This window comes from Sulfuricurvum sp., from assembly GCF_041651515.1.
Classification (GTDB): domain Bacteria; phylum Campylobacterota; class Campylobacteria; order Campylobacterales; family Sulfurimonadaceae; genus Sulfuricurvum.
In genome coordinates this window covers 1-57,239 of record NZ_JBAZJF010000009.1, presented here as the reverse complement: position 1 = coordinate 57,239, position 57,239 = coordinate 1, and the positions used below count along the sequence as shown (strand labels likewise).

Here is a 57,239-nt window from a genome sequence, read left to right as displayed (position 1 = left end):
TTCTTTGCAGAATTCTATTATGTTCGTTTCGTTGAATTTCGCCCTTTCGCGGAAGTGGTATGTTTCTTTCGTCTTCTTGTATTGTGATTCGGTGATGTATGGGCAAGACCTGTTTATCCCGTCGCTTATGACAAATACGTGGTTCTTTTCGTCGTCATCAAGCGCATTATAATACCTGACAAATTCCCTTTTGACCGCCGAGGCTTTCCTTCTTGCAAGCGTATCACGTATTGCCTTTCCAGCGGCTACTTGGGCAAGTTCGCCTATCGTTGTGCCCGTTATTACGTCGATGCATTCGGAGCCGATTGCACCATATTTCCCGTCGTTCATCTTCGCCCAATAGTGGTGATGTATATGCGCCCCACATATCATGCAGTGGAAATATCCCTGTTTTGCGTATTCTTGGATTACGCCGATATACATATCGGTACCTGCAATCATTCCGTGCTCGATTGCGGCTTTTCCTTTGTTGTATATTTCATCATCCGAGAGGTAGTTGTAAACTATGGACCCGACGATCTTGCCATGTGCTTCGACGAATGCATTAACGCGGAGGTTCCAGTTTTCGCCTACGACGTTTCCACCTTCAGTTATTTCTTGCGTCGGGTCGCTTGCAACGGCTTCCTTTATCGTTGCTTCGTTGATCACGATTATGCCTCCACAAAAATCGGGCTTACAAGCGAGTGGCAGGCGTCGCATTCTCGGGAAGAATCCCCCCATGTGCACCCGCATTCGGGGCAAACTTCTTTAACCATTCCGAGTTTCTTAGCGATTGTCCAGCATTCCCAGCAAAGAACACGCTCGTCTCTGGACTTCTTGCGTTCTTCAAGCATAGCCTTTACCTGTTGTTCCATCATCCACTTGCCCACAATTCCGCACTCTTTCAGGTGCTTCTTTTCCTTCTTGTTGAGTTTCTTGTTTCCGAATGTTGTCATTTGACCACTTCCATCATATAGTATAAACAAACCTATATATAAACTCTTTGTAGTTCCGACGCTGGAACTACATAGAAAACGACAAGCGACAAAATCACTTGGTGCACGGATTACAATCCAAGCTCAATCCAAGGAACTTGGTTCCCTTTATATACTCGCTTCGTCAGGTTCAACGTATGCGACCAGATCACCCGATTCTTCTGCTTCTTTGATTTCTTCATGCGTCAATGCTTCAAAGTCGGCATTGCCATCTATCTTCCTTAAGATGATACCAGTCTCGTCGATGACTTTGACGACATACAAATTACCCTTAAAGGAAACGTTGTCCCCTTTCTTTGAGAACGATGTGTATGCCATAAGCGCAACATCGATTTATCTTTATTTAAATTTTAATATCGGTGACCTTGCATACAAGTTTATTTATTCGTTTTGAAATAAGTTCTTTGATGCAACAAGCCATATTTTTAGACCGAGACGGAACGATAACGCAAGACGACGGGCATACCTACAAAATAGAAGACTTGAAATTTTTGCCTGGCGCAAAGGCTGCCATAAAGTTCGCCCACGATATGGGCTTTTTGGTGATCGTCGTATCGAATCAATCTGGTGTAGGTCGCGGATACTACACCATCGAAGACGTTTTAAAATTTGAGAACGCAATGCAAGAAGAACTTAAGGAATATGGCACCACAATCGATAAGTTCTATTATTGTTTTCACGATACGGCTATTGCCTGCGCATGTAGAAAACCAAAGCCGTATTTACTCAACGAAGCAAAAAAATACCTACTCATAGATATGCAGAAATCTTTTATGATAGGCGATACTATTTCTGACCTTCGATCTGGACATTCTGCTGGTTGCAGGACTATCCTCGTCCGCACGGGATGTGGTAGCGAAGTTGCAGAAGATGCCTTGAATCTTCATTTTCCGGTTATTGTAGTTGATAACATCTTTATGGCGATTCGAAAGATTGAAATAATAACGAAGACATATAATCACCCATGACAGTTATTGGGTTCGTCTTGATAAAGGTGAAAACGGAAAAGGAATATTTCGTCTTCAATGCGTTAAAATCAGAAAATAAAATTGATGAATGTTATCCTATATTTTCAGAATTTGACTTTCTTGCCAAGATCACCGCCAAAGATATGCAAGAACTTCAGCAAATCGTGATAGATAACATACGAACGATAGATGGCATTGTCGATACGAAGACGCTCATGGGGATATGTTATGATAGAATTAAAAAAGACCGATAAAAAGTTCCCAGATGTGGGCGAATGGACTTATTGGACAAATGCATACGGTAAAAAGTCTACCGTTGTTAGGTGTGGTTGTTGCAACAAAATCGAGACGATAGATGATCATACAATTTCCCCAGATGGAACGGTGTCGCCATCTGTTGTATGCGCTTATGCAGAAGAAGGTTGTCCGTGGCACGTTTATTTAAGACTATTGGGATTTTGAGAAAAAAAATACGCCCCGATTATGAAAACAATTCATCGACGGGGCGCATCTCGGCTTTTTGCATCAAATCTTGGTCTATCGGCACTTTGAGGGCATACAATGCTTCTATCAACTTGCAAAAGTTCTGGTGGTCCTTTTCGTTGAATTCGTTTAAGTTCTTAGCACCGCATTCCTCGAGTTTCTTTTGTGCATCTTTCGCCTGATTTAACCAAGCCTCGTATGTTTTGACAATCATCGCCGTTCCCATTTTACTCACCTGTTATGTCGTTCAGTTCCTCTTCGATCTGGCACATGCGCTTTTCGATTTCTTTTTGTTGTGCTTCGGTCTTTCCGGATTTCTCGTGCATCAACAAATCGTACTCGTCTTCCAGTTCTTTCTTCTTTGTTGCGTTGTTGTTTAGTTCGTCGGCGGGTACGGCGTTGTCAATGATTCTCTTGCACAAAGAAATTATATTTTCTCTTGCGCTTAGTTCGTCTTTGCTCATGTCGTCGTCGTTGATATGTTCTTCGACATCCCGAAGGTCGTGGTATGTGTTTTGCATCCTGCAGTAAGACATGTTTCCCATTATGATTCCTCCTTTTCGTCCTTTGCGTCCTCTTCGTCTTCGTTGTTCGCACAATCGAAGCATACACCGTTTTTGGACTCCTCGTAGGTCATCGGTGCGCCACAATCGTTGCAATGTAGTTCGGTCATGTCGTCGGGTTTAGGTGCTTCGTTTGTCTTCTTGTCGTTCTTCATTCGCTCTTCCTCTTCGTCGATGCGCTTGTCCTCTTCGGCGATTGCGTTGTTATATTCCTCTTCGCCTTCGTCGTCTTCGTCCTCTTCGTCATCGTTGAACTCGGCGAACGATTCAAGAAGATAAAGCATGTCGTCGCCGTCGTCCTTGTCCTTCTTTGCTCGCTTGAATGCATCAATCAAATCGAGCACGTCGATGGTCACTGTTCCCCTTTCCGTCGTAACCTTGACTTTGACGGAGCCCCCAAAGCTGTCTATCCACTCGTATTCGAACATGTTTAGTCCACCGTGTTGTAGTATGTCGCTTTTCCGTCCCATAACTTGAACGAACCCATGCGCTTCGATGAATCGTTATCTATGACGTGGGCGCAGTACGGGTATTGTCCGCGCAGGCGATCTTCCCGAACGTTCATGCGGAATTCTTTGCCCACGAATTCGTTGGGCAAGGCGATTTCTTCGCCCGAATATCCGCCGCCTGTCAACTTCTTGCTCTTTATCATCTTGCAAGTGACGGTTTTTCCAGTCTTCGATACGGCAACGATTTGTAGGAAATCGTTGTGCGTCATGTCATATCCCCAGCTTGTTTCGTATATTTCTCCGATTGCTACCATTTTATATTCCTCCGTTTGAAAAGGCGATTATGTTGTCGATCTTGAAGAGCATTTCCCAGAGCCCGTCGTTCGTCGCAATCGCTTCGAACATTGCCGATATTTTGTTTGTCGCTTGCATTTGTCCACTTCCATTGTATAGATAATCACAATACCAGTATATATACTCTTTGTAGCCCAACGTGCGGAACTACAATATCCAGCAGATTGGAAACCTTAAAATGAAGCATCCAGTTCCAAGCGTCATCCAAGGAATCGATTAAAAATTGAGGCGGGTACGCATTGGCATACATACCCGCCGCGGCACGGATTTGAAAGAGGGTTTTAATGGAAGAGATATGACCAAGATAGCCGTGCCATAGTCATACAACGACATCAAGTTATTTAGTTTTTTGCGTCGTTCAACCGAAAGAAAGATTTTTATTAACATACTTTGATTTTGACGTTATGCAAAAAATAGGAAACAACGTTCGCATATCGCCCACGGCAAAGATTAATTGTAAGAATTTAATTATCGGCGATAATTGCGAAATTCGGGACGGCGTTGACATAGAAGTTACCGAAAGATTTGAAATTGGGAAAAATTCTATCATCGGAAAAGATACGATAATCCACGGTCGGGATATCCAGATCGGGCGAGAGTTCTATTCGAATCATCACGCAGAGATTGGTGGTGGTTCCTGTCAAGAAACATTATCATCCTTGAAAATAGGTTATTGGTTCCATATGGGCAGTTATTCGATGATAAATACCGCCCGACAAGTGATAATAGGCAACGAAGTAGGTATTGGTCGTTTCACTAACATTTATACCCACGGAGCCTATTTGTCTTGCATCGAAGGCTTTCCTGTCAAGTTCGCACCTGTCAGGATAGGAAACAAAGTATGGATTCCAAATGCGACGGTAATGCCGGGCGTCACCATTGGAAACAATGTCGTTATCGGTGCAAATTCTTTGGTAACAAGAGACGTTCCAAATAATTGCATTGCGCTTGGTATTCCTGCACGCCCCAAGGATTTCTTATCACAAAAATTACCACGTATCGAAGTCAAAGAGCAGGAAAAAATGATTGAAGAAATCTTAGGCGAACTTAATACAATCTGGTCAAAGATTGACGATTTAACTTATAGAATCGATAACGCTTATTTCCATTTTGATTTAATGGTGATCGAAGGCGAAGTTACTAAAATTTCCGAGAAGGCAAGAAATCTATTGCGAAGACACGGCATCAGATTCGCAGTAGATACCGAATCCGGAAAATATACAATGTGGGGTTAATATGTATCAAGATAAAGAATATTGGGAAAACCGAGCGAAGGAATATATTGCAAAACACCCAAAGGAAATATCTGAATCTATCATCGCTCATGGTGATCTTCTTGCGGGCATCTTGCAACAAATCAAGTTTAACACTGTCATCGATGGAGGATGCGGTGTCGGAGATTATTTTAGAATCTTCGCAGGAAAGAAATTGATGGGCATAGAACTATCGTCCGAGTTGGCGCAAGAATGCAAGAACAGATATCCAAACGTGCCAGTTAGAGTAGATTCCTTAACGAACATGAAAAGATTTCTAAAACCTAACCAGTTCGATTTGTTCTTTTGCAATACCGTTCTCGAACATGTCAACGACCTAAATATTGAGGTCGTTATCAAGCAAATCACCGAATTATTTAAATTCGCGGTGATCACCGAACCAGTAGGATGTGAAAAGACAGACGAGCATTGCTTTATGCATGATTACGTTGCATTGTTCAAGAAATTTGGATGGCGCTTGTATGATGACCTCGAGGTGGCAAGTCCGTGCCACGTTTATACTTTCACGAAGAACAATATTTTAATCTCATACTCGTGGTGCGACGGCTTTGCCGAAGATATGGGTAGAATGACTGGGATGTTGGCGAAACGTTATGATCTGGACGCCGTTCGTCTATTGAAACAACACTCAAAAGTTCTAATCTGGCCGCCAGTGGATTATCCAGTTAGATACATCTTTAAAACCCTCCGTGAAAATAATATCAAATGCACACCGTATTATTATTTCACAGGCACCGAAGTTCGTTACCTCGAGGAAGGTAAATATAATATCAAGGAATATCCTATGACGCCTCGGGTGATATGCGAATATTCGGCAATGGAAGAACGCTTGATAAAATTAGGCTTCAAGGATATTCATATCTTGCCAAACACCTTTAGATTCTTTGACGCACCGATGCCAGACGAATTCACTGTAGGAATTTATATTCGAAATGATAACATTTGTCCAACGGATAAATTACATGCGATTATATCTGGTTGTCCGAAAGTTAAATTTTTAATCTACGGTCTACCAGTAGATGTTGCGAACTTTTCAAAAGTAGAACACCCGAACGCAACGTATCTCGGAGGAATGTGGTCGGATATGAAGACGATTATGCCACAGGTCTCAACGTTGCTAAGATTGACGCATACGGACGGATTGTCGATAAGTGTTCTCGAATACTTGAGCGCAGGAAAACAGGTGATCTGGAATCATAAGATGGATGAATGCGTCGAGTATGTCAATTGCCTAAACGAGGTCGACCATATAATAATGTGCATTCAAGATATGAAGAAAGGATACTCGGGCGACATCGACGAAGACGCAAAGGTAAAAACAAGATTCGAGTATGGTTTGAGAAGATTCCTGCAACGTCTAAACAAGATCATCGACGAATAGAGGCGATTTTATGGATATGATTCGAACGGCACAATTTAAGTATGACAGTAAGGAATTGCGGGCGGTAAAAGAGGTGTTCGCAAGCGGATGGCTTGTTCATCACGATAAAGGGAAAGAATTTGAGGAAAAAATCGCCAAGTTGCATCATAAAAATTATGGTGTCGCTGTTTGTTCGGCGACAGAAGGGCTTTATCTTGCAGTTCGGGCGTTATCATTCAAGATAGGAACAGTTCTTGCCCCAGCTATGACGTTCGTCTCAACCGTGAATTGTGCAACAAGAAACGGGCACAACGTTCGATTATACGACATTAAAAGCGAACGGGATTTAAACGCCGATTTTGAAGACATCAAGCGCAAATATACGGATGATGTCGTCGGGGTCGTTGTCGTCCATTACGGAGGGCATATATGCGAAGACATCAACAAAATCGCCGCGTTTTGCAAGGAAAAAGGCATCTTCTTGATTGAAGATTGCGCTCACGCAATTGGGTCCACATCTTTCGGTTATTATGCTGGTCACTGGGGCGATGCAAGCGTTTTCTCATTTCACGCAACGAAGACTTTGGCTATCGGTGAAGGCGGTATGGTTATTACCGATAGTGATGTTGTAAGCAAAAAAATCCGATGTATGCGTGAGATAGGTCGTATCGCAGACGAAATCAGGAAATACGATGTGATTATCCCATCTGGGAAATGTGCAATGACGGAATATCAATGTGCTATTGGTCTGGTTCAACTTGAAAAGTTGGCAGGATTTAGAAAGCATTTATCAAAACTCGGTCGAACATACATGTATGGGTGTCTTAACATTGCAGGCTTAACCGTGCCGTTCGCTCGTGATTACTTAAACAGCGATACTACGGTTTATAATTTTACAGTGATCTTGCCCGTTGATGTCAATCGGGAAGAAATACAAACATTCCTTAAAATGAAAAATATTGAAACTACGGTCGAATATCAACCGATTTACCGTCTCGCCCTATATACGGAACACCAGAAGTATACCTTCCCAAAAATTCAGGTGATTGAGAAAAGATTATTAACCTTACCCGTCAATGTGTGCATGACGTTAACAGATGTCAAATACGTCTGCGAGATGCTTAACTATGCCATTACAAAGAACAGAGGACATAACGGTAATAATCGCTTGCCGAAATTATGAATTAATGTTGCCAACGATGCTTCGGACCATCGAATGTGGTCTTATTTTGCCCAAAAGGGTTATCGTCGTCGATGACGCAGGCGACGACCCCGATTTATGCAAAAGGATATGCCACGAATATAGTGCCGAATATTCACGCATCGAAGTATGGAATAAAGAAGGTATTCCAAGAGCGGGCTTGCAACAAGGTCTCGATATTCTAAAAATAAATCCTACCAAGTATGTTTGCTTCTGCGGAGCCGACGAATTCTGGTTCCCAAATAAACTACTGGTAGAGTTTAATGCGCTTGAAGAAAACGAAGAAATAGGCGCCGCTTATGGTAATTTCATCAATGCAGACAAGAACTTCACCGCTCTCGATTCGGTGATCACCGCACAGGCATTAAAACGCTTCATACGGGCGAATGAGGGTTATTATGTTGACCCTGCCTTTTTACTCGAGACATGTTGCGTCATCGATAATTCTTTGGTAAGAACGAAAGCGTGGAAAGAAATCAAGGACTGGAAGATTCGGGACGATGTGCATCGGAACTTTATGTGGGATTTCTGGTTGAACCTGTCTGAGAATTATAAAATAAAGTTCATAGATACGCCGATACAATACTATTGGCACCACGGTTCGAATATATCAAGCAAATGGGATTATAATTCAGAAGAATTCAAGCGCCCGCGGAAGATCGTCGTTGACGATGCAAAACGGAGGCGCGGAATTGCCTGAATTTACCGCAAAACAATATAACGATTACTATGCGGGCGCAGGTAAAAAAGACTATTCGGCACCTTACGAATCTTCGATATATATCAAGATATGGCGAGACGTTTATATTAGATTGCGACCATACAAATCTATTCTCGATTTAGGATGCGGTACTGGTCAATTTGCAGAAGGAATTCCAAGTATCGTCGATTATATGGGCGTGGACTTTTCAAGTGTTGCAATAGAACAGGCTAAACAACGTAATAAATATTTTAAGTTCACATGCGACGACGTTTTTTCTGCAATAAGCAAAATAAATCTCGGTAAATACGAAGTCGTGGTCATGCTTGAATTCCTTGAACACATTTGGGACGATTTGCGTTTAATGAACCAGATCAAAGGCAAAAGATATATCGCAAGCGTTCCAAATTTTATGTCTGATACGCATGTAAGATATTTCAGTTCGGAACATGAAGTTTTGGAAAAATATAAAAATTCAGAAATAACAACGATACAAACATATAAGATAGATGATAGAAATAAAATATTTTTATTCGGAAATATCCCGTAGGTGATTATATGGTAACTCTAATAATAGGCGGTGCTGGATATCTGGGGTCTTGCATCGTCGAAGGCTTAATACAAAACGGTGAAAGGGTAAAAATATTTGATTCGTTCATGCATGGGATTATTCCGAAACCAACGAAAGAGGTAGAAGTTATCACTGGGGATATAACGAACATTTGCCAGATCGCCAAAGTGATGAAAGGAACAGATAACGTTATACTTCTTGCAGGCATCGTTGGCGACCCCGCATGTTCAATAAGTCCAGAATACACCCGAGTAGTTAATGTCGAAGCGTCAAAGAATGTTATTGATTTAGCCGAAGACTACAAAATAAAAAAATTATTATTCGCTTCGTCATGTTCTGTTTATGGGTTTTCCGAAGAAATGGAACTGTATGAGACAAGCGACATTAACCCAGTGTCGTTGTATGCAAAGACAAAAGCAGACGTGGAAAAATATATCGTTTGCACCGATAGGGATATTAATGTCGATTGGCAAATTTTCAGGCTTTCCACATTGTTCGGGTATTCGCCAAGGATGCGCTTCGATTTGGTGATCAATACATTAATCAAAAGCGCCGTTTTAGAAAACAAGATTAATATCTTTGGCGGTGACCAATGGCGCCCGTTTGTTCATGTTCGTGATGCCGCCAAATACTTCGTGCAGACGGTCGTGCATCCGCACATGCGCATGAGGGAAATAATTAATATAGGTTCGTTCAACTTGCGTATATCGGAGGTTGCGGATGAATTAAAGAAGATAAACAAGAACCTGAACGTTATATCCGACGTGCAAAACATCGATAATAGGTCCTATAATGTGTCGTTCGATAAAATGCGCTTCGTATTTGGCGAAAGGGAACACTTGTCCATATTGAACGCTTACGAAGAAATAGAACGCTTCATAAAGCAATACAATAAAGACGAATTCATAAAACACCAAAATAGATATAGCAACGATTTATTTACCAAACATTATATCGAAGTCAACGGTTTAAAATTATAAACTTTATATATTCATAATCAAATTGTCATCTATGCAACTCATCTATACGAAAGACGATTTATTGGCGTTGTTGAAAATGCCAGGTTTTACGGTAACGAGAATACAATTCGAAAAGGAAACCCTTATCTTGCATCTCGAAAAGAATGCCGAAGTTAAGGTGGTGAACAAAGATGGATTGTCCACGGTGCAAGAGCATTAAGATGCAAGAAACAACCACAGCATACGTTTGCCCTAAATGCAAGTTAATCGCCCAAAAGAAGCGTTTGGCGGACCGAGCGATGTTGCATGAGTGATGTCTATGGATACGGAACAATTTTTAAAGGAACGCGGATACTTTCTTGATAAATCTTTGAACGCATATCGAAATAATATCAAGATAGAGAAGGAATCTTTTGTTATTCTGGTATCACTTAACAACACCGCTATGGCTATGTATGATGTCGAAGGACATTCTGTCGATTGCGACAAGTTCAAGGACATCTTAGATCATGAAAACGCGGTGGGAATTGTCAAGGCGGTAAACGATAAAAAACAGAGGCACATCGATGAACCGGTTTAAACGTGGATATTCCAATCCGAGTATTATGTGCTATGTTTGTGGTAGGCGAAAAGTTCATAATAGCAAAGGGGCATATCTTGAATGCCCCGACTGCGGCAATCTGGTGAAAGATGACAGGTCCGGAAATAATATCTTCAGAGCCCGAGCAATTCACCTCGGAGGAACTTGACTTCTTAACCGAAAACTTCGACGTTTTTGCCGAAACAATTAGAACGATAAAGGGGCAACCATTTTCATTAGACAAACGCCCATACCTTAGGGCGATTTATCACGAATTCGTACCATACAAACCAAAAACCGTTGTATGGAAATCCTCAAGAAAAATGGAAAAAACAGAAACGATATGCAACTTGTTGCTCGTATCTGATTTGGTTTTGGAATATTTTGTATCGCTTTATACAATCGCAAGATCGAAACAGGTCAACGTATTTTCCACAGAAAGACTCGACGATGCGATAAATAGTTCTGTAAACGGTACGATTGACGCATATCTCGAAAAGCCCTCCAGCATTTCACATAAAAGATTTATTGTTGATAACGATAGAAAATTGTATAATCATCTCTATATGTATTCTGCATGGGGCGACGCCGTTGCATTGTTGGGCTTAGCGGGTGATTTTTGTGTCGTTGACGAAGTTCAAGATATGAAGCGCAAATGGTTTCCCAAAGTCAAAGAAATAATTAGATTATCACCTCATAAATGGTTTTTAATGGCAGGAACTGCAAGAGATAAGGGTGACGAATTCGATGAGATGTGGGAAAAGTCCACCAAAAACGAATGGGAAGTCCAATGCAAAAAATGTGGTCGTCGCCAGTTCTTGCAAAAAGAAAACGTCATGAAAGACCCAAATAAAGAAAACGAATACTATAAAGGTTGTATCGAATGCAAATCGGTATTAAACGTTCTTGCAGGAAGATGGGTAGAAACTTGCGAAGATCATGCAAAGGCAAACTTTGTAGGCTATCACACTCACCAAATGATGCATCCACAAATAACGGCGACCGACATCATTAGAGCAAGAGAAGAATACGAAAGCGAACGCTTATGGGAAAACGAAGTTTGGGGAATGTCGTATTCTGGTGGGACGAGACCGATAACGGTTGACCAAATGCTGGACTGCTGTGATCACAAATTGAATTATGTCTTTTCAAGCGAAGAACCTGGAAACGTTTTCGGGATGGACTGCGGCAAAGGTCATCATATTATGGTGATGGATAAAAACATGAAAGTCTTGCATATGGAGTTTGTCGATACTATGATTTATAGAACGTTAAAAGAAGAAATCGACCACATTGCCAAGATTTTCCAAAGATTCAATATCCAAAATGCCGTTGTTGACTGGGGATATGGGCAAAAAGAGGTAAGAGAACTTCAAAGTATATTCTTTGATATAGTCAAAGGTTGCAGATACGGCATCACGATTGTGGACAAGTTCTATGAATACAAAGAGAAAGACGACCAGAACAATAAGATTTATCGCCTTAACGTCAATCGTTCTCAAGCCATAGAAATGTGCATCGAAGCAATACACAACAAAAAGATAACGTTTCCTTATGCGCCAACTTCTCGTGAGGTTATGGAGGATGCCATACCTCATTTCACGAATCTATTAAGTGATTTCGAAATAAAATTAGGTGACAAATCCTATAAGGCAAAAGATGTCTATACGAGATATGGGCGAAGCGGACCGGACCACTTCTTGCATACCGCAGTCTATTGCCTGATCGGGCTTAAATTCGCAAGAAAGAAGGAAATTAAGGTATGGACCGTAGGTTAAGATTTGTGTCGTCGCTTCTTTTGGTGATCACCAACGTTATCGATTAAAAGATGTTTCTTGCCTTTGTATATGTTGCAATCATTACATCCGAAATATAAGGAACGGAACTTGCATAAGTCACTCTTGCCCGATACGGGGCATTGCCCGTCTTCGCAAGATGCGGGACGTCGTTGCCTTTGATTGATTGCACATTCATGCAAGTAGTCTATTGTCTCTTGGTCAAGTTCTTGGAAATCGATATCCAAATTGTGTATGGTGAATTCGTCCATTAGTTGTATCCCTTTCAAGCGTTTCATCCAGTTTATTATCGTTTCTTTTGTCGATACGTCTTTGGGCATCAATATCACCTTTTGATATTGCCCATTATTTCGGATACTTTGCGCTTGTCGTAGCCGAAAACATCGGCGCATACCTTCAGAACTATCTTGTCGTCATGAAGTCTCATAAGTTCTTCGATGACGATTCGTTCTATGGATTTTCTCGTTTTCATTCTTTCACCTCTGGGACATTTTCTACCTCGCCACACTTTGTGCAAGTGAACGTTCCTGGATTTGCCTTTACCCACTCGTGATTGCAGGGAACCAGATCGAAGAAACATTCTGTGGATGTTATCGTCGATGATTTCGGTTTGTTCTTCTTGACGTAAACATCGGGAAGGGGTAGTTGCGATTTCTTCCTTGCCAAAACCATCAATTTGTGGTTGATGTCTTTGACTACCTTTTTTCTGAATGCGGTCGGGTCCGTTTTCATCTTCGCAACGGTTATTTCCTTCTCTGCTCGCAGTTCGTTCTCTTCGTCATCAAGTTCCTTCATTGCTTTTCTGTATTCGTGTGGAAACATCATATCACCTTTGCCCATGCTATTGCGCCGCCATATTTCGATTCTTTCAACTTGTCAAGAATCTGGTCGATTACGGTATCGAGTGTCTTCATGAACGCTTGCGCTTCAGGTGTAGGCTTGAAGCAAACGGAATAATCGTAATCGTTTTCCTTAAGCCATCTTTCCAGATCGTAGATGCACATTATCGGCATGGTCACATCCTTGCCTGAGTGGAACCTGCACATCCGCCAGATATACTGGTGCAAACCGTTTTTTGACGGCTTTGATGGTCTTAACCCGCCTGCACGTCCGCGCATGACGTCCACAAGAACGTCAAGACTTAAATCGATTTCGTTGTATGCTTTCATTTACCTACCTCCCAAGGTTCTTTATCGTCTTGATAAGTTTGTTCGTTCGATCTTCTGTCCAAGGTTCTTCTGGTGCTGGTTCTTTCTTCTTTTCTTCCCATTCGATTTCGTCGCCAGGTTTGAAGTTCTTGGAAATCCAGTTTGCAACTTCGCCCTTTTTGAGATATTCGCCCACTCTTTTAACGTTCTCGTCGATGATTGTCCATAAATCATCAACTTCGTGGTATATTGTGTATTTCATTAATATTCCTCCTTTGATAGTTCTTTGTTGCACGTTGGGCAATAGTATTTGCCCTTTCGCCTTTTAACGTTCGCATTACTTCGATACTTCTCATAACATCTAAACCCGCAATCGCAGGACAACGTATACCAATTTCGAAAATATCCCATCTAATTCCTCCAGATTTTTGCAAGAATCAAAATCGTATAAACGTCTTTGTCACCCGAATAAAACCCAACTTTGTAACCGACATTATCATGATGCAACTTTTCAAAATGATGTATGCATTCATGCGTTAACGTCTTGCGTATCCTAAGATAATTATTTTTTACGAATTCGACATTATCGGGTATCGAAATGTGCATAAGATTCTTTGATGCAACATATCGTCCCGAAGATTGCAAAAGCCACGGTTCAACGTAATGTATTTTTATCGTGATTGTCGAAGCGTCGCCACCGTAAAAGTTCGCAATCGTCTCAAAGTCTTTTTGTATGCGTTGCTTGATGTCTTCTTTCATTGTTGCGTCCATTTGACCAACTTCCGTATAGTATAACGCATTATCCATATATATAGATTTTGTAAAATGGCGCACGGAATGACAACATCCAACCGACGGTATTAATTTTAATACAATAGATATTTAATTTGGGTACGTGATTTTAATTAACTATTATGACATTATCCCAAGAACAGAAACCGAAAGAAGCACATAAGTTCTCGGTAAAAGCCGTTGCGTCGCTTGCTGATTTTGGGAGTTCATATTGGCAAGAAGGTTCGGCGGTTAAACCCGACGTTGAACGTTCACTATTAAGAAAGGTTGCAAACGGCTCGGAAACGGTAGATGGGATACTCCGCCATATGACTGACGACATAGCAAATGCCGGTCATAAATTCAAGCCTCATGTAGGTGTAAAAGAACCGAGTCCAGAACAATTGGATAGGCTCAATAAATTCTTTTCAAAACCTAATCCCGACGACGTATCAGACGAATGGTTGGAAAATTTCGTCTATGACTTGATACTATACGGTGATGCATTTTGGGAAAAGGTTGGAACGAACGATGTCGAAGATTCGAAAAACAATTACAACTGGTTCGGCGGTGATCTGGTCGGAATCTTTCATATCGACGGCTCAACAATGTTCATCCTTGCAAACAACAAGACGGGGCAATTAAGCACCGACCCAGAAGAAATGTGTTATCAACAAACGGTCCACGGTGCATCAGTATACTTCAATGCCCGCAAGATCATCCGAACAACAAGATTCAAGAAAGGGCGAACTAACGGGCAATCGCCGTTAACGTCGTTGCTTAATGTCATTGCTGGACAAATCAACTTAACTGGCTATATGGGCAAGTTGTATAAGGGCGCAATCCCAAAGACGATAATAAACGCCGGCGATTATGACCCAGATGAGATGGATAGATTGATTACCTTAGTTCGTGACCAGTTAAACGTCGCCCAAAATCCATACGGCATGATTATGGTAAATGTGCCGAATGGCTTTCAATTGCAAAAACTTATGGACAGTGCCGAATCTGGTAAATTCTTAGAAACGCTTGCATATTATCGGGAAGAGATTTGTTCCGTTTTCGGGATTCCACCGACGAAGATGGGACTGGCAACACCCGGAAAATTGGGTGATGCCGATAATCAGGATGATACCTATTACGACATCATTGAGCGCATACAAAGAAAGATTGAAAAGGCGATTTACAACGGCATAATTACCGAGATGGGATGCACCGACTGGGATTTCAAGTTTAACACATTACGCCCGAAGCAAATAAAAACTGAAAGCGAAGCACGGGCAAAGAACGCAAATGCCTGCCGTATCGGAAGACAGGAAGGGTTTTTAAGCGTCAATGAGGCAAGGTCATTATTCGAGGTGGCAAGAATTGACGAACCTTGGGCGGATGACGTTCGATATCCAAGCCCGTCGATACTTGCAAAACAGGGCGAAATTCCGCCAGATATGCAAGACGGGGATAATATCGATGAAGGTGATCAACAAGAGGAAGGCATCGTCGTCGATAAATATTTCCCATATCGCAAAAAGGTAATCCAAAAAAAAAACCCAAAAGTCAAACCATATCCCGCAAAAGGACGTCCATCGAAAGAACAACTTAACTTTATTAAAAGACTTGACCGCTTCAAAGACATAAAAGCGCCTATCATACGCAAGTATCTTTTAGGAACTTTTGCATCCACGCTTTATGAGAATTTAATGCGTGATGTCAAGAAGATAAAAATGGGCATTAGAGCGAATGATTTGGATTATCCGTCGCCTGAAGACTATGAGAAAATGTATCGTGATTTCGAAGTAACTCTGGAAGATGCATCAAGCGAAGGCGTGGACGGTCTAAAAAAGCCCACCAAACAGGTCTTCAAAGACACTATGAAGTGGATTATGGGCGATGCAGGTATGGGTATATCGTTCAACGAACCAGATAAAGCGGTTCTTGACTACTTGCAAAACGAATATTTCCCCCCGATGTTCGAACGCTTGACAACGGACGAAACACCTTATAATTATAAAAATACATTAAAGGATATTTTAGATCAATCGGCAGATAATCATTGGAATTGGCAAAAGACGGTAAGAGAATTCGAAGACTTCTTAAATCCTGAAAGCGAAGGATTTCCCAGATGGATGTATGAACGAGTGGTAGTTACCGAGACCGCCCGTTTCGTCGTCGAAGGTCACATGCGCGGACATGTGCAAATGGGCTTTAAGAATTTTAGACGCATTGAGACCGAAGACGATGTTACCAATCCTGACTGTCTTGAACACAATAACTGGATATATCCTGCAGAGGAAGCCGAAGATGTCATACCTGCCCACCCGTTTTGCCGCGGTGATATGACGCCAGAACCTAACGAGGAGGAGGGTGATTAAATGAGCGTCAAAAAATGGGGCACGTCTGAAAATTGCGAGCAGGTCAAAGATGCATTAAAGGAAATGGAAAGCAGAATCTCCAAAGAATCTATGAAGCAAATAAAAAACGTCGCTTCGTTGATACTAAAGGACGCCAAGTTAAATGCACCTGTAAAATCGGGCGCATTACGGCGATCTGGAAGGCTTGAAGCGGAGGTAGGTTCTGGTCGTGAAATGGGAACCATCTTCGTGAAATTCGGAGGTCCAGGCACAAACGTGGATTACGCAACCTACCAGGAATTAGGAACTTCATTTTTTCCTGGAAGATTTTTCTTGCATGATGCAGTCAAGAAAAACCAAGCCAAGTTAATCGAATTAAATTTAGTTGCAATAGACAAGATACTAAAAGAGGAAACCGAAAAATCAAATAGCAATCAAAACACATAAAGAAGGTGAAATTATGCCATTGGAAAAGAAGCCATCAGAATGGAGAGCACGGGTAGAGGAGCCTGGAAAGTTCGAATGGATGAAGCAAATCTGGCCCGCAAAGCCAACGAAAGACGACGGTAATTACCCGTATAACAAAGAAGGAATACGGGCGATTGGCGGTGCATTGAAGTCTAACCCCGACCAGATCACCGAACAATCAATCCGTTTCAGCACGGAAGATAAATATTCTTGGTCAGAAGACAAGATAAAAACTTGGATTACCGACCACGGATTTGATTTGAAATCTTTGAAGGTCGTTGTGCCAAAATCGTTCGAAAGTTTTAAGGGTAGAACTTCGAACATGATATATCGTATCGTCAAGGAAATGGCACCGAAGGTTGATGAATACGTGGAGGGCAAAGACCTCATAATCGAAGGCATCATATCTTCCGAAAGCGTCGATACATACGAAGAGATTGTATTGCCTGACGCAATCATAGAAAGTATAGACTTCTATATGAAGTTCCCGACCGTTCGATATATGCATCAAGCCAACCCCATAGGCAAGACGTTAAAAATCTGGAAGGTAAACCAGACGGTTCGGGCACAAATGCAAATCGACGCCACCGAAATAGACATCATAAAGAAGATCATCTCTGGAACGTTGCGGGCGTTTTCTATCGGATTTATGGTGAAAAAGGTAGAACAATATTGCCCCGAGAAGGACAAGTGTTATTGGCGATACACGAAGATAAGGCTGGTGGAAATATCTGTCGTCGATTCACCTGCAAACAGGGATGCCGAAATCGAAGGCGCACAATGGAAGGGCTTGATAGACGCATTGAAGCCCAAATTTACCGATGACTACGGTACATACAAGTATTCCACCGAGAACGTTTCATCGAAAGACGAAGACGACGCCGAAGACGAAGAGGAGGAGGTAATGCTGGTGATAAAAGGTTGCACGGGTCCACCTATCAAGAAACAGGAAATAAAGGCACAACCAGAAACGGTGGACGGTATTAATATTAACACAAAACCGCTAAATAACTTACCAGCAAATAAAGAAGTGGTGAAAATATTGTCCGAAAACGATAACAAAACTCAAGCGCCGTCACCTGTTGACGATGCACAGAAGAAGGTCACAGAGATGCAGGCGAAGATTGCCGAGCAAGAGCAAACGCTTGCAAAGTTCAAGGCTGCCGAAGACGAACGCAAGAAGGCGGAAGAGATTGCGACCGTCATCAAGACGACCGCAGACCCGCTCAATGCGAAGATAAAGGAGCTCGAAGCCAAGATCGTAGAACTTGAGAACGAGAAGAAAGTCCGCGAGCAGGTAGATGCAGCGGCAAAGAACGCACCGCCCAAGAAGAAATCCCTAAGCAACGAGGACGACGCAACGACACCCAAGTCCGACGAGTTCGCCCACATGAACGTGAGCGACAAGAAGAAAGAAGCCTACCGCAAGATGTCGAAGACACTTGCCCGATACTCAAGGAAACCGTCTTCATAAAGATCGAAACGGAAAAACCAAAAAGGTGAAACATATGTCCCAGAAAATACCAGGTGTTGAAGAGATAAAGACAGCGTTCGATGGCACAACCGGCTACGGCGCTGAGATGCTACCTACAGAGGTTTCGGAAGAAATCATCATGCAGGTATGGGAGGAGTCTTGGGTAAGGAACACATTCCAGTCAGTCAACATGACGACCGAGACCCTGAAAATCCCGAAGTTCACTGCAGGCATTACGATGCAAGGAACCACGGGCTACGTCGGTACGGCTGCAACGGAATCCAGGCAGTCCACGGACGAGGTAGAACTGTCGATGAAGACAATAATCGGAAATGCTCCGATTGACCGCAAGACTCTGGCGTATGCGGTTCCCACCTTGATGCCCGCCATCGAAGGCGACATAAAGGATTCGGTTGCAGAGACCGAAGAGGATGTCTTCGTAAACGGCGACACAACCGCTGGGGCAAGCAACATCAACGGCGCATACAACATCACCAACTTCCCCGACGGGATAGTTACCCGTGACCCAAGGCTGGAGCTCAAAGGACTGCGGTACTATGCGCTTAACGGCGGCGCAAGCGTGAACGCCTCTGGCGCTTCGCTTACCAGCACCCACGTCCGCAAGGCTCTCGCGGCTCTCGGAAAGTATGGCAAGAAGAAAACCGACCTTGTCATGATCGTATCGACCTCGGTCGAGACCGTCATCCTCGGATGGGATGAACTCAAGACGCTTGACAAGTATGGTCCGCAGGCGACCGTACTGACGGGCGAGATAGGCAAGTTGTTCGGTATGACCGTCATCGGGACGTCCCTCATACCCGACACACTCGATTCCACGGGCGTCGCCAGGAACCAAGGCTCCGGCACGACCGCCGACAACCGCACCGTTGTGCTTGTCGTCAACAAGAGGTCGCCCATAATCGGCAACCCGACAATGGCTGAGCGCAAGTTCACCATTGAGATAGACGACGAGCCGACGAAAGACCAGATCATCCTCGTCCCGAAAGAGGACATGGCTTTCAACGTGCGGTACCTCGCTGCGATATGCCAGATAATCAACGTATTACCTGGAACTTTGTAAACACGCAATAGCAAAGAAGGCTCCCGATTTTCACCCCCCTGTAATCGGGAGCCTATTTTTCTTTATGTTAGATTTCCGTTCAAGTCGGAAATCCTGCACCTGAAAAATGGGGTAGTCATATGAAAGAATCACCAGAAAATTCAAAGACGATACATGTCACCGCAAGCAACGGCGTTACCAATCGATTGTGGCTTTCTGATTTCGGTGCGACGAAAGGGGTAATAGGCGTTGCCGCGGAAGCTGTAGAAATCGCTAATGCCGAAGACCCGTTAGACCCTGCAAGCAAATCGGCACGTATCGATGTCAACGTATTATCCGGCGATGTAAGCGATACGGCATCGAGGTTGATACGTCCTGGCGCATCACAATCCAGAACGCAAAAAGTTCGATGCATTGCTTACAAAGGTGTGGACGGCGACGTTGACCTTGAGATAACTATTTTGTGGTGATCACCGATGCAACCCGGAAACGTAAGTTCATCCAGCGGACCTGTGGCAGGTTCTTTGGGAGATTTAGACAACGACGATGAGACGTATCTTTCAGGTACCGCCGAGAAGGATTTGTATGAATATTCCAATACTGATGATAAGGTAAAAGAATTCATCGGGACGGTTTTCTTATACAATCTTACCGCCGCGAAGATCGTTACCATCCGAGTAAAGGAACTGGATGATGGAACATATCGTGATATTGACTCAAAGACATACACGGTAGGAACTGACCCAAATCCACATCTTGAATTCAAATCGGCAAAAAGCGTCAAAGTGTCAATGCAAATAGACATAACAGAGGGCGTCAACAAGACCATTCCTAAATCTATCACCAAGACCGATTACGCTCGGTAGTAGGTGCTGATATGTCTAAAACAGTGATTATAACCGACACCTTAGTATCTGATTCTTTTCAGAAGGTATCTTTCAGTTCTGCAGACGACGCAAGAAATGCCACAGAAGCAGATAGCACACTAACGAGAGAATGGTTGGAAATATTTGTGGGTCATTCTGGAGGTATGTTTGAAACCTGGAATGCCCGCCGTGCTGCATTAGTCTATACACCACCAGCAGGCATTACATTGGCAAGAGCGATATTGAGATTGTGGTGCAATCTTAAAGGTGTTGAGGATACAGATTTGGTATTTGTAAAAGGCGACGGAATTCACCCGAGTATTCCCGTCGTCGTTGGAGATTTCAATAAAGCATATTGGGGCGCTCTCGTTAAACGGGTACCTACGACGACAATAACCCTTAATGCATACAACGACATAGAAATACCAGTCTCTGGTTTGATAGTTGATGGAAAAATTAAACTATACGGATTATCAGGTAGGGATTATGATGATCTACCAGCGAATATAAATTATGGCGCTCGATTCGATGCATCGGCTTACCCACACCCGCCTAAGATAGAATTAACATACTTTTTACCACAACAAGCATTAAAAAGCCCGCTTTCAACAAAGAAACCACTCGGGCAACTGGTGTGAGTATGAAATCGAATCAAATGGGTACATTACACCCTTTTGAAACCTTCGAAGATATTAAATCTTCGATGCGTCATATATGTATAGTGTGAACTATTGAAGGTGAATCATATGGTAACGGTCACAAAAGAGGACGAAGTCCTCGTCGAGAAGGTCAAGCAGATACAGGTGCTTAAGGCTGAGTTGGTGTAATAATGATAACCGCACCAGGTATTTCTAAGAAGGTCCTTGCCAAGGTGATGTAAGATGATGAAAGGCGAAGTTATCTCGGATAGAATCCTCAAGTCTATCAAGCGGTCTGATGGCCTCTCTAACATCCATGTCGCTGTCGATGGTGAGGAACATTGCATCTGTGGCCTGGATGATAAGACAGACCCGATAGAATTCATTAAGTCCCAGAAACAATCACAACTGAAAGAGGAATTGATAAGGGTGAAAGAGGACATCAAGAACTGGAAGGGGCAAGAGGTAATGATGGATGATAAGGGGAAGGTAGTCATAAGTCAGAAGGACATAGATGATAGGTTGTTGGAATTATATGGGAAGAAGGAAGTATTGACTGCTAAGGTGGTTTCTAAGTGACGGTATACACCATTGCTGCAACAACTTTTTGGACTCTGGGAGCACCTGCTGGATTAGGCGATGGTTCCTCCTATGCCAATCGTATGACAATTCCTGCCGATATAACGGGAATAGTGACAACAGATACGGCTGGAAGATATTTATATATTGTAAGAGAAACGAATGACCTTACAGTGTCTTGTGGTAATGGTAATTGCACATTCTATAATACAATTACCATAACAGGGGATGCAGTTGGGGGAGTTTATCCCGATGACCCAACCGTAGGATACAGATTAGCATTGTCGAATGTGGCAGTATTATATGTTCTTTCGGGGAATATGTCTTATGTCCATTTGGGGATGTCAGACTATGCCCTTACAGTGAGTAGAGTCGCTTCAAGTGTTACATTTGTAGGATACCCAAGTTCAGCAACAGAAATTAAAAGAGGCATCCATCTATATATGTATAAATCCTCAATCGGAACCGCAACGGGACATTATGTATTTATTTTTTATCCGAGTCATTACCTGCGAGAAACTACTATTAAAAAAGACCCATCTTCGGCTACTTGGTTAGAAAATGGTATGGACATATCGGGAGAATTTTATTGGCACGATTTTACTATTGTCGTTCCAGGGATATGTTGTGTAGGTCAATTCGCCCCAAGAGTTTATATTATAGGCACAATAACCTTTTCATGCCCAACCGCATATAATAATGATTTTATCGATGTTACAAAAGTAAGAACAATTAATATCAGGGCGGTGGATGTTTCAGGAAATCCATATACTGATATTTTATTTTCCATAGAATATACGGGTGGTGAGACAAATTATAATAGAATAACCAATGATATTTTTAGATGTAGAAAGACCGATGCTACTGGTAGGCCACATCTCACACAAACAATTATCAGAAATTATAATGCATTATTCACCGTATCCCAGATACGCAATGAAATGAGGGCTTTGTTTGTTCCATATAATATAGGGTATCTGAAAAGTGGAACGGGGTATGTTCAAATTTCTGCTGTCAGTCCTACAATAAAAATCTGGGCAATGAACGCAGGCATTGTAAAAACAGTGACTCAGGCAATGGCATCTGACTATGGAACCGATGCAGTTCCTATTGATATTACAATTCCAGCATACACTGTCCCAGAAACATTCCAGGATAACATTGCCGTCCTCCGCAGAAAGAAATCTACCGATACCTGGATACCTATCAGACTGATGGATGCTAATAAACTCGGTGTCGTAGGGCAATTAGTGGCAGACCTTGAAGTAGAATATAAAAAAGAGAGTGATACGGCCTGGACCGCTTATGTTCCTATCGCAGCAGAATGGAAGGAACAAGGACATGGCTATTATTCCCTTAACATAGGTGCGGGAGAATTTACGACCTCAAACGTAAATTACATGGTGAAGGTCAGGGACATTCTGAACCTATCCCATGTCTACCAGTGTGCGGTGGAGGTCAATGACGATTCTATCGATGAACTGATGGACAACATAGGCACACCAGCGAACATAGACGGCGGTGGTGCAAGCATAGCAGCGAATATTAAGAAGTTGGCGGATGATAATGGCGGTGCAACCTTTGACGCCACAACCGATTCTCAAAATAAAATATCTGCAAACATTGGCAATCCTTCCGCAAGAACGAATTTAAAGTCTATTGAAACAATGCTCGGAAATCCAGACACTGCATTAAAATCGATTTACACAGATATGGCAAAAGAATTATCGGTTACTGGTGTTAAGACCGATACGAACAACATCCGCACCGTAGATGTTCCAGCGATAACGGGAGCCATATCGACATCGGAGGGAAATATCCGTGGTTCTGATTCAGACGACCTGAAGGTTATTTCCGACCAAATAGACGGTGTGGCTACTAATGCGTCAAGTGCCGCCGGTGATGCATCGGCGATTAATTCGAGACTACCATCTGACCCAGCGGATGAAAGCGACATCGAAGGCGCAATATCGACCTCCCAAGGTGTAATTACTGGCGCAATAACTACCTCAGAAGGCAATATCGAAGATTATATAGATGGTGCAGTTGGGGATATTACCGATGCAATCACAACAAGCGAAGAAAATATCCGCGGAACAGATGACGATGATCTAAAAGTTTTATCTGACCAACTTGATACAGTTACCGAGAGGACAGAAAACCTACCAGATGACCCTGCAAGCGAAGCCTCCGTGGAATCAGCGATAACTACCTCTCAAGGCGTCATAACTGGGGCGATCACCACGTCGGAAGAAAATGTCATCGAAGCAGTTGAATCGATAGACTTATCATCATTGACAACGTTATTAAACGATATAATGGACATCTTAGAAAACAAACTCGAATGGCACGGGCAACAATTGTGGCTATACGACGATGCAGGAACCACCGTAATCAAAAAGTGGACATTCACTAAATCAGGCGGTGGTAATTTCACAATACAAGGAACTGGTCCAGCAAATCGCGGAAATCAGGTGTTATAAAATGTTCCCACAACAAGGACTCGGTATAGGATCCCAAATCGCTTCATACGGTTTGGCATCATACGTACCTCAGCGAGAATGGTTAGATATACTCGAATTCACATTATATATAGATAGGACGGACGCTTTCGTCCTTGAAAGGTGACGCAATGCCCGACGAAGACATAATGCTCATAGATGCATACGTGCATAGGGAAGAAAGCCTTTCCTTGTCGCTTCTGTCGTCGTTGGATTTCAATCTAACCTTAGAACGTGAGACAACCGTTCAAGTCATTGTAAAAACGCAAGAAAATCAAGAGGTGGATTTATGAGCAACGTCGTCGAAGAGGTGCATGTGGGTGACATCGGAACAAAGTTCTTGGTAACCGTCAAGGAAGGCGATGACCCAGTGGACATTTCTGAAGCAACTACAAAGAATATTATTTTTAAGAAGCCGAACGGAACATCAGTGACAAAGGCAGGTATTTTTGAAACTGATGGAACAGATGGTAAGATTTATTACAAGACGCTTTCTGCGAGTGATCTGGATGTTGCAGGTATCTGGACGATTCAGGCAAGCATTGTTCTTCCATCACTTGGGACCTGGAAATCATCGATAGGTAATTTTAAAGTCTATGATAATCTTTGAGGCGAAATATGGCTATTGAAAACTTAAATTGGTTGGGCGAACAACCAAATCTATCTGCGGCGATGGCTTACGCAAAGAAACAAGGATACATATCAAGATTGGCTAATCGTCTCGTTTATGTTCATTCGTCAACAGGAACTATAAGGGTGATCACCAAAGGAACTGAAACAATTTTAACACCAGCGGTTAGTGGGTTTACGGGACAATTTGAAGACGCTCAAGGAAATACGGTAATGGTTGCAAACGGTATAATCGTTGCTATTATACCTCCTGTACCACCGCCGCCACCGTAATGGAGGGAGAAATATGGCAATAACAGAAAAGGAATGGGCAAGATTTGAGAAAATCGTCGAGGCAAAAGCGGCGGCGGGCGTCGCAAGCGCAATAAACACCCACAAAAAAGAATGTTCGGACGAAATGAAGGAAAAGTTTATTCCTCGAAGCGATTGCCAAACGAGACGTGAAAGATGCCAATCTCGGGTGCATTCACGTATTGACAACGATATAAAGAAGCCAAAGGGTAAGCATGTATGCGCGGACGGGGAAAATTGTGGCGAGGAGGAAAGCGCAATCGTGATACACTTTAAAAATAATTCCACCAAGTATATCGTTGGCGCAGTGGTCACGATTCTTACTGAATTCATATTAATAGTTGGTGGTCTTCTTGCATATTTTAAGATAATATGAACTATACACCATTGGTGATTTCCTGCGGGTGATTAACTATTGCTAACCCTGTTTGCCGCAGATTACTGACAAATAGCCAGTAGGCCGTCCATAAGCCATTTTGCGATAGGTAATTTATCATCATATTTACGGCGCTATTTCTGTCCCGATCAATCTTATTACCACACTTATCGCAAATATATTCCCGTTTTTCTAAAGGCATTTTCATCATGTTTCCACAACAACAACATTTCTGGGATGTCTTGTATTCGTTGTTTTCTATTACTCTTTTACCTACGAGTTTTGCCTTGTAGGTTAGAAAACTAACAAATCGGGAAATTATTCCTGTGTTGTGCAGACTTCGATGTAATCCTTTTTGTCGCTTATCAATTTTACACATTTGTTTTGGTGATAAATCACCAACTATTATCGTATTTGCTTTTGTATTATCTATCACCTTCCTTGATAATTTATGAATATTATCCTTCATTTGATTAGAAGATTTTTTTATTAATTTATTCCAAACATCATTATAAAATATCCATTTTCTACTGTATTTTTTGCAATGATCTTTTCTGCTTTGAATATCACTCAATGATTTTTCCCAATATCTATCAGGTCGTTGTATCGTTGTTTCAAAAAATTTACCTGACATATTAACCGCGGTGTGCTTTAATATTCCCAAATCGAACGCTTGGTATAATCCATTATCTGTAAATTCATTTTCCTTAACGTCATAGGTAATAGATAAAAAGTATTGTTTACCATTTTTATAGACATCAACTTGGTATATTTTATCGAATATGAATTTTTCAGGAATTTTAAAGTTGAGTTTAATTTTTGATGGATGTTTATGTGATAATGTTATTATCCCCTTATTTAATTTAAATCCGCTTTGATTATAACACATCGTGGTAAAATGTTTTTCACCTTTATAATTAGGTTGCTTCGATGTTGCATCTTTTTTTATCAACGCAAAAAAGGATTTAAAATCGTTGTCAAGATTTTTCAAAGTCATCTGTAAAACTTTACTATAAACCCAACAATATTCTGGATATTTTTCCTTAGTTTTAGGTAAACCATTTTGTTGTTTGTTGTAATCTAAATATATACCTTTTACAAATGCTTCCTTTCTTTCTGTTAATGCAAAATTATAAATCAACCTGCATTTTTCAGATAACGCAATAAGAACCATTTCCTGTTCTTTTGTTGGTGATATTTTTATTTTTTGTGTCAATTGCATGTTAATAAGAATTATATTCGATATTTATAAATTTATCATTCGTTTGTATGACAAATAATTTAAAATACTTGCACCGTTATATATATCATTATGCCAGTTATGTTTTGCATGGTACAGGACATCAATGATATATTGGGTAAATATTCATCTGATAATCAAGTCTGGATAATATCTGGTGGGAAATTCGACCCCAGTATGGTAGAAAGACTTATCGCGCGAAAGTCAAAACGCATTAACGAAGAGCACGGGATGAATTTTAATCCAACAACCGTCACTGATGAATATCACGATATTGTTGGAAATCCAAGAATGCCTCTCGATAAATATCCAGTCATATCGGTAACCGAATTGTCGGTTTATGACGGCACAGAATACACACTCGCAACTCAAGGTCGTGATAGAAACAACGACGATTATTGGCTTGAGAAGCCGAATTCTGGTATGGTACGATTTTGGGATACACCAGATGTCGGAACGGAAAGAGTAAAAACAACATACATATACGGGCATTCTGAAATACCTTCTTATGTGGAAGAATGTTGCATCTTGATGACTGCGGTCGATCTGGCAACTTCAAGAGAATTCCAAGAGGAATGCAAAGAACAAATAAACAAATGGGAAAAGGTAATAGGCGGTTGGATGTCCCGCGTGGAAGAATTGCTTAATACAAAGATTCGCCATAAAAACCTTGCCGTTCATACGATAGGAAAATGGCGGGATGAAAGCGTTGTTTCCGAACTCGAAGACATGACGGATGAATAACTATGGCGGTAGACGACATTGACCCACGGAAGGTAGTCAAAGATTTTATACTTGCAAATTTCACGATAACAGGTTGGACAACCAAAGTTAATGAGGCGTATTTTGAGACGAATCGTCAAGACGAACGCCAGATATACTTGACAGGAAAAGACGGTAAATTCCAACCAATTACAAACTATCAACAAAGAGATATGGATAGGTCGTCGTCGCCTACAATTTATCAAGCGTCGATTTTTGTTCATGTATCTGGTTATAACGAGGATATCCGACGTGAAATGGTGCATGAAATGAGACGCATTTTCCAAAATACGACGTTATCACACAATCCTACCGATTATGTAGATGATCTAATAATTGAGAACGATTGGGCGATTGATAAGAATAAAGCAAACGATTGCCTAACATGGGTGCAAGTCTTTGAGGTCACCGTTTTGTGGTGAAAAATATTTATATAATAATAATTCGCTTCAAAGATTGATTGTTATGTCGAACAAAGAAATATTAACTCTATTATCGGGAAGCGAATCGACACTTATGCCAACGGGATATGGCGTCGTTATGGCAAATCTTTTACCACGTCTTGCGAAACGTGGCTGGAAATGTTATCACGTCGGTTGGCAACACAACGGAATGCCGCAAGAATACGGCGACGGAAAAGGTGGGATATATCTTCAATTGAACCACGGGCTAACGTCGATGCTCGACCCTGCCTTCCCAGAAAAGTTCCCGCATTATTTGAAGACGTTTAAACCCGATTGTGCATTTTCACTAATCGATTATTGGTTTACGGAGGGATTGATAGACTATTGTAATGAGGCAGGCGTTCCTTACGTGAACTATTTCCCCGTCGATGGTGACCCGTTCTATACACCGTGGCTTGATATGATAAAAAAGACGCATACACCTCTCGCAATGTCAAAATATGGACGTGATGTGGTCACGAAAGCGGTTATGGATTTTGGTCGAGGTGGATGGACAAGACATTTCGGAATGCCACATCTATACCACGGCGTTGATCTGGATACTTTCAAACCTCTGGCAAGAAATCTTAGAGAAGAAAATCGCCAAAACTTCTTTAAGAAAAACCCAGATACGTTTTGCGTGGGTGTCATAGGCAAGAATTGTATGAGAAAGCAACATACAAAAGTAATAGATGCTTTTGCCAAATTCGCCAAGGATAAGAAAGACGCCGTTATGCTTATGAAAGTTGGCGACCCCGCAAATAGAACAATGCAAGGAAATAACCTATACGAATACATCAAGCAAAAGAAGATCGAACAAGGAAAGGTATTGTTCATCGACCAAACGGATAAACTCGATGACGGTATTCTCGTTTCACAATTGGCGGCTTTCTATAATTTGTTTGATGTTTATGCGTCATCGACAAGTGGCGAAGGCTTCGGAATACCAACTGTGGAGGCGATGGCTTGTGGCACGCCTGCGGTGATCACCGATTATACATCGAGCGCCGAACTTGTAGGCGACGATAGAGGCTTTTTAATCCCACCTAATGATTACGTCATGGGCGAATACAACATACGGAGGGCTATTGTTGACGTTGACGAAATGGCAAAAGCCTTCCAGTATGCATACGACAACAGAAGCGAAACGCGGAAAATGGGAGAGGCAGCCTTCAGATTTGCAAAGAAGAACTTTGGGTGGGACGACATAGCAAACGAAGCCAACTTTATCTTGCGAAAGGCGGCTAACGAACGTATGGAGGTGAAAAAATGAAGCGATACGGAGCTGATTTTTTCGACGAAGAATATTTTACCAAGGATACGAAGTCAAGTTATGGCTTTTCCAATCCTCGAGGTGGATATACTCGTGAAATATATTTGCCTTTCAAGATCGAACAATGCGCCCAAATTTTAGACATGGCAGGATATACGTTCGGTAAGAAGTTCGGTAAATCACGATTGCCAAATAATGTCTTAGTTCTTGGATGTGCCGTCGGCTATCTTGTCGAGACGTTGCAAAAGAACGCAAAGGTTGACGCAATGGGGATAGACATTAGCGCATATGCGATTGGTCGTGGCGTCAACGAGGGAATAAAGAACCTGTTCGTAGGCGACGTTTGCGAACTTGACAAGAACAACATAAAGGACAATATGTTCGAACTCGTCATATCTATGGAAGTTCTTGAACACATTCCAGAAGACGACGGGCAACTATCAAAAGCAATAGATGAACACATAAGGGTAACCAAGGACTTTCTTGTTGTAAGCACACCGATAGGAAAAGAAACAAACGAACCCACAATATCGATAGGTAAGAATAAAAATCCCTCTCATTTCAGTCTTCATTCTCCCAATTGGTGGGCAAATGAATTTGAGAAAAGAGGTATGAAGACGTTTCAGCAATTCGAATCAAAAGGCGTTTGCGTTATCGTCTTCGAAAAACCATGCACCAAAACGAATTAATAGGATACAATTCATTATTCCAGAAATTCGTGGAACATCATAAAGGTACATTGTTGAGGAACGGTTCCTCGCCGATGCAATTTTCTGTTCTGTTAATATCGGGCATCACGTATCGCATGAAGTTCAATTATAAATGCAACATCAACGGCGCCCGAGTGATTGCAAATCTTTATAGAAACACAGATATGGATTTCGCCCATAAAATAGTTACCTTGAAATGCGAAGATTCTTTTTTATCCGTGTCAATAGATTTAAAATGTCCTGATCTGGATATGCCGTATGAAGCATTTGTCAGATTATGGGTTGAGGACACTGTAAGCCGTGTATTAATTGATTGTGTATCGATTGAATGCATCGAACCAGAAAAGCCTAAACCTGTGCAAATATTACCTATTATTCAACCACAACCACAACCACAACAAATAAAGGAAGTCATCGAAGAGGTCATAAGAGAAAAAACACCTAAGAAAATAAATAATTCAAAAGAAATAAACGTATTAATGGTGGAAAATTCACTATGCACACGGGCGATAAAAGAGGCTCTCGCATTAAAGTCCCATGTGGGCAAAATAGTGATAATATCAAGATATACACCCGACAACATCACAATTCCTGGAATTACAATTTACAATACATCGATGGACGGACCCACGATGGCGAAACATGTAGAAATAAATAACATAAACGTTATACATTGTCATAACTTTCCAGACGAACAGGCTTTAACGGCAATACAATTGAGAAAGAAGTATGATATAAGCGTCATTCACGATAGCCACGAATTGGGTTATTTAAAACCTTATTCGAGGAATTATGATCTTGTCAAGAAAGAGGAAGAAATCGCCAACAAGCAATCAGACGGAAGGGTTTACGTTTCATATCCGATGCTCTATTACTACATGGGCAAATACGACGTGGACATAAATAAATCGATTGTCTTGCATTCGATGCCGTCAACGTTGCAACTACCTAAAAAATTCGAACCAAGACTTAATGATAAATATCTTTGGGGCGTTTACGAAGGCGGAATGGGAGGGTATCGTGATTCTACGGACGATTTTAGCGCAATAGCAAAACGTGGAGCCAAGATAGATGTTTATCCCACCTTCTCTGCAAAGCCTTCCAAATTATACAATATCAAGAAAAAACTCCCATATGCCGAACTAATACAAAGGATGGCGAAATACGATTTTGGTATAATCCCAGATGTGCCAGTAGGCGTCAAAGAAAGAACATCTACTTTCTCAAATTGCACAAACAAGTTATGGGATTATATCGCTTCAGGATTACCAGTATTGTGTAATTACGGTTTGCAAAAGTCTCACCGTGATATTGTCGAAAGCAATTATATCGGCGGTGAAATTAGCAATGGTTGGAACCGTGAAACGTTAGAAGCGTGGCGGAAGAATGTTGCATTGGTAAAACATAAGTTCGTCATGGAGAATCACATTCATAAACTCGTAGAACTATACAAGATATGTATCGAAGGTGTAAAATGAGAAAAGTTCTATTCATTTCGGCGCATACAGACGACATCGAACTTTCCTGCCCGATCATGGCTAAAAAGTTGGTCGATTCTAAAAAGTTCGATACGATGCATGTCACCTTCTCACCTTGCATTGTAAGTTTACCAAATGGGTATGAACCGACTGCTACCATCAAGGAATGGGAAACAGCGCAACGATTGGTAGCAATAAAGACGCATAAACTCTATGACTATCAAGTGAGAAGATTCAACGAACAACGACAAGAAATATTGGAGGATATGGTAAAATTAAAGAAGTCATACAACCCAGATATCGTCGTTGTTCATCACCCAGAAGATTTACACCAAGATCATGCGCAGTTAGGCATCGAAGCAATGCGGGCTTTTCCGAAGGCGACAATCTTCTTTTATGAACATCACAAATGGACAATACCCGAACCTAATTTTTATGTATCGTTCGACGAAGACGGGTTGGCATTCAAGATTAAAATTGCCAAAATATACAAATCACAACTCGAAAAATTCGATTACATACAAGCGATAAAGACCTTGTCCTCATTTAGAGGAATGAACGCAAGGAACCTAACTATGAAATATGCCGAAGCGTTCAAGATGATAAACGGAAAATGGGGTGATTTATTTGGCTAAGCATGACGAACCTATAGAGTGCCCTTATTGCGGTGAGAAAATCATCGTCAAAGGAAATCCGAACCAAGTTACCTGCCCGTCTTGCAAAGGACTGGTATGCGTTGGGTGCCACCTATGATAGTTGGGCTTTGTTGCGTCTTGAATGAAGCCGAAATCATAGAACGATTCCTTCTCTATAATCTTCCGCTTGTCGATAAGATGATAATCGCGGAAGGCGGGGTGATCGGGCATCCGTTTACTACACCAGACGGACATTCCATCGACGATACGTTATTAATCCTTAAAGCATACTTGCACAAATACCAGCATAAGATGGTATTAATCACAAACGACCCAGATGGAAAATGGCTATCTAAACAAGACCAACAAAACGCAATGCTCAATCATGTGGAACCTGGCGATTGGTGCATTACATATGGTGCAGATGAATTCTATGACCCCGATATGAGATTAAAACTTCAAAGACTTATCAAAGAATATCCAGAAATCGGTGAATTTGTCCCGTCGGTGATTAACTTTTGGGATAAAAATAAAATCTTTGTAGATAAAGAATCTGGTAACATACGAACTATGCAACGTCACCAAAAGTTTTTCAAGTATCAGGAATATATGTATTATGTCAATCATCCAACGATAAATGACGGGGACAATCGTGATACTTTCTTTAATCAATACTACAAAGACAGGAAACTATACCTTGACTTGAAGGAGGGCGACGCATACAAGTTTAACTTAGTTGGAAAGATTGCGAAGGAAAGCGACCCCGTGATTTCGGTGTATCATTATGGCTTTTGTAGGAATAGATTGCATCAAGTTCGAAAGCACATCTATTACCTAATGCGGGACCGAAATATGTCCTTTGAAGACGCAATAACATTCCTTAAGAAGAAAACCAACAACGACCCCAAAGTTATTTTTGGCTACATAGAACAAATACATAACGCCGCGGATGTCGTCTTGGTCGATTACGATAAAGCGCACCCGTTGAGTGATTTTGTCTTCGATAATGAAGACGTTGATCTGGACAAAATCACTAAGGAAGTTGGTACCTTTTCTGAAATTGCAAAGAAATAAAATTAAATACTTATAACGGTATATATATCGTTAGTGGTTAAAATGATTGACAAGCAACCTAAGATTTATACCGAGAAAGACCTTGCGAACTTGACAAAGAGAGCCAAACTTCTTGAAATCGTCGAAGACTTAGAGAAGCGCGGTGCTAAGGTCGACATGACAAAGTATCCATCGAACACTTTGAAATACCTGCGCCAAGCGGTTCTTGATGCACAAAAGCAACTCGAACCCACACCCGCACCCATTGTCCCTCCTGCGCCTGTAAAAGCGCCAGAACCTCCGAAGCCGATTCCTCCGATATTGAAGTCATCGACGCCTCCGCCGATGCCGGTGATCACCCCCAAGCCCGTTCCCGCACCTGCACCAAAAACAGCGCCCGTGACCCCTCCCGCTCCCGTCCGCGCACCCACACCAGCGGTCGCACCCGCACCCGTGCAAGCGCCGAAGCCTGTGCAAGCGCCGCCAAAGCCTGCCGTTCCGAAGCCCAAGATCGATTGGCGAACTTTGCCTGAATCGACGCCAGAACAATTCGTCCGCAAGGCATATTGGAAGATTCTTGAAAGGGAACCCGATGCGGGCGGTCTTCAATGCTATGTTTCATACATAAAGGGGAACATGCCTCGGGAACAGGTAGAAGGTGCATTGAAATCCTCACCCGAGTATGCCGCGTTGCAAAGACGCAAGCAAGCCTCCAAGTAAACAACCAAAAGTTGTTTCATAAATTCTTCGTCGCATAGTGAAAACTTTCTCGGTATAATTTAGGTGTCTTGCGAATGGACGGTATTAATTTTAACACAATATATATTTATATTCTGGTAACGATTTTATTTCACTAATGATATAATAAAAAGGTGAAAAATATGGCAACTGGTGGTCATGCATTTACCGGTGTTACGGGCAAGATAACGACAGGCGGCTCTATTGAAGGATACGTCGAAGCGGACTTTAAACTCGAATACGACATGGACAAATACATCGAGCAGGGTTCGAATGTTGCAATAGATCATACCTTTGGGATGAAGAAGGTCACGGGCAAGATAACGAAGGCATGGGGCATCACAACGGGACAGTTATATGACTGGTTCAACAACAAGGAAGAGAAGCTCATCGTCTTCGACCCCGGCGACGGCAACAATACCTATACCTGCTCCGGGTGTTCTTTGAAGTCTTTGGGTTCGAGCATCAAGGCAGGGGATAAGGGCGCATTGATGCTTAACGCTGACTTCGAAGGGTTGAACTGGTCCTCCACGGATAATTCATCATAAATCACGGTCGCAACATCATAAGGACGTGGTATAAATGTCGTCAAAAAAGGCAATGAGCTGGATAGAGGTCGAGCTGGACGTTCCTAATCGAGTCATCGAAGTCAATGTGGAAGATCTTGGCTTCAAGTCTATCAACGAAAGGGGCGAAGAGGTGCCCTTAAAGACGTTGAACGTTAAGGACCTTTCGAATGACGACGTTATGATGCTGCAAATAGACCCCGACCTTGAAAGGGTGTCTGGGTTTATTAATGATGCAAGCACACCTAAGGGGCAAATGTTCGGTATTTTGCTCACGTATAGGCGCATGTTGAAAGGCAACCCGAATCTTGAATTTACCGAGAAGCAGTTCAGGAAATTCTCGACGACAAGGACGGGGCAACTTGCGAAGCGTATAAACGAAGCGATCACCAACACTCAAAAAAAATTAGAGAATTCGCCAAGTCAGATGAAGGACAATTCCTCGCCCAAGTAATGCGTGAAAACAACCTGAATCTAATAGAGTGGAATCAACTTGACACAATAGAGAAAAATACGTTGATTCACCTAACATCAGAACGCAATCGCAAAGAACATTTGAACAATATGTAGGCGAAGATATGTCCGAGGTACTTACTCTTGCAATAGCCATAAAAGGCGTAAACGATTTTACCGACTCGTTCAATCAAGCAAGGAACGAGATAGGTGGACTTCAAGGTGTCGTTGCAGGCGTAGGCGCTGGGATTGCTTCGGCAGGTGTTGCGATTGCGGCGGCTGCAGTAATGGCGGGCGTTGCATTTAGTAAAGCGTCGATAACGGCAGCCTCCGACTTCGAACGTGAGATGGTAAAAGTCAAAGCAGTGAGCGGTGCGACCGAGGAAGAGTTCGACGCATTGCAAACAAGCGCAAGAGATTTGGCAAAAAATACCGAGTTCGCCTTCAAAGATGTTTCCAATTCTATGATAATATTTGGTAAAAGTGGTCAAAATGCAAATGATATAATGACGCTTACGGCACAATCGGCGTTATTGGCAAGAGCATCAATGACCGACCTAAATACCGCAACTATGATATTAGACAATGCTATGGATTTATACGGATTTAAAACCGCAGAAGCAGCACGAGTATCAGATATTATGACTTATGCGGTAATAAATTCTGACCTCACAATGGAAGGATTGGGCGATGCATTATCGGCAATAGCCCCGATCACAACGGCGGCTGGGATATCCTTTGAAGAGGTGACGGCTGCTTTATCGACGTTGGCTAACTCTGGTATGGACGTTTCCACCGCTTCGTCAGGTTTAAGATTATCGTTGTCGCAATTATTAGACCCCTCCACAGAAGCAATATCGACAATGACACGGTTAGGACTTGAATTTAATACTTTCACAATCGAAGGCGAAAACGCAAAAGAATCTTTGAAGTCTCAGATTCCTATCTTGAATGCCTTGCAATCAGAACAAGCGTCGTTAGAATCGAGTACCAAATCTATCAATGACGAAATGGCGGGCATAAATTTTACCATAGGTGCAAACAATCAGCAAATACAAATCCACCAAGAAGCGATAAACACGATAAGTGGTATGTATTCGGCTTGGGATGACCAGATCGCCAGTTTAAGAAGCGACATGCTTGGTCTCCAGGATTCTATGTCTGCGTTTTCGCTCGATATGAAGAAAAACAATCTCGAAGTTATGGAAATACGTCAACAAGCCGATAGAGAAGGACGTGACCTGACCGAACAGGAACAATCAAGGATTAAACAACTTGAGGAAGCGAATGACGAACTAACGATACAAAGAGAGAAGGCAGGGATACAACAGGAAGAACTTGGTAACAACATTAAGAAGCTCGAAGCGGATAAAGCCGCACAAATCAAAGAAGCCGCTGCTTCTGAAATATCGGCTATTGAAACGTTGCAAGCGTCGAATCTTGCATTAGGTGCCCAACGTGACCAATTAACTTTGAAGTTGCAGGAAAATTCTATTGCACAACAACAAAATTCTGACCAGTTAGCATTGCAGGAACAAAAGGTAAAAGACTTAACGGCTGCAATGCAAAACGGGGTAACAGGCGTCGTTAGTCTTACCGAAATAATAAAGCAACTTGAAACATCCGGTATTTCCTCTGCTGATATGATCGAACTATTTGGAGCCCGTGGTGCTTCTGCAATGTTGTCTTTGAAATCGCAAGGTTCGGATGCCTTGGGAGCATTTACAACCGCATTAACAACGTCTCAAGGTGCAACTCAATCAACTGCAGATATCATGAGCGGTACAATGGACTTATCATTGCAACAAACGAAAAAAGGTTGGCAAGATTTAGAGATTGAAATAGGTAATATGTTTATACCGGTGGTTAAATCGGTTCTTCCGTTATTGACATCTATAATACCGAAGTTCGAAGGTATTTTAACTATCTTGCCAAGTGTCGCAACGGCGATAAATCCATTGGTGACATCACTCGGAAGTATTGTCGAAATGTTAATGCAAGGTTCGCCATTGATGACAATGTTTGGCGATTCTACATCTGGGTTAACACCGATATTCGATCAACTTGCGCCCGTTGTTGATAGTGTGGGCAGTTTACTCGGTCAACTTGCAGTTCCTATGGAACAACTGGGAAAACCGATGATGGCATTATTGCCCGTCGTTTCTGGTTTGATAGAGGTAATAACTGCAGTATTTCAACCGATAATGGCTTTGATGCCTGCCATCCAAATGCTTGCGGGATTTGTATCGAGCGTTTTGCAGGTAGTCCTTCAAGCGATAACGCCAATTTTCACGGCACTTGGTGATGTCCTGATTGGGTTAACACCACTATTCGGTGCAGTCAACAACGTTATAATGGCATTGAAGCCTCTACTCGATTCATTGGCTCCCATAATTGGTGCAATCTTGACGCCGATAATAATGGAACTTACGGGCGTTCTGGGTATGTTAACCCCAGTATTCGAATTCGTTGCAACAGTGATAAATGAAGTAGTTGTACCAAATATTTCCTTCCTTGTCGCCATACTTGTCGAATTAATGCCCATAATAATGGCTCTAATTTTACCCACTGAAGCATTAACATTAATCTTTGAAACGCTCACACCCATTCTCGAAGCGTTCTTCCCGATACTCGAAGCCCTTTTACCGTTGTTCACTTTGTTTAATGATATTCTTGAACCGTTTATACCCATCATTGGACAGGTCGTCGAAGTCTTGACGCCTCTTCTGATAGTCTTAACGTATCTATTGACGCCTATTGGACAAATCGCTTTATTGATAATGGGCGTTCAATTGGCGATTGAAGGTGTCGTATATCTTTGGGACATGTGGTCCGACCAGATGGATACTTCTGTAGCCGCTTGGATAGATTTGCTTACACCAGTTTATGATTTATTCTGGGACATCTATGACATAGTTATGGATGTAGTTGATGCAATAACCTCCGCCGTCGATAAAGCGAGTGATCTAAAAGACACAGTATCTGGCGGAATTGGAGGTGCAATTAGCACAGCGGGAGATATTATCGGATTCGCTGAAGGCACTGGCGAAGAAGGTGTTCCGGCAACAGGACTTTATAAGTTGCACAAATCAGAAATAGTCTTGAACGCTGGTGAGTCAGCACAATATCGCCAACAATTATCCGCCGGTAATGTTTCTTCGAAGAACATGAATATTGGTAACCTTAACTTGACAATCAACGCAAATTCCGAATCCGAAGGAAAAGCCGCCGCAAAAGGATTCCTTGAAGAACTACATTCCGCAATCATACGTGGCGATTACGAGGTGGTATAAATTGGTGATGACTTGGGAGGATGACTTTCACGATACGACGAAGATAAAGCCGAGCACTGATAAGCGCATACTACAATATACCGCCGAAGGTTTGATAAAAGCAAATAAACTGGCGCAAGAATGCTTAATGGTCTCTGACGCTGAAATAAATACATTTTATTCTGCAATAGTTCTTGGTGGCTCGTCTTCAATAACATCAGACACACCCACTTTTCCAGTAGGTCGAAACAAAGCTGCGAAGGTGATCACCAACGGCGGACCAGTTGCTGTGTTCAAGTATTACGTTTCAGGAGCTGGGTTATGCGTCGGGGGGTGGAACGATTGGAAGGCTTCGTTCTATCTTCTTATAGATGCAACCATTATTGCCGGGGATGTCGATGTAGGATTTTATGCATTTCAACGGGCGACTGACGATTTCGCCACTGGCTATGCAAGTCTTCCATACGCATACATCGGCACGAGTTCTGGACAATTTTTCAAGGTTGTTCCTGACGGTAATGGTATTGCGATTGATTCCGAAATTGCAATGCCGACATTAGCGAAGACGCCACAAGGCGAATGGGTAAAAATGACAATAGAAAAATCAGGCGACAGGATACTTTATCACGTATTGAAAGAAAGCACATCCGAGGAAGAAACGTCTGATATATCACCAATCTTTGAAGACTTCGACGGACCTGTCTGTCTTGAAATCTTATTTACAGGCGGCGTTGGCGTCCATACCGTTTACATGGATAGCCAAAGACTTGAAACCTTCTTAAATCAAAACGACGACGAAATACAATATCCAGATCACCAACAAGAATTCGAAACAATCAATATAGCCCCGTCAAATTGGTATCAATGGGACAAGATAACGTTGGTTAAATCTGGTGAATCTATCCCTAATCGCAAGATGATAACAACGACCGTCCTTAATAGTGTCGGTGTGCCGATTGCTGGCTATGAAGACTTGACCGCGGCGGAAATCGATATCCACGACATCACTGAATCCAGTATATCTTTGCTTATCAAATTTAGAAATGAAGAAGGATACGATAGCCCGATACTTCAGGACTTAAAGGTAACTTACTTCGTGACTGGGGGCGAAGTATCGTTGGCGGTAACTGAAAATACATACAACGACGACATAATAACCCCAATCGTTACCAAAACTGGTTATCGCTTGACGTTCGACGCAACTTCTGTGGAACCAGAGGACCCAGACGTAACTGTCACCCATTATTGGTTCGATTTTGGGGACGGGTTGAATTCTGGATGGATTACTCATAACGTTGTCAATCACGTTTATAACAAACATTCCCAAAATGAATTAAGCGGCGTCTTCGATGCAAAGGTAAAAGTTAAGTATAGTAATGGCGCCGTAAGCGGATGGTCTAATACGATTGAAGTAAATGCCCAGAATTCTGCACCAGTTGCTCGATTGTGGGTTAAGCCTCTTGTATCAAGATTGTCTGGGGCAGGCATTTCTACATTATCGTTTTTCGGTAATGATTCGTATGATGTCGATGATAATGGATATATCGCTTCAGGAAATGGCTATCGTTTCGATTATGGCGACGGAACACCCGAAGCCTGGCAAACTTCACCGTATGCACAACATACATACAGTGGGGCGGGAATCTTCGTCGTAGGTCTAACAGTTAAAGACGATTTAAACGAAGCCAGCGACAAAATACTTATGAAGATTAAAATTTTGGACTTGTTGACTGCGACCACCATTTCCTTCAATAGACATCCCAGACAGGTAGATGTCGATTTAAAGTCCGATTACCAGATCACTCAAAATATTGGTGGAGGATATCCAGATGTCGAAGGCTTGGGAACGATGAACAAAGTTCTCAAGATTGCTGGACAGGCGCATATGACAGAAGCAGATATAACCTTGATGGAAGGTTATGTCATTGGGCAAACGCTTGTAAGATTTAATTACTTCGATGTCACCGGAGCCACCAAAGAATTCACTGGCTATATTTTATCTTTCAACCACTCAAGACGTGGTGGATATATCGATGACGTTCCGTGGACAGCAGTGATTCAATACAAGAGTGTTTAATATGTCTTTGAAGGTAAAATTAACCGAGCAAAACGGGCAAGTGTCATACGTTTACCCGTCCCGTATTGATGTCAAGATTAGCGAAAACGCTTCCACAGAAATCACGTTGACTTTCCCAAATGCTGGTGGTTTGAATACGTCGATAATGAGATTTGATGATCTAATCGAAATAGAAGAGGAACAATAATGGTAGTTTTACTCGATAAATCAGGAACAGCATTATCAGATTCGGTCGTGGGCACTAATACTACCTACGGTGCGAATTATTCAACTGATGGTGGAGCACATTTATGGACTTCGTTTTATACAAGTGCCGGTAGCAGTCAGAGATTTGGGCAATCTCTTTCTGCTGGACAAGACCTCACAAAAGACTTCCACGGTATTATGCATATAAGATCACCAACTAATCTTATTAATGCTCATGCCAATTCAATAGGTTTTCTGGGATTTTTTGAAGCGTGGTTATACGCTGATGTTCTCGGAGTATCAGTAGATAGGACTGGTGCTCTAAGGGCTCGTATCGATTCGCAACATGGGATATATCATAAGGACGAGGACATGGGATATTCGTTAAGTGATAATACATGGTATACATTGATATTGAGTTATAATGGAACATCCAAAAAATTAACTGTTTATGTATATGACGATGCAGGAACAACGTTATTGGCTTCATATGAAATAACTGCGGTCGTTGACACAGAAATAAATATAGCGGTATTAGGTGCCAATAACAAAAATATTAATCCGGATGCCAATTGTTGGTATGGCACGCCTGCAGATTGGTCACAATTACCGACAACAACCTGGTTATGTGATTCATTATATGCAGAAGAAGGTGAATGGTTTCCTCCTGCGCCACCCGTTGTTCAAACCGACCCAGCTTCCGCCATAACATCGACGCAAGCGACATTAAACGCCACAGTCATCGACGATAGTGGCGAAGATTGTGAGGTTTGGTTGGAATATGGGCTTGATACAGGTTATGGAACGGAAACAAATCACGAAACACAAAAGAGAATACCTGACACAATAGCAGAAAATATAACGTCTCTTGACCCAGATACTACATATCATTTCCGTGCTGTGATCATGAATAGCCAAGGCACAACATATGGCGCCGACGGTGAATTTGATACACCTCCATTACCAGCAATAGATACAGACGCAGCGACAGATATTGGTTATTTTGGTGCAACCGTAAATTCAGAGGTAACGGAAGATTCCGCTGAAGATTGCGAAGTTTGGTTTAATTATGGAAAAACTGTAGGATATGGTAGTTCAACATCACATCAAACAGGCAAAAGAGTTGGAAATACTCCTTTCGCCGCGTTGACAGGATTGGACCCAGATACCACATATCATTACCAAGCGGCTATCAGTAACAATCAGGGCGCAACTACTGGTTCTGATATGACGTTTAAGACGGATGAGCAACCTTGCCCGACGATTGAAACGCAAGCAGCAACCGATGTAGGCGATACATACGCAACAATTTCCGCCGAAGTAACCGAAGATTCTGGCGAAGATTGCGAAGTTTATTTCCAATATGGTAAAACTTTGTCGTATGGTTCAGAAACGACACATAGAACTGGCAAAAGGGTTGGAAATGTAATATCAGAAACAATAACTGGTCTCGATGACTTGACCGTTTATCATTTCCGCGCAGTGATCACCAATACCGTAGAAGACCCATATGGCGACGATTTGACTTTTGAAACAGAGTTAACCCCGCCAACCGAGGTCGACGATAGAATCTTTAAAGGAAATGTTTTGACGACCAAGATCACCCCTAAATCTGTCCAGTTCGCTTGTTATGATGTCTTGCAAGCATTGAACAACGAACACATTCCGCCAAATGAAGGAAAATATGCCGGCACAGATGCGGGCGCAATCATCAAAGATATTATTTCAAATTCTGGTCATGACATCGATTCTGGCGGTATCGACATCGAGACGGGCGTCATAGTTGACTCAATCGATTTAACAGATAAATCCAGACTCGAGGCGATAAAATTATTATTATATCTTGTCATCGGCGGCAACGACGACGGGACAATTTACCACATATACGTTAAAAATGATAGTGTGATATTTGCACCCCTTCCAGATTATGAAAATCAGGAACCAGCAGTGACATTAACCGATGCCGAAATCACCGATTTATCGGTTGAAATAGATGGCTCCTATTATTTCGATTGTGCAACAGTTGTTGGTGCAAATGGTGTCCGCGCATACTATCCAGGAAAATTAGACCCAGAGAATAATCCAATACCTGATTTCCCAGATAACCCAAGACACAAAAATATATCCGATACCTCGCTCATCGGTGTCGATGCTTGTTATCAAGTCGCCCGTGGATGGGTGAGAGCGCACAACGAGATACCAAAGAAGATAACTGTTAAGTTCGTGCCAGATCGCTTCGATTATTTTCCAGGACAAACGGTAGAAATCGATTCGGCACGATATAACGCCTATGGTAATTTTATCTTGCGTGAACTGGCTTGGACATACGAACGCAAGAAGACTATGGCATTTACATTGTCAAGCGTCGAAGTATTGAAGCCTACAACGTATATTAAGCCGTAAATGTTCGATTATCTATCCGCTTGATATGGACGACGTTCTCGATGATATTATCGAAAGCGTTATCATGCGACACAACAAACAATTGATTGAAGCCTTTGACGTTCCTTATCATTTCGGCAAGCGTTCCGCGTCTTTCACTATCAAGATTAATGGTCGGTTCGTCAAATATAGCAATATCTATGCCCGAGATGCTTTTCAACAATGCAAGACGTACCGAAATCGCTGCGACAACCTGCTCGCCTCCAGATAGTTGGTGGAAAGATTTACCGTCAATGACTATCTCATAGTTGTTCGTCCACGTCAGAATGGAATTAGTCTTCGTGATGTCGTTAAATATCATGTTCGCCTCATAGTTGATATTTGCGACATATTGTTCCACCAGATTTTCAGGTATCTTCTTGACGATTTCGCGGACATTGTTGATCATGGTCGTCACTGCTTCGTATGTTGCGATTTTGTCCTTTAGTTCTTGCGCTTCTTTTGCCTTATCTTCTTTCTGGTGTATTTCTTCCATTGTATCTTTCAATTTTAACCTGAAGTTGTAAATATCACGTTTTATTACCTCGTTTTCCGAGAACGTCTTCTGGTATGCTTCGTTTACGGCATTAAAATCTTCTTGATTATAATCTTTGGCGATTTCTTGCAGTTCTTTTAACTTTGTATTATACATCTTGAGACGTGCCTCGTTTTCTTGTAATGCACCAATTCTCACCTTTTCGGCTTGAATAGTTGCTTTTAATTTTATTTGTTCAGAAGAAAGCGGTTTATATTTTGATATTTGAGATTCGAGACTATTCAACTTTAACCGCATTGCGTCAAAATCGGGCATATCCATTCTTAACATCGCCAGATCGCCCTCTGTTTTTAATAAAGCCTCTTCGTTGTGTTTCAGTAAACTTTTCATTTCACCGAGACTTCTGCATTGTTCTTTGGCTTGTTTTGCATACTTCAATTTTTCCTTAATGACATTTAACCGAGCGTGCAACTTTTCGGAATCTTCTCGCAACCCAGATAATATGTCGATAACGGTGTTTTTTATATTCTGATTGCAAGCGTTATGTAATATTGGGCATTGACCCTTTTCGGCGTCTTCTTTATACTTTTCAAGTTCTTCAATCTTAGAATCAACCGAAGAAACGTCCGAATTTATCACGTTAAGGCTTTCCTGAAGATCGTCATATTTACCTGCGGCTTCCACAAATTGCGCCATGTCGTCAATGCGTTTTTGGATATTTTCACCGTATATCTCATTTTCCTTTATTGACGTTTCGAGGTTTTTAATATCGTTCTTGATATGCGTTTCTCTTTGAAGTTCAAATTTTACCTCTTGCGCTTCGTCTTCCAGTCTTTTGCACAATATAAGGTCCTTTTCGACAACTTGCAGGCGTTCTTTTGCTTCTTGCGTATCTGCGAGCGCCTCATTCAACTTGTCAATTTCACCTTTTGCGTAATCGATATTATTTTTTATTTGAGGTATCTGGATGTGGGCTTTTTGCTTTTCGTCCATTGTCTTCTTTTCTATCGTGATAGTTCGCAACTTTATGGTAATTTCATCCAGTCCTGCATCGGCTTTTTTAATGTCTTCCTGAATGACGACCGCACGTTCCTTTAATGCGTCGATGCCCTCTGCTTGCGTCCCTATTCGTTCGTATTTCATCTTTAAGGATGTCGTTGCCTCATTCGATAGAGTTGCGACGGGTAAAAGACGCTTGAACAAATCAGAATAAGCGTCAATGTTCAATATCGTATCAAAGATTTTCTTGCGACCAGAAGGCGGTAAAAGGAAATGTGATGTGTGCATACCTTGTGGAACGCATATCACATTTTGGCATAACGTCGTTAAATCTATTGCGTTATCTATCTTTAAGACATTATGCACCCATTCGGTGACGGCTTCTTTTCCGTCTGCGATTGTTTTACCGTATTTTGTTATGACTAAATATTCCGAGTTGCTACCAAAAGTCCTGATCAGGTCGTATGTTTCTTTTCCAATTTCGACCGTCAAGACGACCTTTCCTTTTTTCTCACCGTTCGATATGAATTCTGACGGCTTGTAATCAAGCGATTGGAACAGAAGCGCATTGATGCATTCCAGAATTGTCGATTTACCAGACCCATTTTGCCCGATGATTGCATTAACGCCCGGCAAAAAGTCAATTTCGGTATCCTTATGCGTCTTGATATTCTTGATAGATAGATGTTTAATCAACATCGTCAACACCTGCCAGTTTTTGGAACCTTTTCAACGTTGTGCCCGAATCTTCTGTTGGTGAATTTTTCAGGTCGATTATGAGTTGGGTTAAATCGTTCGAATTCGACAAAGACGTTATCACCGCTTTCTCAATTTCGTCGGTAGAACCGTGCAACGTTTCCGCCATTTTCATTGGTCGATAAGTCTTATCTTGAATTCTTAGAATCTTCGAAAAGTGTTCCAGTTCTTTGCGTATTGCGTTAATGTCAGGCTTTTCCAGTGATTCGCCTACCAAAGTGAACTCAACGATAGGCTCCGATAGGTTTTGCAAGCGTTTAACTATCGAATGATAATCTATCTTGTTAATATCGCTTTCAATCCTTATCATTGGTCGCTTTTTGGTTACTATGTGCTTGGCGTTCACGTTTTCATTGGTGATCACCACGTCGTAAAAGCCGCCTTCAAATTCTGATTCACCGATTGACGTATGTTCTGAAGAACCTGGATTAAATATGAAGTTGTCGATTTCATACGGTTTATGGATATGTCCCATTGCGATATAATCAAAGTAAGCTTTGAAGCGCAATAAATCGGATGCATCAATGTTACCAGAATTTGGGATTTGACCCATAACACCTGCATGAATCATCAATACGGCAGGTCGGGCAATTTGTTCTGGGAAACGTTCGATCTGGTCTTTCTTGTAATCGATGAACGCATCCAGTTCCTGTTTTGTGGATGCGCCTGCGTATTTCATTCCCCAAACGCATAATCTTCCCGTCGGTGATGTTAAGTCAAGAAATGTAGGACCGTCCTCTTTTCCGAAAAGCGCAATAAGCCCTTTGACTTGCAAGTATTGAAGCCACGACATTTTACCAATGATATGTTGGCTATCGTGGTTGCCTTCGATTGCAAGAAACATTATTCCTTGGTTGTGTGCTTCGTTCAATATCTTTTCGGTGATAGATAACGTCTCTGGTGAAATATCACGGCTATGGAAAATATCGCCCGCAATCAAGATAAACTTTATAGAATTTGCGACGGCGTAATCCAATATACCTACAAATGCATCATAAGAATCCTTTTCTCGGATGTCTTCGTTGTATTGCTTAAATCCAAGGTGCAAGTCGGCGCAATGTATGAAGCGGAACTCATTTTTGGGTTTGTTCGCTTTCGGCAAGTAGATTCACCACCCTATAAACGTTCCCACCGTTCTTTCCATTTTTCTTTTTTACCACGATGCACGTCTCACCGAAGTTGATGTTTAACATGTGTGCTTTCACAAAATGAGACGCCTCGCCCGATGTCATATGCAAAGATACTTTTAGATCGTTGGTCGTTTGCGACAACCAATGCCCATCGGTCGGATTGTTCACTGGGTCCTTATCACGTTGACCCGTTTTTATTTCTTGATAAAAGACCTTCATCAAAAGTATTTTATTTTTTACCACATTTTTTCTCATATGGCATCCCATCCATGCAAGAATTACAGACGTTCAATTCACCAAGCCCATAAATCCCATCTATATGCAACCCGATACCAGACTCTGGCACCATATTGTTGCATTCATCACAAAACTTTTTTTGTGTCTTTTGTGCCTTTCGCATTAAAACGCCTCGTATTCTAAATGGGCGAACCGTCATATAAACTTTGTTATAATTTCAGGTAATTTTTTTAATTTCTTCCAACAGTCCGCACATGCGCAGTTTTGTGGCGATTCGTTCAGAGGAAAAGCGGCGTTGTGCTTCTTGGATTTCCACAAATTTAACATACATATTGATCTTGACGTGGATTTTGGCGCCTTTGATATGTAGGACTTTTGTGCAAATGTACCTTATTTGGGCACTATTGAAGCCTTCAGATTTCAGAAATAAAACCAATCTTGTCAATGGGGTCATTTTTTGTTTGATTGCTTCTCGTTTTCTTACCATAAATCATCACCGAACGAGTTGTTTCCGACAACTACGGCTTTCTCGATTTCGGGTTTTCTTTCTTCTTTTGCAACGAACTTCTTTTTTGGTTTTTCGTCTTCGTCTTCTTTCTTTGTCGCTTCTTTTTTCTTGAACTTCTTAAAAGCAACGTAATACGGTGATTTTAACTTTTCAATGTTACCCCTTAATGTCATTGCATAAGATTCCACCACATCTTGAAGGTTTGGATATTCACGTCCCATGGTGATCATCTTGTCAAGTTTATGGATTGGAACACCGTTTGATATTGCCCATTTCTTGACGACCTCGGGAGATAAATCGAAAGCGCAAGATTCACCAGAAAAAAGCCTTCTGATTTGTTCATACTCGGAATAATCGACATCATGCGGTATAATTCGCTTCGTCGAACCTGTCAAGGCACATGATTGCAATGTCAAGATTGCCGACCTTACAGATATGCAACGTTCGGCTATCGTTGATATTGCCCTATTGTCCATATCAAGATGTTCTTTCCGTGCTATTTCCGTTAGTCTTCGAATGACATAATCAGTTGGTGGATATCTTATCTCCAAAGATATACATTTCTTTGATAAGTCATACGGTACGACATCGATATTATTGCAAGTCATAAATATAGGACACATGCTATTATCCACAAGCGTTCCAAGTGTTTCCCAAGCGTTGATGCCGTCCACTTCATCAAGCAACATAACAGTCATTTTGTCGTCAAAGGCGTTTAATCCTGTCTTATGGTATAACTTCTTGATGTCTGTCGCATTGCGGTCATCCGAGGCATTGACTTCAATGATATTTAGGTTGTATGTCGATTCAAGCGCATAAACTATGGACGTTTTACCATTTCCAGGTTCACCGAATAAAATAATTGCTTTCTTTGGCGGGACGTCACCTATCCACAAATCGAGAAAGTTCGATATGATCTGGATATCTGATTTCATCCCGATGTATTCTTTCGGTGTCCTTGGTTGGTGTTTTAACGCCCAATCCATCAATATCATCCCGTGAACGTTGCGCCAATGGAGGTCACGATGAACTTGGATATTTTCTTTGTCTTCTTGTCGAATTCATCGGCGTATCCAGCAGGTGCAAAGTTGACCTTTATAGTCTTGTTAAACCAGCCTTCATCGACGCGGATATCAGCCATTATTTTCCCGTCGATGACTTCAATCCTGTCCACAATTCCTACTGCGTTGTCGTCATTGAATGCTGGCGTAACTCTTGCATTTTTCAAAAGTTCTATCTTCGTATAAGGACTTATGACCTCACCAAAAAACGAAGGCTTGCCAACCTCGCCCACACATACCCGCATTAGTTTGCCGAATTTTCCCATTGTATCACCAAAGTTCTTCGTCATCGATATTTCCTTTTTCTATTCCTTCGACAAGATTTTCCCATGTTGCGTTCTTGTCTATTGCTAACAAGATTGTCTCAATTGACTTTTTAACTTTTCTTAACACCTCTTCATAATCAAGTTTAATGCCAAATTTTATTGGGTCATCACCATATTCCAAGGCTACTTGTTTATTTTTTGGCAAAGGATGACCCACTATTGCAGTAGCTGGGAAAAATATTGCAACTTCGTCCATACGGAATTCTTTATTGAATATGGTGTTTGAATGCGTCATTGAATCCCAATATAATGTTTCCGTATGCGTCTTCCGAGGTTCACCACATTCTATGGTATATTTTCCCGCTAAAATATCCGCTTCGTATGTTCGCATTAATTCGGTGATCTTGGTCTTGATTTCTTCCACAGGAATATCAGCCATGACAATATCAAAGAACTTTCTCATAAATTCTTGGATGATGAATGCAGTACCGCGCTTGACAAGGCGGACGCCTTTGTAGTGGATTTGGTCGTTGAAATCTTTGAAGACATAATTTTTATTTGCACCCCATTGGAAATATTTTTTGTATGTTGCGTCCAATTTTATCATGAAATAATGCTTATCTACATTTAGGGTTTTTTTGGCGAATTCGTCAAACGATTTATTAAGTTCTTTGCAATAGCAATCACCCATTTTAGTCAAGAACGTTTCCATTTCTCGACCTTTCAAGTCAGGAAGTTTACCAACTATTTTACATTTGCATGAATCGGTGTCTTGTCCGATGACAATGAGGCGTAAGAATTCTTCTGGGGTATTAAATGGTGCTTCATCTATCGGAACTTTTTGTTCTTCACCATGTTTCCAAAGTTCGTTTGTTCGCATGTTATAACTGTGAGATTCTATAAATTCTTTATTCCAACTTTCGTGATAACGACCACATTCCGTTATATCGCTTGCCATTCCACCGTGTGCAAGTCTGAATGGTCGTTTTCTTCCTTCACGACCTGTTCCATAAAGACCAGTTGATGACAATGTGCCCGATTTTGGGACGTATTTTAACTGGTCAAGAATTTCAAGGCGATCTTCCAGTTCTTCGATTTCCTTTTTGTTCTTTTCAGGTTCTTTATGTAGTTCTTTGAGTTGCGCCTTCGCCTCTTTTATTAATTTTTTATATTCGTTAATCTTGTTAATCATTTCTTTGAGAATTTCTGGTATTATCCCTTTGACATCAAGAAGATAGGAACGACCTGACGGAAATTTGGCAACTCTTAGTCCTTCGTTTTCTACCTGCATTAGTTCGGCGTCGTTTCGTATAAGCGTTTTATGATCGATGTTGCCCGTAAGGACTACCGCATTATATTCGCCACTATTATCAAGCTCGACCATATTTTCAAACATTCCACATGCGGCGTTTTCAGTTACAAATCCCCCAGCTTCCATTCCTGCATCTCGGATAATTGTGTCAATAGATGGTAAAATTTCCTTGTTCTTCAATCGATGCATTACTATGGCTTCCCATTGAAGCATCGGCATATTCCAACTTTCAAGATTGCATCCCATATAATCGCAAACCTCTTTATGGATTTCCAGAAGTTCGCCACATTTCTTCATAACACGGTCGGGCAAAATGCAATCCCACATATTGTATGCCATTAAAAATTCTGGATTCTTCTCATAAAGTTCATCGATGCCTGCCCGCTGGAATTTACCATATCCGAGTTCTTCTTGCCCCATCCATTCAAGCGCAGTTCTCCCAGACGCTTTTGCCGAACCTACGAACTTTTCATAAAATCTTTCCAAATCACCGATGGTAATAGGTTTAAAGATGTGTCTTGGATAATATTGCCGATTGCCTTTGTTCTTATGATTCCACAAATTGATGTTACCATTCATTAATTTTACCCGTTCAATGATGTATGAGTGGTCATAATCGCCATATTCTGCAATTGTAGTTATTGATAACGTTTCAAAGATTGATTTGAACCAGTTGAGTAATTCCCGTTCGTTATCTTCCCGATCACCCTTATAAAATTCGAAAATGTTTATCCTACAATTCGATTCAAGCGGTGGAACCACATCTTCGTCATGCTTAACGGCTTCGTTGACAAGTTCTTTATCCTTGAGCAATTTTTCCACGATTGCTTTATCCACCTTCTTCGTGATGCCCGACCATATTTCGCCCGTTTCAACTGACCGTAATGTCAAGCAACGTATTTCGGCACTTGGGTTCCGAGGTGCGGCAAATCCTTTAGTATCGCTTGTTTCGATGTCAAGGATATAATCGTTCGTTTGTATCTTCTTTTCGGGATTATCGACGGGGACAACTTCGCCAATGCTAAGGGAATACTTTCGATAAGGGATGGATATGTATGTCTTGATGCCATAAAAGTATCTAACGGCTTCGTGGAAATAAACGTCGGCTTGATAGTGATTTTTGAAGTATGAACGCAATGGTTGAAAGATTAAACCATAAGGATATTTTACGTATATGCACCACAATTCCTTATTGTCGATGAATGATCTTCCTTCTTTCTTGACTTTGACAATATATTTTTTAATTTCTTCGTCGATTTCTATTTCCTCTGGGTCTTCGTCTACCCAAAAACGAGGAATGCATCCTTTGACATGCAATTCCACCCTTTTGCGTTCTTCATTTACGCCCCAGATAATCGTGATTAGTTCATCACGAAAAGCAGTTTTATCCGTTTGATGTGGGTAATAATCTATCTTTGTTACCCGTATCAATTCACGGCGCAAATTTCCAGTTTTTGGCATTTTGTCACCTAAAATAGTTCGTCGTCGTCGAACGTTTGAGACTGGAATTTCTTTTCATCGATTGGTGGAATATCTTTAATGTCGTTGTGTTCTTCGTCGCAAAATCTTGGCGCAATGAAGATATTGGTTTCTATATTTTCATCCCTATATTTTATACTCATAGGGGCACATTTTTCGGCTTCGTCCGAACCACTTTTGAATTCGAGTTGTATTATATCACCTGGAAGATTTTTGATTAATGGCACCAACAAATTATTTCCGTATAATGATCTGGATTCTCCGGCACATTTCATCGACCTAAACGACCCTTTTGGTATGTATATTTCTTCCGATTTTTCTTCGTCTTTGGAATAAATTCTTAACCCGTTCCTGTTCATCGTTATGTGGATATAATTACCAATAGGCTTCAAAGAACTTAATAATTTTCTATCGATTGAGACCATATTATCGAATTCGAAATTTTTTGGTGTCTTGCGTTCGTCGGTGATTAATTCGCATTTTATGGTTTTGTTATCGATGAGTAATTTTTTATCTTTTAGTTCGATGACAATATCACCCTTAACTTTTAGGCAATCGTTTGCGTCGGCGATCTTAAACTTGGTGCAAAAATTATCCGACATTAAAACCTTCATCGACGACATTATCATGGCGCAATGACCAGAATCCTGCTCTTGGATAAAAATCTTGTCGTCTTGGAAATAAAGCGCAATGTCGTATATCAACGGAAATTGGTTGATAAATTTTTTCAATAGTTGAACGTCGACCACGGCTTTCATTTTAATCCCCTCAACCACATTTTTAAGGCATATAAGTCATCGTCCACGATAGAACAATCCCGCAAACATTCGGCAATAGAACCGAATAATTTGCGCTTGACAGGGATTGGTATTTTTTCGTCGTTGTTGACACTATCAAAGATATTAATCAAGATTTGAGTGGCGGAATAACCTCTTTCATAGTATAGCCTATTGATGTGGTTTTCTATTATCTTAAAGTTCTTGTCGTATGTTGCATCATTCGCCGCATTCGATACAATCGCAAGTTCCAATATCTTGGTATTGAATGCTTCGAGTATCGACGTGGTCGCCCGTTCGATTTCTTCTTTTGTCACCTTACCAGAAAGCGCCGCCTTGAATAGGATATTTTGCGCCTTTCTTGCGTCACCGCTTGACGAATTCGCAAGAAGTTCCAAAGCGTCGTCTTCAATCTTGATACTTTCTTTTTTGATTATCGGGTTCAAGATTTCCTTTATTGCATCTGGACGTAAACTCCCGAAATGGCAACAAACGCATCTGCTTTTAAGAGCGTCTATGACTTTGTGCCCGTAATTGCAGGATAAGATGAACCTTGTATTTGTGGCATTGACCTCCATAATACGACGCAGAATAGCCTGTGATTTTGGGGGAAGATAATCGATTTCATCGAAGAATATAGTATTAAATGGTATGTCGTAAATCTTTCCGTCTTTTGTTTTGTATTCACCTAAAACCTGTTTTTGCGCCAAATCGATGACTTCTGTCCTTATTTGTTCGATTCTGGTTTCCGATGCATTGAATTCTTTGAAGTTCATATCCCAAGATTTACCAAATAAGTCTTTTAAGAAAGCGATTGCAACGGTGGTTTTACCAGTTCCTGGTTTGCCTTCAAAATACAAATGCGGACAGTCGCCATCGTCTATATGATCGTGGACTTTTTTCACGATGGCTTTTAATTTCATAATTTCGTATTCTTGCCCTTTGATGTCGTCGAGAGAATTCACCCGATATTTCTCATTGAAGTTCATTAGTTCACCAACTTGTATATTTCTTGGGCGGTCTTTTCGCCGATACCTTTGACCTCGAGTAATTGTTCTGGGGTTGCATTGCAAACCCCTTTAATTGAACCGAACTTTTCAAGCAATCTTTCCGCCAATTTGTCCGAGACTCCTGGAAATTTTATTATGTTCTTTTCTTTTATACTTATAGCATTATTAATACGTTTTGCGCGGTTGACATTTTTATAATATGCATCGAAGAGATACTCAACCAAATCCATATAATCGCGGTAGTCATCGACGAATATCGGAGGATATCCCATCAATGCTAATTCACCGACATACGATATTAACAAGTTGCGTGGTAATGGTTTATGTCTTGATTCCATATCTCGCTTTATTTGTTGCCAAGATTTTGTGCAAATGAGATAAGACGCCTTGACGTTCGGGTTTTTTCTCATTGCATTTAGTTGCTCATAAATGTGCTTGTCGTGGAACAAAGACGGGATAAAATCGTTGTCTTTTCTTTCTATGTTGATTGTTTGGGTATCGTATCGTTCACTCTGGTAATCACCTTCGCCCAATTTCAACTGAACGACCTCAAACCCGAATTCCTTGGATAAATCTATCATTTCGTCCAGTTCGCGGTGATCTATGCAAGGCTTTCTTTTGACGTATTCATATCCTACTTTTTTGAGGAAAAGGTCTTGCACATCGTTTATGGTAAATGTATCGCCTTTCAATTCAAAAGTTGGTTGCTTTTCTGCGATACTTTGCCGAGCGATTGCTATCCAGTCGGCGATATTGCCGTATTCTAATTTCATTTGTATAATCTTTGGCGAACTAACGAAGGTACTGAATTTCATATTTATTATCCCCACCATTGTCCTCGTTCTTTGCCACTTTGTGATGAATGAACCCGAGAATAAATCCGAGTTCGAATTCAGTAAATCCCTTTTCTTTCAACCACTCGGTTAAATCACCAAAATTATCAATCTGGTCCACAGTGATCTTCTTGAGGCATTCCTCAAAAGTTATGGGCATTATTTCGTCGAATGAAAACTGGTCAACCGTTCGCATAACGCCTATGAATTCGTCCACATTTTTTGTTTTCATTTCGTCGCCAACCTTTTATGTTCGTGACCTTTCCACGCTGAATGGAAACGGTCGCATTTTTCGGCTATGCAAAAGCCATTCCGTATAATTGTATTGCAGGAGGGTTCATACTTATAATCATTATTAAAGATATTGTCGAACTGTACCCGTCTTTCGTCTTCGTTGTGCAAGTCAACATACCCGAAATGTTTTCCGATATTGACGTAATGACGTTCTGCATCCTCACGGGTTTTACCAAGTCTTTTCATCCACACGGCGAAGGCGAAGCGCATATCATGATCAGGATTAATCGTCCGCAAGTTGTTGGCTATGCAAGGCTTCATTTTGTCGAGCATACATAATAGTAATTGCGTTTCGTCGTCTTGAATTTGACCAACGTCTTTCCTATTCGTCGGTGCGAATTCTATTTCCTGCTCAACCTGCTCGAAGTCAACATTAAGATAATCGACAAGTTGGGTTAACGTCATCATTTTTCCTTGGACTTCTGGTATGATAACTTCTGGATTGTATGCGTAATCGGTTATTTCCTTTATTTGCCATTTCAAGGATTGTTCCATTGTCAACGGATAACAATGACGCCCACTCAAATAGTTTTCACGATTGCAATGTGGTGAGTAAGGCATACGACATAATCTTTTTGGGTCTTTCATAACCTTTTTGTCCATCGTCGTCATCTTAAACTTTTTTTCAAAGAACAAATGCACACCATAGATTAATAACTTCAATGATTTACCAGAATCTTGGGAGGCGATATACTTGTATGTTTGTGGTTTCAAGATGATATAATTGGCGAATCCTTTGGACCCAGAATAATTGTTGATGAATGGTATATTTTCATTGATAAGGAAGTTGGTCATATTTCTGCAATCACGCAAGGCATTTTCCGGTTTTGTCGATTCGTCAAAATCTGAAAAAATGTTGTTCATCGAAATAGAAATGGGTTTTACCTTGTTGTTACTCATTGCTAATTTCGGATAACTTTGTGTCGATGTAAAACAGGTATTTTCACCTCTGGTGAAATCGAAAAATTTCCAGAAATCCTTAAATTCACCAATGAACCTTTGGACTGGAAAACCCACAGTTCGGGGATACATGTCGAAGTTGTACCGTTGTAATATCTTCCTGTAAATATCCCTTTCAACGTTTACCACCATCTAAATCATCTCATCGAATGTCCCGATCTGGCTATGGTTTGATATTGCAATCTTTGTGGCGCATACGACACCGTAATATTTTCCATTTATCAATTGTGGATTTTTCAAGCGTCGTCCACACCGTGTGCAATAGTGATCTATGATTTCTTCGGTCAAAATAATTCACCTTCGTCAAGTGTATCATTTTGCAAATAGACTTCTGCAGATTCGTGTGTATCTTGTATGCGCTTTTCAACTGGGTACTTCCAGTCTTCGTCGATTTCGAAGCCGATGGCATTTCGTCTTAAACGTTTCGCCATTGCTAACGTTGTTCCTGTCCCACAGAATGGGTCAAGTATTAAATCACCTTCGTTCGACCAATATTTAATGAACAATTCGATTATCGATTCTGGCTTTTGCGTGGGATGTGTCTTCCCTTTCGCGGAAACAATTCTTTCGCCTTGACTTGTGATAGATACTATGGCATAATTCTTTTGTTGTCCCAATTTGTAATTATACGTTAATTTACCTTCTGGTTTTTGCAACATACAAACCATTTCCCAAGCAGACATCCATTTTACCATCCTTGCCTGCGGTACTGGATTATTTTTAAGATGTGCAAAGTAATCCTTAAATTTATATTTGTATTTCTTTTTTAAATAATTCGACAAAGAATTTATCCTTTCTCGGTCAAAGTATGATATGAACATTCCACCAGGTCTTAATTTTTTATGACATAGATCGAGCCATGCTTCAGTGAATTCGATATATTTTTCCTCCGATTCAAAATGGTCCCATTCACCAAAATCACCTTTAATATCCGTTCCTTTGAACTTCATTGGGTTGCTTCCACGAAATATGGTAATTTCTGTGGATATATTATACGGTGGGTCAGTTAAAATTAGATCGACACTATTATCCTTAATAATGCCCCCCCCGTCCAGGAAATCACCAATAATTATTTTTTGTTCTATCATATGACGAACTCCATCTCAAAAGTAATTCCTTTCTTGCATTTTTGTGCCGTTGCACCACATTCTGCGCATTGAACTTCGGTAACATGAGGCTTCAAATTCATATCGGTATCATTTCCATACCATATGATTTTGCCTGTCTTATCATCTTGCATTAAATCCTTGACGCAATTAATATATTGCTGGAACTTTTCGACGTTGCCACATTCCGGGCAAATGTAGCCATATCTTTCGTTCTTTATCTTCTTATAGACTTCTGGATTTTGTTGTGCAAATGGCATAAAATCACCATAAATTATTGTCGTCAAGATCGTCGGTCTTTTCCTCTTTTGTTTCTTCGGTAATATTAAGTTCGTCACCGATTTCAGGCGAGAACATCACGATATATTTTTTATCCTTTGCAAGCGCATAACCCACGATACAAACAGTGGGTAAAAATATTTCGCAATCGTCGCCCAAAATCTTCTTTGCGTTGTTGATGTATCTACCAGAAAATGAGAAATATTTCTTTTCAGGAACAACGGTATAAAATTTCTTGTCGGTGATCACCGTTTTGTTTAGTCTTGCATACGGGAAAGTTCCTGATTTTAGAACTTCGTCGATACTATTAACGATGTCCTTGGTCATATCATTTCCAGGTGGACATATCCGTTCCATATAATCTTGCATTGTCTTAGTTATGTATTCGTCAAAGTTGAAATTGAACGGGCGGATAATTATGGTGTATTCTTTGGCGCATGTCATTTCGCCGATGTCTTCGCAGAGGCAATCTTGATATATATCCTTGAAAACGGCGACTGGGTTCAAAACAATTCCTCCCAATCTTCCGACGCTTCCTTGAAGCCTTCTGTCGGCATCGTTGATGTGTATTCAACCTCCGCTTTCGTGTAATCGTCGTATATCCCATGCGTCAGGAGGTATTTCCTGTATCTTGTATAAGAAATAGCGCCCCCGAATTGATTTAATATATCACGCTTCGAAGCGGAGCCTTTCTTCTTGACGTATTCAAGCAACTTCAATTTACCTTCCGAGTCGTCGTTCGATAAATCAAAATCGCAATGCTTCAATATAAGATCATCCCACTCAAAGATGGTCTTTTCCCAATCGAACATCGATTTTACTCTTTCGCGGTTTTTCTCACCAACTTTCTTGCACATTTCTTTATCAGTTATCATCGATAAAAGTTTTCTTCGGAAGCCTTTGTATGCGTCTTTGTCTTCAGTCGCCTTGGCGAAAAATAATGGGTAATCTTTTCCCAAAAGTTCGGGCGCAGAACGTCCATCGATTGCAAGAATTGGTTTTCCGCAGGTCATTAGTTCAAGCGTTGCAAGTGACCACGCCCCCCACC

The 57,239-nt window shown here is 41.3% G+C and carries 69 protein-coding genes (1 of these 69 running past the window's edge); 38 read left to right on the top strand and 31 right to left on the bottom strand.

Annotation, left to right across the window (positions count from 1 at the left end; genetic code table 11):
* The 3 genes from WC407_RS12910 to WC407_RS12900 all read right to left on the bottom strand — a co-directional run.
* On the bottom strand, positions 1-648 hold the 5' portion of the coding sequence (locus WC407_RS12910; RefSeq protein ID WP_373023083.1) for a DUF5830 family protein. The gene continues 576 nt to the left of window position 1, outside the view; only the first 648 of its 1,224 coding nucleotides appear in the window; its start codon is at positions 646-648; its stop codon lies off the left edge, out of view.
* A 2-nt stretch (positions 649-650) separates the two neighbouring features.
* Positions 651-935, bottom strand: coding sequence for a hypothetical protein (locus WC407_RS12905; protein ID WP_373023082.1), 285 nt, complete (start codon positions 933-935; stop codon positions 651-653).
* Between the two features lie 147 nt (positions 936-1,082).
* Positions 1,083-1,292: a hypothetical protein gene (locus tag WC407_RS12900; RefSeq protein ID WP_373023081.1), complete on the bottom strand. Its 210-nt coding sequence runs from the start codon at positions 1,290-1,292 to the stop codon at positions 1,083-1,085.
* 89 nt (positions 1,293-1,381) lie between these two features.
* Here WC407_RS12900 and WC407_RS12895 point away from each other — a divergent pair, with 89 nt between their 5' ends.
* Positions 1,382-1,942 carry a D-glycero-alpha-D-manno-heptose-1,7-bisphosphate 7-phosphatase gene (locus WC407_RS12895; RefSeq protein WP_373023080.1) on the top strand — a complete coding sequence of 187 codons (561 nt, stop codon included), beginning with the start codon at positions 1,382-1,384 and terminating at the stop codon, positions 1,940-1,942.
* Complete coding sequence (locus WC407_RS12890; RefSeq protein ID WP_373023079.1) at positions 1,939-2,196, top strand: Lrp/AsnC ligand binding domain-containing protein; 258 nt, start codon at positions 1,939-1,941, stop codon at positions 2,194-2,196. The genes WC407_RS12895 and WC407_RS12890 overlap by 4 nt, the downstream gene beginning before the upstream one ends.
* 227 nt (positions 2,197-2,423) lie before the next feature.
* On the opposite strand, the gene WC407_RS12885 is transcribed toward WC407_RS12890, so the two are convergent.
* Genes WC407_RS12885 through WC407_RS12870 form a run of 4 tightly spaced genes read right to left on the bottom strand, consistent with a single transcriptional unit; the run spans position 2,424 to position 3,751 of the window.
* Positions 2,424-2,651: a hypothetical protein gene (locus WC407_RS12885; RefSeq protein WP_373023078.1), complete on the bottom strand. Its 228-nt coding sequence runs from the start codon at positions 2,649-2,651 to the stop codon at positions 2,424-2,426.
* 1 nt (position 2,652) lies between these two features.
* On the bottom strand, positions 2,653-2,961 hold the full coding sequence (locus WC407_RS12880; protein WP_373023077.1) for a hypothetical protein: 309 nt from the start codon (positions 2,959-2,961) through the stop codon (positions 2,653-2,655).
* Positions 2,962-2,969: 8 nt separating this feature from the next.
* Positions 2,970-3,416, bottom strand: a complete 447-nt coding sequence (locus WC407_RS12875; RefSeq protein WP_373023076.1) for a hypothetical protein — start codon at positions 3,414-3,416, stop codon at positions 2,970-2,972.
* A gap of 2 nt (positions 3,417-3,418) precedes the next feature.
* Entirely contained in the window at positions 3,419-3,751 is a 333-nt protein-coding gene (locus WC407_RS12870) for a hypothetical protein (protein WP_373023075.1), read from the bottom strand.
* 444 nt (positions 3,752-4,195) lie between these two features.
* On the opposite strand from WC407_RS12870, the gene WC407_RS12865 reads away from it, so the two are divergent.
* The 9 genes from WC407_RS12865 (at position 4,196) to WC407_RS12825 (ending at position 12,214) form a co-directional block, all read left to right on the top strand.
* Positions 4,196-5,026: a hypothetical protein gene (locus WC407_RS12865; protein ID WP_373023074.1), complete on the top strand. Its 831-nt coding sequence runs from the start codon at positions 4,196-4,198 to the stop codon at positions 5,024-5,026.
* 1 nt (position 5,027) lies between these two features.
* The gene (locus WC407_RS12860; protein WP_373023073.1) at positions 5,028-6,446 is read left to right on the top strand and encodes a methyltransferase domain-containing protein; all 1,419 of its coding nucleotides are present in this window, start codon (positions 5,028-5,030) and stop codon (positions 6,444-6,446) included.
* Positions 6,447-6,456: 10 nt separating this feature from the next.
* On the top strand, positions 6,457-7,608 hold the full coding sequence (locus tag WC407_RS12855) for a DegT/DnrJ/EryC1/StrS family aminotransferase (RefSeq protein WP_373023072.1): 1,152 nt from the start codon (positions 6,457-6,459) through the stop codon (positions 7,606-7,608).
* A 4-nt stretch (positions 7,609-7,612) separates the two neighbouring features.
* Positions 7,613-8,326, top strand: a complete 714-nt coding sequence (locus WC407_RS12850) for a glycosyltransferase (RefSeq protein WP_373023071.1) — start codon at positions 7,613-7,615, stop codon at positions 8,324-8,326.
* Entirely contained in the window at positions 8,319-8,876 is a 558-nt protein-coding gene (locus WC407_RS12845) for a class I SAM-dependent methyltransferase (protein WP_373023070.1), read from the top strand. The genes WC407_RS12850 and WC407_RS12845 overlap by 8 nt, the downstream gene beginning before the upstream one ends.
* Positions 8,877-8,884: 8 nt before the next feature.
* A complete protein-coding gene (locus WC407_RS12840) occupies positions 8,885-9,877 on the top strand; it encodes an NAD-dependent epimerase/dehydratase family protein (RefSeq protein WP_373023069.1) in 993 nt (330 codons plus the stop codon).
* A gap of 31 nt (positions 9,878-9,908) precedes the next feature.
* Positions 9,909-10,076, top strand: coding sequence for a hypothetical protein (locus WC407_RS12835; RefSeq protein ID WP_373023068.1), 168 nt, complete (start codon positions 9,909-9,911; stop codon positions 10,074-10,076).
* Positions 10,077-10,175: 99 nt separating this feature from the next.
* Positions 10,176-10,436, top strand: coding sequence for a hypothetical protein (locus tag WC407_RS12830; RefSeq protein WP_373023067.1), 261 nt, complete (start codon positions 10,176-10,178; stop codon positions 10,434-10,436).
* A 110-nt stretch (positions 10,437-10,546) separates the two neighbouring features.
* Complete coding sequence (locus WC407_RS12825) at positions 10,547-12,214, top strand: phage terminase large subunit family protein (RefSeq protein ID WP_373023066.1); 1,668 nt, start codon at positions 10,547-10,549, stop codon at positions 12,212-12,214.
* Here the strand turns inward: WC407_RS12825 and WC407_RS12820 are convergent.
* From WC407_RS12820 to WC407_RS12795, 6 genes are all read right to left on the bottom strand, one after another.
* Complete coding sequence (locus WC407_RS12820; RefSeq protein WP_373023065.1) at positions 12,211-12,552, bottom strand: hypothetical protein; 342 nt, start codon at positions 12,550-12,552, stop codon at positions 12,211-12,213. The genes WC407_RS12825 and WC407_RS12820 overlap by 4 nt on opposite strands.
* 5 nt (positions 12,553-12,557) lie before the next feature.
* Positions 12,558-12,704, bottom strand: coding sequence for a hypothetical protein (locus WC407_RS12815; RefSeq protein WP_373023064.1), 147 nt, complete (start codon positions 12,702-12,704; stop codon positions 12,558-12,560).
* Positions 12,701-13,054 (bottom strand): hypothetical protein, encoded by a 354-nt coding sequence (locus WC407_RS12810; RefSeq protein ID WP_373023063.1) that lies wholly within the window; start codon positions 13,052-13,054, stop codon positions 12,701-12,703. The genes WC407_RS12815 and WC407_RS12810 overlap by 4 nt, the downstream gene beginning before the upstream one ends.
* Complete coding sequence (locus WC407_RS12805; protein WP_373023062.1) at positions 13,054-13,245, bottom strand: hypothetical protein; 192 nt, start codon at positions 13,243-13,245, stop codon at positions 13,054-13,056. The genes WC407_RS12810 and WC407_RS12805 overlap by 1 nt, the downstream gene beginning before the upstream one ends.
* Positions 13,246-13,405: 160 nt before the next feature.
* On the bottom strand, positions 13,406-13,642 hold the full coding sequence (locus WC407_RS12800; protein ID WP_373023061.1) for a hypothetical protein: 237 nt from the start codon (positions 13,640-13,642) through the stop codon (positions 13,406-13,408).
* Between the two features lie 149 nt (positions 13,643-13,791).
* On the bottom strand, positions 13,792-14,187 hold the full coding sequence (locus WC407_RS12795; RefSeq protein WP_373023060.1) for a hypothetical protein: 396 nt from the start codon (positions 14,185-14,187) through the stop codon (positions 13,792-13,794).
* Positions 14,188-14,294: 107 nt separating this feature from the next.
* Here WC407_RS12795 and WC407_RS12790 point away from each other — a divergent pair, with 107 nt between their 5' ends.
* The 13 genes from WC407_RS12790 (at position 14,295) to WC407_RS12730 (ending at position 25,382) form a co-directional block, all read left to right on the top strand.
* Positions 14,295-16,520: a phage portal protein gene (locus WC407_RS12790; protein WP_373023059.1), complete on the top strand. Its 2,226-nt coding sequence runs from the start codon at positions 14,295-14,297 to the stop codon at positions 16,518-16,520.
* A complete protein-coding gene (locus tag WC407_RS12785) occupies positions 16,521-16,946 on the top strand; it encodes an HK97-gp10 family putative phage morphogenesis protein (protein WP_373023058.1) in 426 nt (141 codons plus the stop codon). It abuts the gene before it with no gap.
* A gap of 13 nt (positions 16,947-16,959) precedes the next feature.
* Positions 16,960-18,441 (top strand): HK97 family phage prohead protease, encoded by a 1,482-nt coding sequence (locus tag WC407_RS12780; RefSeq protein WP_373023057.1) that lies wholly within the window; start codon positions 16,960-16,962, stop codon positions 18,439-18,441.
* 34 nt (positions 18,442-18,475) lie between these two features.
* A complete protein-coding gene (locus tag WC407_RS12775; RefSeq protein ID WP_373023056.1) occupies positions 18,476-19,522 on the top strand; it encodes a phage major capsid protein in 1,047 nt (348 codons plus the stop codon).
* Between the two features lie 119 nt (positions 19,523-19,641).
* On the top strand, positions 19,642-19,971 hold the full coding sequence (locus tag WC407_RS12770) for a hypothetical protein (protein WP_373023055.1): 330 nt from the start codon (positions 19,642-19,644) through the stop codon (positions 19,969-19,971).
* 6 nt (positions 19,972-19,977) lie between these two features.
* On the top strand, positions 19,978-20,367 hold the full coding sequence (locus WC407_RS12765) for a hypothetical protein (protein WP_373023054.1): 390 nt from the start codon (positions 19,978-19,980) through the stop codon (positions 20,365-20,367).
* 11 nt (positions 20,368-20,378) lie between these two features.
* Positions 20,379-21,005 carry a hypothetical protein gene (locus WC407_RS12760; protein ID WP_373023053.1) on the top strand — a complete coding sequence of 209 codons (627 nt, stop codon included), beginning with the start codon at positions 20,379-20,381 and terminating at the stop codon, positions 21,003-21,005.
* 243 nt (positions 21,006-21,248) lie between these two features.
* Entirely contained in the window at positions 21,249-21,584 is a 336-nt protein-coding gene (locus WC407_RS12755; RefSeq protein ID WP_373023052.1) for a hypothetical protein, read from the top strand.
* Positions 21,581-24,067 carry a hypothetical protein gene (locus WC407_RS12750; protein ID WP_373023051.1) on the top strand — a complete coding sequence of 829 codons (2,487 nt, stop codon included), beginning with the start codon at positions 21,581-21,583 and terminating at the stop codon, positions 24,065-24,067. Before WC407_RS12755 ends, WC407_RS12750 begins: the two co-directional genes overlap by 4 nt.
* A 149-nt stretch (positions 24,068-24,216) precedes the next feature.
* On the top strand, positions 24,217-24,378 hold the full coding sequence (locus WC407_RS12745; protein ID WP_373023050.1) for a hypothetical protein: 162 nt from the start codon (positions 24,217-24,219) through the stop codon (positions 24,376-24,378).
* On the top strand, positions 24,375-24,695 hold the full coding sequence (locus WC407_RS12740) for a BppU family phage baseplate upper protein (protein ID WP_373023049.1): 321 nt from the start codon (positions 24,375-24,377) through the stop codon (positions 24,693-24,695). Before WC407_RS12745 ends, WC407_RS12740 begins: the two co-directional genes overlap by 4 nt.
* A gap of 8 nt (positions 24,696-24,703) precedes the next feature.
* Complete coding sequence (locus tag WC407_RS12735; RefSeq protein ID WP_373023048.1) at positions 24,704-24,988, top strand: hypothetical protein; 285 nt, start codon at positions 24,704-24,706, stop codon at positions 24,986-24,988.
* Positions 24,989-25,001: 13 nt separating this feature from the next.
* Positions 25,002-25,382 carry a hypothetical protein gene (locus WC407_RS12730; RefSeq protein ID WP_373023047.1) on the top strand — a complete coding sequence of 127 codons (381 nt, stop codon included), beginning with the start codon at positions 25,002-25,004 and terminating at the stop codon, positions 25,380-25,382.
* Position 25,383: 1 nt separating this feature from the next.
* Here WC407_RS12730 and WC407_RS12725 read toward each other — a convergent pair whose 3' ends face one another.
* Positions 25,384-26,604 (bottom strand): RNA-guided endonuclease InsQ/TnpB family protein, encoded by a 1,221-nt coding sequence (locus WC407_RS12725; protein ID WP_373023046.1) that lies wholly within the window; start codon positions 26,602-26,604, stop codon positions 25,384-25,386.
* A 90-nt stretch (positions 26,605-26,694) separates the two neighbouring features.
* Here WC407_RS12725 and WC407_RS12720 point away from each other — a divergent pair, with 90 nt between their 5' ends.
* The 14 genes from WC407_RS12720 to WC407_RS12655 all read left to right on the top strand — a co-directional run bounded on the left by WC407_RS12720 (position 26,695) and on the right by WC407_RS12655 (position 42,671).
* Positions 26,695-27,366 (top strand): hypothetical protein, encoded by a 672-nt coding sequence (locus WC407_RS12720; RefSeq protein WP_373023045.1) that lies wholly within the window; start codon positions 26,695-26,697, stop codon positions 27,364-27,366.
* A 2-nt stretch (positions 27,367-27,368) separates the two neighbouring features.
* Entirely contained in the window at positions 27,369-27,806 is a 438-nt protein-coding gene (locus WC407_RS12715) for a hypothetical protein (protein ID WP_373023044.1), read from the top strand.
* A 43-nt stretch (positions 27,807-27,849) separates the two neighbouring features.
* Positions 27,850-29,100: a glycosyltransferase family 4 protein gene (locus tag WC407_RS12710; protein ID WP_373023043.1), complete on the top strand. Its 1,251-nt coding sequence runs from the start codon at positions 27,850-27,852 to the stop codon at positions 29,098-29,100.
* On the top strand, positions 29,097-29,789 hold the full coding sequence (locus tag WC407_RS12705; protein WP_373023042.1) for a class I SAM-dependent methyltransferase: 693 nt from the start codon (positions 29,097-29,099) through the stop codon (positions 29,787-29,789). Before WC407_RS12710 ends, WC407_RS12705 begins: the two co-directional genes overlap by 4 nt.
* Before the next feature lie 155 nt (positions 29,790-29,944).
* Complete coding sequence (locus WC407_RS12700; protein ID WP_373023040.1) at positions 29,945-31,288, top strand: hypothetical protein; 1,344 nt, start codon at positions 29,945-29,947, stop codon at positions 31,286-31,288.
* On the top strand, positions 31,285-31,923 hold the full coding sequence (locus WC407_RS12695; protein WP_373023039.1) for a PIG-L deacetylase family protein: 639 nt from the start codon (positions 31,285-31,287) through the stop codon (positions 31,921-31,923). The genes WC407_RS12700 and WC407_RS12695 overlap by 4 nt, the downstream gene beginning before the upstream one ends.
* Entirely contained in the window at positions 31,907-32,041 is a 135-nt protein-coding gene (locus tag WC407_RS12690; RefSeq protein WP_373023038.1) for an IBR domain-containing protein, read from the top strand. Before WC407_RS12695 ends, WC407_RS12690 begins: the two co-directional genes overlap by 17 nt.
* A complete protein-coding gene (locus tag WC407_RS12685; RefSeq protein WP_373023037.1) occupies positions 32,020-32,997 on the top strand; it encodes a hypothetical protein in 978 nt (325 codons plus the stop codon). Before WC407_RS12690 ends, WC407_RS12685 begins: the two co-directional genes overlap by 22 nt.
* A gap of 42 nt (positions 32,998-33,039) precedes the next feature.
* A complete protein-coding gene (locus WC407_RS12680) occupies positions 33,040-33,696 on the top strand; it encodes a DUF4214 domain-containing protein (protein WP_373023036.1) in 657 nt (218 codons plus the stop codon).
* Positions 33,697-33,857: 161 nt separating this feature from the next.
* The gene (locus WC407_RS12675; RefSeq protein ID WP_373023035.1) at positions 33,858-34,262 is read left to right on the top strand and encodes a hypothetical protein; all 405 of its coding nucleotides are present in this window, start codon (positions 33,858-33,860) and stop codon (positions 34,260-34,262) included.
* A gap of 34 nt (positions 34,263-34,296) precedes the next feature.
* Positions 34,297-34,734 (top strand): hypothetical protein, encoded by a 438-nt coding sequence (locus WC407_RS12670; RefSeq protein ID WP_373023034.1) that lies wholly within the window; start codon positions 34,297-34,299, stop codon positions 34,732-34,734.
* 124 nt (positions 34,735-34,858) lie between these two features.
* Positions 34,859-38,026 carry a phage tail tape measure protein gene (locus WC407_RS12665; protein WP_373023033.1) on the top strand — a complete coding sequence of 1,056 codons (3,168 nt, stop codon included), beginning with the start codon at positions 34,859-34,861 and terminating at the stop codon, positions 38,024-38,026.
* A gap of 7 nt (positions 38,027-38,033) precedes the next feature.
* Positions 38,034-40,082 (top strand): PKD domain-containing protein, encoded by a 2,049-nt coding sequence (locus tag WC407_RS12660; protein ID WP_373023032.1) that lies wholly within the window; start codon positions 38,034-38,036, stop codon positions 40,080-40,082.
* Positions 40,083-40,268: 186 nt separating this feature from the next.
* Positions 40,269-42,671, top strand: coding sequence for a hypothetical protein (locus WC407_RS12655; RefSeq protein ID WP_373023031.1), 2,403 nt, complete (start codon positions 40,269-40,271; stop codon positions 42,669-42,671).
* Here the strand turns inward: WC407_RS12655 and WC407_RS12650 are convergent.
* The 17 genes from WC407_RS12650 to WC407_RS12570 all read right to left on the bottom strand — a co-directional run.
* Positions 42,661-44,883 (bottom strand): AAA family ATPase, encoded by a 2,223-nt coding sequence (locus WC407_RS12650; protein ID WP_373023030.1) that lies wholly within the window; start codon positions 44,881-44,883, stop codon positions 42,661-42,663. The two genes, WC407_RS12655 and WC407_RS12650, sit on opposite strands and share 11 nt — an antisense overlap.
* Positions 44,873-46,042, bottom strand: coding sequence for an exonuclease SbcCD subunit D (locus tag WC407_RS12645; protein WP_373023029.1), 1,170 nt, complete (start codon positions 46,040-46,042; stop codon positions 44,873-44,875). The genes WC407_RS12650 and WC407_RS12645 overlap by 11 nt, the downstream gene beginning before the upstream one ends.
* Positions 46,014-46,325 (bottom strand): hypothetical protein, encoded by a 312-nt coding sequence (locus WC407_RS12640; RefSeq protein WP_373023028.1) that lies wholly within the window; start codon positions 46,323-46,325, stop codon positions 46,014-46,016. Before WC407_RS12640 ends, WC407_RS12645 begins: the two co-directional genes overlap by 29 nt.
* The gene (locus tag WC407_RS12635; protein ID WP_373023027.1) at positions 46,300-46,470 is read right to left on the bottom strand and encodes a hypothetical protein; all 171 of its coding nucleotides are present in this window, start codon (positions 46,468-46,470) and stop codon (positions 46,300-46,302) included. Before WC407_RS12635 ends, WC407_RS12640 begins: the two co-directional genes overlap by 26 nt.
* A 54-nt stretch (positions 46,471-46,524) precedes the next feature.
* Positions 46,525-46,794, bottom strand: a complete 270-nt coding sequence (locus WC407_RS12630; RefSeq protein ID WP_373023026.1) for a hypothetical protein — start codon at positions 46,792-46,794, stop codon at positions 46,525-46,527.
* Positions 46,788-47,801: an AAA family ATPase gene (locus WC407_RS12625; protein WP_373023025.1), complete on the bottom strand. Its 1,014-nt coding sequence runs from the start codon at positions 47,799-47,801 to the stop codon at positions 46,788-46,790. The genes WC407_RS12630 and WC407_RS12625 overlap by 7 nt, the downstream gene beginning before the upstream one ends.
* Before the next feature lie 5 nt (positions 47,802-47,806).
* On the bottom strand, positions 47,807-48,166 hold the full coding sequence (locus WC407_RS12620) for a hypothetical protein (protein WP_373023024.1): 360 nt from the start codon (positions 48,164-48,166) through the stop codon (positions 47,807-47,809).
* A complete protein-coding gene (locus WC407_RS12615; protein ID WP_373023023.1) occupies positions 48,147-50,915 on the bottom strand; it encodes a DNA polymerase domain-containing protein in 2,769 nt (922 codons plus the stop codon). The genes WC407_RS12620 and WC407_RS12615 overlap by 20 nt, the downstream gene beginning before the upstream one ends.
* A gap of 8 nt (positions 50,916-50,923) precedes the next feature.
* Complete coding sequence (locus WC407_RS12610; protein WP_373023022.1) at positions 50,924-51,691, bottom strand: hypothetical protein; 768 nt, start codon at positions 51,689-51,691, stop codon at positions 50,924-50,926.
* Positions 51,688-52,698 (bottom strand): AAA family ATPase, encoded by a 1,011-nt coding sequence (locus tag WC407_RS12605; RefSeq protein ID WP_373023021.1) that lies wholly within the window; start codon positions 52,696-52,698, stop codon positions 51,688-51,690. The genes WC407_RS12610 and WC407_RS12605 overlap by 4 nt, the downstream gene beginning before the upstream one ends.
* Positions 52,698-53,492, bottom strand: coding sequence for a helix-hairpin-helix domain-containing protein (locus WC407_RS12600; protein ID WP_373023020.1), 795 nt, complete (start codon positions 53,490-53,492; stop codon positions 52,698-52,700). Before WC407_RS12600 ends, WC407_RS12605 begins: the two co-directional genes overlap by 1 nt.
* A 19-nt stretch (positions 53,493-53,511) precedes the next feature.
* On the bottom strand, positions 53,512-53,784 hold the full coding sequence (locus WC407_RS12595; protein WP_373023019.1) for a hypothetical protein: 273 nt from the start codon (positions 53,782-53,784) through the stop codon (positions 53,512-53,514).
* On the bottom strand, positions 53,781-54,458 hold the full coding sequence (locus tag WC407_RS12590; protein ID WP_373023018.1) for a hypothetical protein: 678 nt from the start codon (positions 54,456-54,458) through the stop codon (positions 53,781-53,783). Before WC407_RS12590 ends, WC407_RS12595 begins: the two co-directional genes overlap by 4 nt.
* Before the next feature lie 632 nt (positions 54,459-55,090).
* Entirely contained in the window at positions 55,091-55,894 is an 804-nt protein-coding gene (locus WC407_RS12585) for a site-specific DNA-methyltransferase (RefSeq protein WP_373023017.1), read from the bottom strand.
* Positions 55,891-56,172: a hypothetical protein gene (locus WC407_RS12580; protein ID WP_373023016.1), complete on the bottom strand. Its 282-nt coding sequence runs from the start codon at positions 56,170-56,172 to the stop codon at positions 55,891-55,893. The genes WC407_RS12585 and WC407_RS12580 overlap by 4 nt, the downstream gene beginning before the upstream one ends.
* A gap of 4 nt (positions 56,173-56,176) precedes the next feature.
* A complete protein-coding gene (locus WC407_RS12575) occupies positions 56,177-56,698 on the bottom strand; it encodes a hypothetical protein (protein WP_373023015.1) in 522 nt (173 codons plus the stop codon).
* The coding region (locus tag WC407_RS12570) for a hypothetical protein (protein ID WP_373023014.1) at positions 56,695-57,239 on the bottom strand (545 nt) is incomplete at its 5' end. The genes WC407_RS12570 and WC407_RS12575, both read right to left, overlap by 4 nt.

Bases quoted from the DNA above. Each gene is read 5' to 3' on its own strand.
- WC407_RS12905 (WP_373023082.1), bottom strand. From the start codon at position 935: ATGACAACATTCGGAAACAAGAAACTCAACAAGAAGGAAAAGAAGCAC.
- WC407_RS12900 (WP_373023081.1), bottom strand. From the start codon at position 1,292: ATGGCATACACATCGTTCTCAAAGAAAGGGGACAACGTTTCCTTTAAG.
- WC407_RS12895 (WP_373023080.1), top strand. From the start codon at position 1,382: ATGCAACAAGCCATATTTTTAGACCGAGACGGAACGATAACGCAAGAC.
- WC407_RS12890 (WP_373023079.1), top strand. From the start codon at position 1,939: ATGACAGTTATTGGGTTCGTCTTGATAAAGGTGAAAACGGAAAAGGAA.
- WC407_RS12885 (WP_373023078.1), bottom strand. From the start codon at position 2,651: ATGGGAACGGCGATGATTGTCAAAACATACGAGGCTTGGTTAAATCAG.
- WC407_RS12880 (WP_373023077.1), bottom strand. From the start codon at position 2,961: ATGTCTTACTGCAGGATGCAAAACACATACCACGACCTTCGGGATGTC.
- WC407_RS12875 (WP_373023076.1), bottom strand. From the start codon at position 3,416: ATGTTCGAATACGAGTGGATAGACAGCTTTGGGGGCTCCGTCAAAGTC.
- WC407_RS12870 (WP_373023075.1), bottom strand. From the start codon at position 3,751: ATGGTAGCAATCGGAGAAATATACGAAACAAGCTGGGGATATGACATG.
- WC407_RS12865 (WP_373023074.1), top strand. From the start codon at position 4,196: ATGCAAAAAATAGGAAACAACGTTCGCATATCGCCCACGGCAAAGATT.
- WC407_RS12860 (WP_373023073.1), top strand. From the start codon at position 5,028: ATGTATCAAGATAAAGAATATTGGGAAAACCGAGCGAAGGAATATATT.
- WC407_RS12855 (WP_373023072.1), top strand. From the start codon at position 6,457: ATGGATATGATTCGAACGGCACAATTTAAGTATGACAGTAAGGAATTG.
- WC407_RS12850 (WP_373023071.1), top strand. From the start codon at position 7,613: ATGTTGCCAACGATGCTTCGGACCATCGAATGTGGTCTTATTTTGCCC.
- WC407_RS12840 (WP_373023069.1), top strand. From the start codon at position 8,885: ATGGTAACTCTAATAATAGGCGGTGCTGGATATCTGGGGTCTTGCATC.
- WC407_RS12835 (WP_373023068.1), top strand. From the start codon at position 9,909: ATGCAACTCATCTATACGAAAGACGATTTATTGGCGTTGTTGAAAATG.
- WC407_RS12830 (WP_373023067.1), top strand. From the start codon at position 10,176: ATGGATACGGAACAATTTTTAAAGGAACGCGGATACTTTCTTGATAAA.
- WC407_RS12825 (WP_373023066.1), top strand. From the start codon at position 10,547: ATGACAGGTCCGGAAATAATATCTTCAGAGCCCGAGCAATTCACCTCG.
- WC407_RS12820 (WP_373023065.1), bottom strand. From the start codon at position 12,552: ATGCCCAAAGACGTATCGACAAAAGAAACGATAATAAACTGGATGAAA.
- WC407_RS12815 (WP_373023064.1), bottom strand. From the start codon at position 12,704: ATGAAAACGAGAAAATCCATAGAACGAATCGTCATCGAAGAACTTATG.
- WC407_RS12810 (WP_373023063.1), bottom strand. From the start codon at position 13,054: ATGTTTCCACACGAATACAGAAAAGCAATGAAGGAACTTGATGACGAA.
- WC407_RS12805 (WP_373023062.1), bottom strand. From the start codon at position 13,245: ATGCCGATAATGTGCATCTACGATCTGGAAAGATGGCTTAAGGAAAAC.
- WC407_RS12800 (WP_373023061.1), bottom strand. From the start codon at position 13,642: ATGAAATACACAATATACCACGAAGTTGATGATTTATGGACAATCATC.
- WC407_RS12795 (WP_373023060.1), bottom strand. From the start codon at position 14,187: ATGGATAATGCGTTATACTATACGGAAGTTGGTCAAATGGACGCAACA.
- WC407_RS12790 (WP_373023059.1), top strand. From the start codon at position 14,295: ATGACATTATCCCAAGAACAGAAACCGAAAGAAGCACATAAGTTCTCG.
- WC407_RS12785 (WP_373023058.1), top strand. From the start codon at position 16,521: ATGAGCGTCAAAAAATGGGGCACGTCTGAAAATTGCGAGCAGGTCAAA.
- WC407_RS12780 (WP_373023057.1), top strand. From the start codon at position 16,960: ATGCCATTGGAAAAGAAGCCATCAGAATGGAGAGCACGGGTAGAGGAG.
- WC407_RS12775 (WP_373023056.1), top strand. From the start codon at position 18,476: ATGTCCCAGAAAATACCAGGTGTTGAAGAGATAAAGACAGCGTTCGAT.
- WC407_RS12770 (WP_373023055.1), top strand. From the start codon at position 19,642: ATGAAAGAATCACCAGAAAATTCAAAGACGATACATGTCACCGCAAGC.
- WC407_RS12765 (WP_373023054.1), top strand. From the start codon at position 19,978: ATGCAACCCGGAAACGTAAGTTCATCCAGCGGACCTGTGGCAGGTTCT.
- WC407_RS12760 (WP_373023053.1), top strand. From the start codon at position 20,379: ATGTCTAAAACAGTGATTATAACCGACACCTTAGTATCTGATTCTTTT.
- WC407_RS12755 (WP_373023052.1), top strand. From the start codon at position 21,249: ATGATGAAAGGCGAAGTTATCTCGGATAGAATCCTCAAGTCTATCAAG.
- WC407_RS12745 (WP_373023050.1), top strand. From the start codon at position 24,217: ATGCCCGACGAAGACATAATGCTCATAGATGCATACGTGCATAGGGAA.
- WC407_RS12740 (WP_373023049.1), top strand. From the start codon at position 24,375: ATGAGCAACGTCGTCGAAGAGGTGCATGTGGGTGACATCGGAACAAAG.
- WC407_RS12735 (WP_373023048.1), top strand. From the start codon at position 24,704: ATGGCTATTGAAAACTTAAATTGGTTGGGCGAACAACCAAATCTATCT.
- WC407_RS12730 (WP_373023047.1), top strand. From the start codon at position 25,002: ATGGCAATAACAGAAAAGGAATGGGCAAGATTTGAGAAAATCGTCGAG.
- WC407_RS12725 (WP_373023046.1), bottom strand. From the start codon at position 26,604: ATGCAATTGACACAAAAAATAAAAATATCACCAACAAAAGAACAGGAA.
- WC407_RS12720 (WP_373023045.1), top strand. From the start codon at position 26,695: ATGCCAGTTATGTTTTGCATGGTACAGGACATCAATGATATATTGGGT.
- WC407_RS12715 (WP_373023044.1), top strand. From the start codon at position 27,369: ATGGCGGTAGACGACATTGACCCACGGAAGGTAGTCAAAGATTTTATA.
- WC407_RS12710 (WP_373023043.1), top strand. From the start codon at position 27,850: ATGTCGAACAAAGAAATATTAACTCTATTATCGGGAAGCGAATCGACA.
- WC407_RS12705 (WP_373023042.1), top strand. From the start codon at position 29,097: ATGAAGCGATACGGAGCTGATTTTTTCGACGAAGAATATTTTACCAAG.
- WC407_RS12695 (WP_373023039.1), top strand. From the start codon at position 31,285: ATGAGAAAAGTTCTATTCATTTCGGCGCATACAGACGACATCGAACTT.
- WC407_RS12685 (WP_373023037.1), top strand. From the start codon at position 32,020: ATGCGTTGGGTGCCACCTATGATAGTTGGGCTTTGTTGCGTCTTGAAT.
- WC407_RS12680 (WP_373023036.1), top strand. From the start codon at position 33,040: ATGATTGACAAGCAACCTAAGATTTATACCGAGAAAGACCTTGCGAAC.
- WC407_RS12675 (WP_373023035.1), top strand. From the start codon at position 33,858: ATGGCAACTGGTGGTCATGCATTTACCGGTGTTACGGGCAAGATAACG.
- WC407_RS12670 (WP_373023034.1), top strand. From the start codon at position 34,297: ATGTCGTCAAAAAAGGCAATGAGCTGGATAGAGGTCGAGCTGGACGTT.
- WC407_RS12665 (WP_373023033.1), top strand. From the start codon at position 34,859: ATGTCCGAGGTACTTACTCTTGCAATAGCCATAAAAGGCGTAAACGAT.
- WC407_RS12660 (WP_373023032.1), top strand. From the start codon at position 38,034: ATGACTTGGGAGGATGACTTTCACGATACGACGAAGATAAAGCCGAGC.
- WC407_RS12655 (WP_373023031.1), top strand. From the start codon at position 40,269: ATGGTAGTTTTACTCGATAAATCAGGAACAGCATTATCAGATTCGGTC.
- WC407_RS12650 (WP_373023030.1), bottom strand. From the start codon at position 44,883: ATGTTGATTAAACATCTATCTATCAAGAATATCAAGACGCATAAGGAT.
- WC407_RS12640 (WP_373023028.1), bottom strand. From the start codon at position 46,325: ATGAGAAAAAATGTGGTAAAAAATAAAATACTTTTGATGAAGGTCTTT.
- WC407_RS12635 (WP_373023027.1), bottom strand. From the start codon at position 46,470: ATGCGAAAGGCACAAAAGACACAAAAAAAGTTTTGTGATGAATGCAAC.
- WC407_RS12630 (WP_373023026.1), bottom strand. From the start codon at position 46,794: ATGGTAAGAAAACGAGAAGCAATCAAACAAAAAATGACCCCATTGACA.
- WC407_RS12625 (WP_373023025.1), bottom strand. From the start codon at position 47,801: ATGGATTGGGCGTTAAAACACCAACCAAGGACACCGAAAGAATACATC.
- WC407_RS12620 (WP_373023024.1), bottom strand. From the start codon at position 48,166: ATGACGAAGAACTTTGGTGATACAATGGGAAAATTCGGCAAACTAATG.
- WC407_RS12615 (WP_373023023.1), bottom strand. From the start codon at position 50,915: ATGCCAAAAACTGGAAATTTGCGCCGTGAATTGATACGGGTAACAAAG.
- WC407_RS12610 (WP_373023022.1), bottom strand. From the start codon at position 51,691: ATGAAAGCCGTGGTCGACGTTCAACTATTGAAAAAATTTATCAACCAA.
- WC407_RS12605 (WP_373023021.1), bottom strand. From the start codon at position 52,698: ATGAACTTCAATGAGAAATATCGGGTGAATTCTCTCGACGACATCAAA.
- WC407_RS12600 (WP_373023020.1), bottom strand. From the start codon at position 53,492: ATGAAATTAGAATACGGCAATATCGCCGACTGGATAGCAATCGCTCGG.
- WC407_RS12595 (WP_373023019.1), bottom strand. From the start codon at position 53,784: ATGAAAACAAAAAATGTGGACGAATTCATAGGCGTTATGCGAACGGTT.
- WC407_RS12590 (WP_373023018.1), bottom strand. From the start codon at position 54,458: ATGACGACGATGGACAAAAAGGTTATGAAAGACCCAAAAAGATTATGT.
- WC407_RS12585 (WP_373023017.1), bottom strand. From the start codon at position 55,894: ATGATAGAACAAAAAATAATTATTGGTGATTTCCTGGACGGGGGGGGC.
- WC407_RS12580 (WP_373023016.1), bottom strand. From the start codon at position 56,172: ATGCCATTTGCACAACAAAATCCAGAAGTCTATAAGAAGATAAAGAAC.